Annotated in this window: 54 protein-coding genes and 1 pseudogene (2 of these 55 only partly in view); 38 read left to right on the top strand and 17 right to left on the bottom strand. The window is 73.4% G+C overall.

The window, feature by feature from the left end:
• The 3 genes from ACZ5FU_RS19270 to ACZ5FU_RS19260 all read left to right on the top strand — a co-directional run.
• Positions 1-193 carry the 3' end of a FecCD family ABC transporter permease gene (locus tag ACZ5FU_RS19270; RefSeq protein WP_469045590.1) on the top strand. Its footprint begins 851 nt before the window's first position, so 193 of the gene's 1,044 nt are visible here — the last part of the coding sequence; its start codon lies off the left edge, out of view; the stop codon is at positions 191-193.
• A 137-nt stretch (positions 194-330) separates the two neighbouring features.
• Entirely contained in the window at positions 331-1,359 is a 1,029-nt protein-coding gene (locus ACZ5FU_RS19265; protein WP_469045600.1) for a FecCD family ABC transporter permease, read from the top strand.
• Complete coding sequence (locus ACZ5FU_RS19260) at positions 1,356-2,225, top strand: ABC transporter ATP-binding protein (protein WP_451529088.1); 870 nt, start codon at positions 1,356-1,358, stop codon at positions 2,223-2,225. The genes ACZ5FU_RS19265 and ACZ5FU_RS19260 overlap by 4 nt, the downstream gene beginning before the upstream one ends.
• A 127-nt stretch (positions 2,226-2,352) precedes the next feature.
• Here ACZ5FU_RS19260 and ACZ5FU_RS19255 read toward each other — a convergent pair whose 3' ends face one another.
• Positions 2,353-2,700, bottom strand: coding sequence for a sterol-binding protein (locus ACZ5FU_RS19255; RefSeq protein ID WP_469045588.1), 348 nt, complete (start codon positions 2,698-2,700; stop codon positions 2,353-2,355).
• 42 nt (positions 2,701-2,742) lie between these two features.
• Between ACZ5FU_RS19255 and ACZ5FU_RS19250 the strand changes: the two genes are divergently transcribed.
• From ACZ5FU_RS19250 to ACZ5FU_RS19230, 5 genes are all read left to right on the top strand, one after another.
• Positions 2,743-3,027 carry a hypothetical protein gene (locus ACZ5FU_RS19250; RefSeq protein WP_469045586.1) on the top strand — a complete coding sequence of 95 codons (285 nt, stop codon included), beginning with the start codon at positions 2,743-2,745 and terminating at the stop codon, positions 3,025-3,027.
• A gap of 7 nt (positions 3,028-3,034) precedes the next feature.
• A complete protein-coding gene (locus ACZ5FU_RS19245) occupies positions 3,035-3,850 on the top strand; it encodes a TlyA family RNA methyltransferase (protein WP_469045584.1) in 816 nt (271 codons plus the stop codon).
• On the top strand, positions 3,847-4,752 hold the full coding sequence (locus tag ACZ5FU_RS19240) for an NAD kinase (RefSeq protein WP_366059249.1): 906 nt from the start codon (positions 3,847-3,849) through the stop codon (positions 4,750-4,752). Before ACZ5FU_RS19245 ends, ACZ5FU_RS19240 begins: the two co-directional genes overlap by 4 nt.
• 347 nt (positions 4,753-5,099) lie before the next feature.
• A complete protein-coding gene (gene recN / locus ACZ5FU_RS19235; protein ID WP_468839502.1) occupies positions 5,100-6,842 on the top strand; it encodes a DNA repair protein RecN in 1,743 nt (580 codons plus the stop codon).
• 300 nt (positions 6,843-7,142) lie between these two features.
• Complete coding sequence (locus ACZ5FU_RS19230) at positions 7,143-8,264, top strand: glycosyltransferase family 4 protein (RefSeq protein ID WP_469045582.1); 1,122 nt, start codon at positions 7,143-7,145, stop codon at positions 8,262-8,264.
• 66 nt (positions 8,265-8,330) lie between these two features.
• On the opposite strand, the gene ACZ5FU_RS19225 is transcribed toward ACZ5FU_RS19230, so the two are convergent.
• Positions 8,331-9,968: a PucR family transcriptional regulator gene (locus tag ACZ5FU_RS19225; protein ID WP_451529094.1), complete on the bottom strand. Its 1,638-nt coding sequence runs from the start codon at positions 9,966-9,968 to the stop codon at positions 8,331-8,333.
• An 86-nt stretch (positions 9,969-10,054) separates the two neighbouring features.
• Complete coding sequence (locus ACZ5FU_RS19220) at positions 10,055-11,857, bottom strand: glycoside hydrolase family 15 protein (RefSeq protein WP_451529169.1); 1,803 nt, start codon at positions 11,855-11,857, stop codon at positions 10,055-10,057.
• 531 nt (positions 11,858-12,388) lie between these two features.
• Between ACZ5FU_RS19220 and ACZ5FU_RS19215 the strand changes: the two genes are divergently transcribed.
• The 11 genes from ACZ5FU_RS19215 (at position 12,389) to ACZ5FU_RS19165 (ending at position 25,123) form a co-directional block, all read left to right on the top strand.
• Positions 12,389-14,056, top strand: a complete 1,668-nt coding sequence (locus ACZ5FU_RS19215; protein WP_451529095.1) for a CTP synthase — start codon at positions 12,389-12,391, stop codon at positions 14,054-14,056.
• Between the two features lie 134 nt (positions 14,057-14,190).
• Positions 14,191-14,817, top strand: a complete 627-nt coding sequence (locus ACZ5FU_RS19210; RefSeq protein ID WP_451529096.1) for an NUDIX domain-containing protein — start codon at positions 14,191-14,193, stop codon at positions 14,815-14,817.
• A gap of 173 nt (positions 14,818-14,990) precedes the next feature.
• Positions 14,991-17,048, top strand: coding sequence for a tetratricopeptide repeat protein (locus ACZ5FU_RS19205; RefSeq protein WP_451529097.1), 2,058 nt, complete (start codon positions 14,991-14,993; stop codon positions 17,046-17,048).
• Positions 17,049-17,192: 144 nt separating this feature from the next.
• Positions 17,193-18,308, top strand: a complete 1,116-nt coding sequence (gene ald, locus ACZ5FU_RS19200; RefSeq protein WP_469045599.1) for an alanine dehydrogenase — start codon at positions 17,193-17,195, stop codon at positions 18,306-18,308.
• A 401-nt stretch (positions 18,309-18,709) separates the two neighbouring features.
• A complete protein-coding gene (locus tag ACZ5FU_RS19195; protein WP_451529098.1) occupies positions 18,710-19,846 on the top strand; it encodes a ParA family protein in 1,137 nt (378 codons plus the stop codon).
• Positions 19,831-20,391, top strand: a complete 561-nt coding sequence (locus ACZ5FU_RS19190; protein ID WP_451529099.1) for a hypothetical protein — start codon at positions 19,831-19,833, stop codon at positions 20,389-20,391. Before ACZ5FU_RS19195 ends, ACZ5FU_RS19190 begins: the two co-directional genes overlap by 16 nt.
• Before the next feature lie 18 nt (positions 20,392-20,409).
• Entirely contained in the window at positions 20,410-21,492 is a 1,083-nt protein-coding gene (locus ACZ5FU_RS19185) for a segregation and condensation protein A (RefSeq protein WP_469045580.1), read from the top strand.
• Positions 21,489-22,163, top strand: a complete 675-nt coding sequence (scpB, locus tag ACZ5FU_RS19180) for an SMC-Scp complex subunit ScpB (protein ID WP_469045579.1) — start codon at positions 21,489-21,491, stop codon at positions 22,161-22,163. The genes ACZ5FU_RS19185 and scpB overlap by 4 nt, the downstream gene beginning before the upstream one ends.
• Positions 22,163-23,272 (top strand): pseudouridine synthase, encoded by a 1,110-nt coding sequence (locus tag ACZ5FU_RS19175; protein ID WP_451779584.1) that lies wholly within the window; start codon positions 22,163-22,165, stop codon positions 23,270-23,272. Before scpB ends, ACZ5FU_RS19175 begins: the two co-directional genes overlap by 1 nt.
• A 109-nt stretch (positions 23,273-23,381) precedes the next feature.
• Positions 23,382-24,104 carry an NUDIX hydrolase gene (locus tag ACZ5FU_RS19170; RefSeq protein ID WP_451529103.1) on the top strand — a complete coding sequence of 241 codons (723 nt, stop codon included), beginning with the start codon at positions 23,382-23,384 and terminating at the stop codon, positions 24,102-24,104.
• On the top strand, positions 24,101-25,123 hold the full coding sequence (locus ACZ5FU_RS19165; protein ID WP_451529104.1) for an ADP-ribosylglycohydrolase family protein: 1,023 nt from the start codon (positions 24,101-24,103) through the stop codon (positions 25,121-25,123). The genes ACZ5FU_RS19170 and ACZ5FU_RS19165 overlap by 4 nt, the downstream gene beginning before the upstream one ends.
• A gap of 39 nt (positions 25,124-25,162) precedes the next feature.
• Here the strand turns inward: ACZ5FU_RS19165 and ACZ5FU_RS19160 are convergent, their stop codons facing one another.
• On the bottom strand, positions 25,163-25,576 hold the full coding sequence (locus ACZ5FU_RS19160; RefSeq protein WP_451529105.1) for a Rieske (2Fe-2S) protein: 414 nt from the start codon (positions 25,574-25,576) through the stop codon (positions 25,163-25,165).
• Between the two features lie 200 nt (positions 25,577-25,776).
• Here ACZ5FU_RS19160 and aroH point away from each other — a divergent pair, with 200 nt between their 5' ends.
• The 5 genes from aroH to der all read left to right on the top strand — a co-directional run bounded on the left by aroH (position 25,777) and on the right by der (position 30,355).
• Entirely contained in the window at positions 25,777-26,139 is a 363-nt protein-coding gene (aroH, locus tag ACZ5FU_RS19155) for a chorismate mutase (RefSeq protein ID WP_469045576.1), read from the top strand.
• Complete coding sequence (locus tag ACZ5FU_RS19150) at positions 26,136-27,221, top strand: prephenate dehydrogenase (RefSeq protein ID WP_469045575.1); 1,086 nt, start codon at positions 26,136-26,138, stop codon at positions 27,219-27,221. The genes aroH and ACZ5FU_RS19150 overlap by 4 nt, the downstream gene beginning before the upstream one ends.
• 170 nt (positions 27,222-27,391) lie before the next feature.
• Positions 27,392-28,078, top strand: a complete 687-nt coding sequence (gene cmk, locus ACZ5FU_RS19145; protein ID WP_451529108.1) for a (d)CMP kinase — start codon at positions 27,392-27,394, stop codon at positions 28,076-28,078.
• Positions 28,075-28,752, top strand: a complete 678-nt coding sequence (locus tag ACZ5FU_RS19140) for a lysophospholipid acyltransferase family protein (RefSeq protein WP_451779591.1) — start codon at positions 28,075-28,077, stop codon at positions 28,750-28,752. The genes cmk and ACZ5FU_RS19140 overlap by 4 nt, the downstream gene beginning before the upstream one ends.
• Positions 28,753-28,876: 124 nt before the next feature.
• On the top strand, positions 28,877-30,355 hold the full coding sequence (gene der, locus ACZ5FU_RS19135) for a ribosome biogenesis GTPase Der (RefSeq protein WP_451529110.1): 1,479 nt from the start codon (positions 28,877-28,879) through the stop codon (positions 30,353-30,355).
• A gap of 78 nt (positions 30,356-30,433) precedes the next feature.
• Here the strand turns inward: der and ACZ5FU_RS19130 are convergent, their stop codons facing one another.
• Positions 30,434-30,901, bottom strand: coding sequence for a hypothetical protein (locus tag ACZ5FU_RS19130; RefSeq protein WP_468645807.1), 468 nt, complete (start codon positions 30,899-30,901; stop codon positions 30,434-30,436).
• 121 nt (positions 30,902-31,022) lie between these two features.
• Positions 31,023-31,805 (bottom strand): hypothetical protein, encoded by a 783-nt coding sequence (locus ACZ5FU_RS19125; protein WP_451529112.1) that lies wholly within the window; start codon positions 31,803-31,805, stop codon positions 31,023-31,025.
• Positions 31,806-32,321: 516 nt separating this feature from the next.
• Between ACZ5FU_RS19125 and ACZ5FU_RS19120 the strand changes: the two genes are divergently transcribed.
• On the top strand, positions 32,322-33,044 hold the full coding sequence (locus ACZ5FU_RS19120; protein WP_451529113.1) for a LysM peptidoglycan-binding domain-containing protein: 723 nt from the start codon (positions 32,322-32,324) through the stop codon (positions 33,042-33,044).
• A gap of 72 nt (positions 33,045-33,116) precedes the next feature.
• On the opposite strand, the gene ctaD is transcribed toward ACZ5FU_RS19120, so the two are convergent.
• On the bottom strand, positions 33,117-34,796 hold the full coding sequence (gene ctaD / locus ACZ5FU_RS19115; RefSeq protein ID WP_469045573.1) for an aa3-type cytochrome oxidase subunit I: 1,680 nt from the start codon (positions 34,794-34,796) through the stop codon (positions 33,117-33,119).
• A gap of 422 nt (positions 34,797-35,218) precedes the next feature.
• Between ctaD and ACZ5FU_RS19110 the strand changes: the two genes are divergently transcribed.
• The gene (locus ACZ5FU_RS19110) at positions 35,219-35,434 is read left to right on the top strand and encodes an I78 family peptidase inhibitor (protein WP_451529115.1); all 216 of its coding nucleotides are present in this window, start codon (positions 35,219-35,221) and stop codon (positions 35,432-35,434) included.
• A 97-nt stretch (positions 35,435-35,531) separates the two neighbouring features.
• Here the strand turns inward: ACZ5FU_RS19110 and ACZ5FU_RS19105 are convergent, their stop codons facing one another.
• A complete protein-coding gene (locus ACZ5FU_RS19105) occupies positions 35,532-36,563 on the bottom strand; it encodes a phosphatase PAP2 family protein (RefSeq protein ID WP_451779594.1) in 1,032 nt (343 codons plus the stop codon).
• A gap of 238 nt (positions 36,564-36,801) precedes the next feature.
• Complete coding sequence (locus ACZ5FU_RS19100) at positions 36,802-37,968, bottom strand: glycosyltransferase family 39 protein (protein ID WP_469045570.1); 1,167 nt, start codon at positions 37,966-37,968, stop codon at positions 36,802-36,804.
• Positions 37,969-38,225: 257 nt separating this feature from the next.
• Between ACZ5FU_RS19100 and ACZ5FU_RS19095 the strand changes: the two genes are divergently transcribed.
• Together ACZ5FU_RS19095 and ACZ5FU_RS19090 are read left to right on the top strand one after the other, a co-directional pair.
• Positions 38,226-39,821: an MFS transporter gene (locus ACZ5FU_RS19095; protein ID WP_469045568.1), complete on the top strand. Its 1,596-nt coding sequence runs from the start codon at positions 38,226-38,228 to the stop codon at positions 39,819-39,821.
• Between the two features lie 182 nt (positions 39,822-40,003).
• Positions 40,004-41,197, top strand: a complete 1,194-nt coding sequence (locus tag ACZ5FU_RS19090; protein WP_469045597.1) for an acyl-CoA dehydrogenase family protein — start codon at positions 40,004-40,006, stop codon at positions 41,195-41,197.
• A gap of 38 nt (positions 41,198-41,235) precedes the next feature.
• Here the strand turns inward: ACZ5FU_RS19090 and ACZ5FU_RS19085 are convergent, their stop codons facing one another.
• On the bottom strand, positions 41,236-41,673 hold the full coding sequence (locus tag ACZ5FU_RS19085; RefSeq protein WP_451529119.1) for a cell division protein SepF: 438 nt from the start codon (positions 41,671-41,673) through the stop codon (positions 41,236-41,238).
• 337 nt (positions 41,674-42,010) lie between these two features.
• Between ACZ5FU_RS19085 and ACZ5FU_RS19080 the strand changes: the two genes are divergently transcribed.
• Complete coding sequence (locus tag ACZ5FU_RS19080; RefSeq protein ID WP_451529120.1) at positions 42,011-43,192, top strand: DUF5685 family protein; 1,182 nt, start codon at positions 42,011-42,013, stop codon at positions 43,190-43,192.
• A gap of 359 nt (positions 43,193-43,551) precedes the next feature.
• Here the strand turns inward: ACZ5FU_RS19080 and ACZ5FU_RS19075 are convergent, their stop codons facing one another.
• Positions 43,552-43,737 carry a hypothetical protein gene (locus ACZ5FU_RS19075; RefSeq protein ID WP_451529121.1) on the bottom strand — a complete coding sequence of 62 codons (186 nt, stop codon included), beginning with the start codon at positions 43,735-43,737 and terminating at the stop codon, positions 43,552-43,554.
• A gap of 436 nt (positions 43,738-44,173) precedes the next feature.
• Here ACZ5FU_RS19075 and ACZ5FU_RS19070 point away from each other — a divergent pair, with 436 nt between their 5' ends.
• From ACZ5FU_RS19070 to ACZ5FU_RS19045, 6 genes and pseudogenes are all read left to right on the top strand, one after another.
• Positions 44,174-44,341, top strand: coding sequence for a hypothetical protein (locus tag ACZ5FU_RS19070; protein WP_451529122.1), 168 nt, complete (start codon positions 44,174-44,176; stop codon positions 44,339-44,341).
• Complete coding sequence (locus ACZ5FU_RS19065) at positions 44,338-46,095, top strand: FAD/NAD(P)-binding protein (RefSeq protein ID WP_451529123.1); 1,758 nt, start codon at positions 44,338-44,340, stop codon at positions 46,093-46,095. Before ACZ5FU_RS19070 ends, ACZ5FU_RS19065 begins: the two co-directional genes overlap by 4 nt.
• Positions 46,096-46,139: 44 nt before the next feature.
• Complete coding sequence (locus ACZ5FU_RS19060) at positions 46,140-46,346, top strand: hypothetical protein (protein ID WP_469045566.1); 207 nt, start codon at positions 46,140-46,142, stop codon at positions 46,344-46,346.
• A gap of 148 nt (positions 46,347-46,494) precedes the next feature.
• Complete coding sequence (locus ACZ5FU_RS19055; protein WP_468645825.1) at positions 46,495-47,505, top strand: LLM class flavin-dependent oxidoreductase; 1,011 nt, start codon at positions 46,495-46,497, stop codon at positions 47,503-47,505.
• A gap of 371 nt (positions 47,506-47,876) precedes the next feature.
• Positions 47,877-48,782, top strand: a complete 906-nt coding sequence (locus ACZ5FU_RS19050; protein WP_451529125.1) for a S1 family peptidase — start codon at positions 47,877-47,879, stop codon at positions 48,780-48,782.
• A gap of 377 nt (positions 48,783-49,159) precedes the next feature.
• Positions 49,160-49,285, top strand: a pseudogene (locus ACZ5FU_RS19045) (S1 family peptidase); the annotation flags it as partial.
• Positions 49,286-49,394: 109 nt separating this feature from the next.
• Here ACZ5FU_RS19045 and ACZ5FU_RS19040 read toward each other — a convergent pair.
• Both ACZ5FU_RS19040 and ACZ5FU_RS19035 read right to left on the bottom strand, forming a co-directional pair.
• Positions 49,395-50,432 carry a DUF3533 domain-containing protein gene (locus ACZ5FU_RS19040; RefSeq protein ID WP_451779605.1) on the bottom strand — a complete coding sequence of 346 codons (1,038 nt, stop codon included), beginning with the start codon at positions 50,430-50,432 and terminating at the stop codon, positions 49,395-49,397.
• Positions 50,433-50,693: 261 nt separating this feature from the next.
• Positions 50,694-51,068, bottom strand: coding sequence for a cupin domain-containing protein (locus tag ACZ5FU_RS19035; protein WP_451529127.1), 375 nt, complete (start codon positions 51,066-51,068; stop codon positions 50,694-50,696).
• Positions 51,069-51,165: 97 nt separating this feature from the next.
• On the opposite strand from ACZ5FU_RS19035, the gene ACZ5FU_RS19030 reads away from it, so the two are divergent.
• Together ACZ5FU_RS19030 and ACZ5FU_RS19025 are read left to right on the top strand one after the other, a co-directional pair.
• Complete coding sequence (locus ACZ5FU_RS19030; RefSeq protein ID WP_469045565.1) at positions 51,166-51,609, top strand: MarR family winged helix-turn-helix transcriptional regulator; 444 nt, start codon at positions 51,166-51,168, stop codon at positions 51,607-51,609.
• Between the two features lie 171 nt (positions 51,610-51,780).
• A complete protein-coding gene (locus tag ACZ5FU_RS19025) occupies positions 51,781-52,656 on the top strand; it encodes an esterase/lipase family protein (RefSeq protein WP_451779611.1) in 876 nt (291 codons plus the stop codon).
• Positions 52,657-52,721: 65 nt separating this feature from the next.
• On the opposite strand, the gene ACZ5FU_RS19020 is transcribed toward ACZ5FU_RS19025, so the two are convergent.
• Positions 52,722-53,813: a lytic polysaccharide monooxygenase gene (locus ACZ5FU_RS19020; RefSeq protein ID WP_451529130.1), complete on the bottom strand. Its 1,092-nt coding sequence runs from the start codon at positions 53,811-53,813 to the stop codon at positions 52,722-52,724.
• Positions 53,814-54,035: 222 nt separating this feature from the next.
• Positions 54,036-54,170: a hypothetical protein gene (locus ACZ5FU_RS19015; RefSeq protein ID WP_469045564.1), complete on the bottom strand. Its 135-nt coding sequence runs from the start codon at positions 54,168-54,170 to the stop codon at positions 54,036-54,038.
• 140 nt (positions 54,171-54,310) lie between these two features.
• Here ACZ5FU_RS19015 and ACZ5FU_RS19010 point away from each other — a divergent pair, with 140 nt between their 5' ends.
• Positions 54,311-54,931, top strand: a complete 621-nt coding sequence (locus tag ACZ5FU_RS19010) for a class I SAM-dependent methyltransferase (protein WP_451529132.1) — start codon at positions 54,311-54,313, stop codon at positions 54,929-54,931.
• A gap of 59 nt (positions 54,932-54,990) precedes the next feature.
• On the opposite strand, the gene ACZ5FU_RS19005 is transcribed toward ACZ5FU_RS19010, so the two are convergent.
• Complete coding sequence (locus ACZ5FU_RS19005; protein WP_451529133.1) at positions 54,991-55,491, bottom strand: ribonuclease FAU-1 family protein; 501 nt, start codon at positions 55,489-55,491, stop codon at positions 54,991-54,993.
• Positions 55,472-56,100, bottom strand: the 3' portion of a protein-coding gene (locus ACZ5FU_RS19000) for a GNAT family N-acetyltransferase (protein ID WP_469045563.1). It continues 301 nt past the right edge of the window; 629 of the gene's 930 nt are visible here — the last part of the coding sequence; its start codon lies off the right edge, out of view — the gene reads right to left on this strand; its stop codon occupies positions 55,472-55,474. Before ACZ5FU_RS19000 ends, ACZ5FU_RS19005 begins: the two co-directional genes overlap by 20 nt.

The raw sequence follows: 56,100 nt of genomic DNA, 5'->3' as shown, positions 1-56,100 counted from the left end.
CTTCACCGGGCCCGACCTGCGCTGGATCATGCCGTACGCGGCGGTCCTGTCACCCGTGCTGCTGCTCGGCTCCGACGTGATCGGCCGGGTCGTCGCCCGCCCCTCGGAGGTCCAGGTGGGCATCGTCACCGCGCTCATCGGCGGCCCGGTCTTCATCCATCTCGTACGACGGCGGAGGACGGCCCAGCTGTGAAGACCGCACCCCAGTCCGGACCCCCGTCCGAACCCCGGTCCGACTCCCAGTCCGGACCCCGGTCCGATCCGCGGCGGACCACGCGGGCCGGGCGAACCGCGAAGGCCGCGGAGGCCGGAGGCCGGGACGCCGGCGCGATCCGGGCCCTGCGCACCCCCGGCGGGCTGTCCCTCCGGGTGCACCCGCGCACCGTGATCGTCGTGCTCGCGCTGGCGCTGGCCGCCTTCGCCGCGAGCGTGGTGCTCATCGGCACCGGTGACTTCCCCATCTCCACCGGCGACGTGCTGAGGACCCTCGCCGGCAACGGCACCGAGGGCCAGGAGTTCATCGTCAACGAACTGCGGCTGCCGCGGGTCGTCGTGGGGCTGCTGGTGGGTGCCGCGCTGGGGCTGGGCGGCGCCGTCTTCCAGGCCGTCTCCCGCAACCCGCTGGGCAGTCCGGACGTCCTCGGGCTCGGACAGGGGGCGACGGCCGGCGCGCTCGTGGTGATCGTGCTGATGTCCGGCTCCGCCAACCAGGTCGCCGTCGGTGCCCTCGTCGGCGGGCTGGTCACCGGTGCCGCCATCTACCTGCTCGCCTGGAAGCGGGGGGTGCACGGCTACCGGCTGGTCCTCGTCGGCATCGGTGTGTCGGCGATCGCGGCCGCGGTCAACGGCTACCTGATCACCAAGGCCGACCTCGTCGACGCGGCCCGCGCGATCGTGTGGATGACCGGATCGCTCGACGGCCGGGACTGGAAGCAGGTCTGGCCGCTGCTCACGCTGTGCTGCGTGCTCGTCCCGCTCGTCCTCGCCAACGCGCGCGGGCTGCGGATGATGGAGATGGGCGACGACGTCTCCCACGCCCTCGGGGTGCGCGTGGAGCGGGTACGGCTGGTGCTCATGGTGTGCGCCGTCCTGCTCACCGCCTCCGCCACCGCCGCCGCGGGACCCGTGGCCTTCGTGGCGCTCACCGCGCCCCAGCTGGCCCGGCGCCTGACCCGCGCGCCCGGACCGAACCTCGTGCCCGCCCTGTTCATGGGCGCCGCCCTCCTGGTCACCGCCGACTGGGCCGCGCAGCGGCTGTTCGGGGACGGACAGCTGCCCGTGGGGGTGGTCACCGGCGTGCTCGGCGGCGTCTACCTGCTGTGGCTGCTGGTCACCGAGCGCCGGGCGGGCCGGATATGAGCAGCGCCACCACCCGTGCCGGCCGCGGGCCGAACGACCGAAGGAGCACCGTGAACCGCCTGTCCGCCGAGAACGTCACCCTCGCCTACGACCAGCGGGTCATCGCCGAGCAGCTGTCGGTGGAGATCCCCGACAACTCGTTCACCGTGATCGTCGGCCCCAACGCCTGCGGCAAGTCGACGCTCCTGCGCGCGCTGTCGCGAATGCTCAAGCCGAGCCAGGGCCGGGTGCTCCTCGACGGGCAGGTCATCCAGTCGATGCCCGCGAAGAAGGTCGCCAGGACCCTCGGGCTGCTGCCGCAGTCCTCGATCGCGCCCGACGGCATCACGGTCGCCGACCTGGTGGGCCGCGGCCGTTATCCGCACCAGGGCATCCTGCGCCAGTGGTCGGCCGAGGACGAGCGGGTCGTCCGGGAGTCCATGGCCCGGACCGGGGTCGGCGAGCTCGCCGAGCGGTACGTCGACGAGCTGTCCGGCGGTCAGCGCCAGCGGGTGTGGATCGCGATGGCCCTCGCCCAGCAGACCCCGCTGCTGCTCCTCGACGAGCCGACCACCTACCTGGACATCCAGCACCAGATCGACGTCCTCGACCTGTGCGCCGAGCTCCACGAGGAGCAGGGCCGCACCCTGGTCGCCGTCCTGCACGACCTCAACCACGCCGCCCGGTACGCCACCCACCTCGTCGCGCTGAAGGGCGGCACGGTCGTCGCGCAGGGCGCGCCCGGCGACGTCGTCACGGCGCCCCTGGTGGAGGAGGTCTTCGGGCTGCGCTGCCAGGTCATCGACGACCCGGAGACGGGGACGCCGCTGGTGGTGCCGGCCGCGCGCAAGGCACGCGCGCGCGTGCCGGTGACGGAAGCCTCCTGACGGTCACGGGGAGCGGCGGGGACGGCCACGGAAAGGCGTGCGGGCGGTCACGGGGAGCAGCGGGGGCGGTCACGGGGAGCCGTGCGGGCCGAAGGGCCACCGCCCGGGGCCACGGGAGTCTCCGGGATCACAGGAGCTTCCTGAGCCGGAGCAGGTCCCTCAGGCTCGCCTCCAGCCGCACCCGGCCCGCACCCCACGCCCTCGCGAAGTCCAGTTCCCCGTCGACCAGCGCGACCAGGTCGTCGCCGGTCATCCGCAGCCTGATCCCGGCCTTCTCCGGAGGCGGACCCTGAACGGTCTCCCGCACGACGATCAGGCCGTCCGCCATCCGGCCGAGGAACGTGACGTCCAGGTCGGTGATCCAGCAGCTCACCGAGCGGTCGAGGGCGGCGGCCGCGCGGGCGTCCCCCTCGGCGCGGCCCAGGCTCCGCGAGAACTTCTCGAGTGCGACGCGGCACTCCTCGATCGTGGCCATCGCGCTCGACGGTACCCCAGCGGTTCGCGGTAGCGTCGGGGCATGAGCGACACAGTTCCGGAGACGGCGGCCACGCCCCGGGAACCGGAGCCGGAGCCGGAGTACGACCCCGCCGCCCCGGCCCCGCTCCAGGTGCCCCGGGCCCCCACCGGCGACCCCGGGGTGGACGCCCACCTGGACCGGCTGGCCGACGCCGACCACCTCGCCACGGACGGACACCTCCCGGTGTACGAGGATGTACACCGGGGGCTGCGCGACGCGCTCACCGCGCTCGACGCCCGCCCGGGACCTCCGGTGCCCCCGCCGACACACGGCAGTAGGAGCTGAACCGAACGTGGCAGGAGTCGCACGTCGTCGTCTGGACGCGGAGCTGGTGCGCCGCAAGCTCGCACGCTCGCGCGAGCACGCCGGTCAGCTGATCGCCGCGGGGCGGGTCTCGGTCGGGAAGACCGTCGCCACCAAACCCGCCACACAGGTGGAGACGGCGGCCGCGATCGTCGTCTCCGTCGACGACAGCGACCCCGACTACGTGTCGCGGGGCGGGCACAAACTCGCCGGTGCCCTGGAGGTGTTCGTGCCGCAGGGCCTCCTCGTCGGGGGACGGCGGGCGCTGGACGCCGGCGCGTCCACCGGCGGCTTCACCGATGTGCTGCTGCGGGCGGGGGCCGCGCACGTCGTCGCGGTCGACGTCGGCTACGGCCAACTCGCCTGGTCTCTTCAGAGCGATGAACGCGTCACCGTCAAGGACCGTACGAACGTACGCGAGTTGACGCTCGAAGCGATCGATGGGGAGCCAGTGGATCTTGTCGTGGGGGACTTGTCCTTCATCCCGCTGGGGCTGGTGCTGCCGGCCCTGGCGCGGTGTGCCGCGCCGGACGCGGACCTGGTGATGATGGTCAAGCCACAGTTCGAGGTGGGCAAGGAACGGCTGGGCAGCGGGGGCGTCGTACGCAGCCCGCAGCTGCGGGCCGAGGCGGTGCGGGGCGTGGCCCGCAAGGCGTGGGAGCTGGGACTCGGTGTGAACGGCGTCACCGCCAGCCCGCTGCCCGGGCCCTCCGGCAACGTCGAGTACTTTCTGTGGCTCCGGGCCGGGGCGCCCGCCCTGGACCCGGCCGATGTCGACCGTGCAGTTGCGGAGGGGCCGCGTTGACCCAGAACCGAGCTCGTACTGTTTTCCTGCTGGCCCACACCGGGCGGCCCGCCGCGATCCGCAGCGCGGAACTGGTGGTGAAGGGGCTGCTGCGCGAGGGCATCGGGGTGCGCGTCCTGGAGTACGAGGCCGCCGACCTGCCCCTGCCGGACGAGGTGGAGCTGGTCTGCGAGGCCACCCCGCAGTGCCTGGAGGGCTGCGAGCTGCTCATCGTCCTCGGCGGGGACGGGACGCTGCTGCGCGGCGCCGAGTTCGCGCGGGCGTCCGGGGTGCCGATGCTCGGCGTCAACCTCGGCAGTGTCGGCTTCCTGGCGGAGGCCGAGCGGGACGACCTCGACAAGGTCGTCGACCGGGTGGTCACGAAGTCGTACGAGGTCGAGGAGCGGATGACCGTCGACGTCGTCGTGCACCGCAACGGGGACATCGTGCACACCGACTGGGCGCTGAACGAGGCGGCCGTGCAGAAGGCCGGCGCGGAGAAGCTGCTCGAGGTGGTGCTGGAGATCGACGGGCGGCCGGTCACCGGGTTCGGCTGCGACGGGATCGTGCTGTCGACGCCGACCGGTTCCACCGCCTACGCCTTCTCGGCCGGCGGGCCCGTGGTGTGGCCCGAGGTCGAGGCGTTGCTGATGGTGCCGATCAGCGCCCACGCCCTGTTCGCCAAGCCGCTGGTGACCTCGCCGAACTCGGTGCTCGCGGTGGAGCTGCTGCCCCACATTCCGCCGGGCGTCCTGTGGTGCGACGGGCGGCGGACCTTCGAGCTGCCGCCGGGGGCCCGGGTCGAGGTGCGGCGCGGAGCCGTGCCGGTGCGCCTGGCCCGCCTGCACCACGCGTCCTTCACGGACCGGCTGGTGGCCAAGTTCGCGCTGCCCGTCTCCGGGTGGCGCGGGGCACGGCACTAGGGTCTGTCCGCGCGGTCCCGTCGTCCGCCCGCAGGGCGGTCCGGCGGGCCGGGCGTCGCGGGGCCGGGGGCACCTCCTCGGGGGGAGAGGCTTCGCGGACCCGGCCCGGGAAACGCCCGGCACCCCGGTACGGCCGGGCGCCGGGCGGTCCCCGCGCCGGCGGGGAGCGCCGCTTCCGCGACTCGTCCGGGACGGACACGACCGGATGGCCCCCGCCCGGTACGGCCGGGCACCGGACCGTCCCCGCGCCGACGTGGACCTGTCAGGTCAACGACGATCGGCTGACAAAAACAACGCCCGACCGTCGTTGCGGGGGGCGGCGTCGCACGACGCCGGCAAAACCTCGTATGGTCGGGGACGTGTTGGAGGAGATGCGGATACGGTCGCTCGGAGTCATCGACGACGCGGTCGTGGAGCTGTCGCCAGGCTTCACCGCGGTCACGGGTGAGACGGGCGCGGGCAAGACCATGGTGGTCACCAGCCTCGGGCTGCTGCTGGGCGGGCGCGCCGACGCCGCGCTCGTGCGGCTCGGTGCCGACAGAGCGGTCGTGGAGGGGCGGATCACCGTGCCCGCGGACGCTCCGGTGGCCGTACGGGCCGAGGAGGCCGGGGCCGAGCTCGACGACGGGGCGTTGCTGATCAGCCGCAGTGTGTCCGCGGAGGGGCGGTCGCGGGCGCACGTCGGCGGCCGGAGCGTGCCCCTCGGGGTGCTCTCCGAACTCGCGGACGAGCTGGTGGCCGTGCACGGACAGACCGATCAGCAGGGACTGCTGAAGCTGTCCCGGCAGCGGCAGGCGCTCGACCGGTACGCCGGTGACGCCGTCGCCGTGCCGCTCGTCAAGTACACGGAGGCCTACCGCCGGCTGCGGGCCGTCTCCGGCGAGCTCGACGAGATCACCACCCGCGCGCGTGAACGGGCCCAGGAGGCCGACATGCTGCGCTACGGCCTCGACGAGATCGCCGGCGTCGAGCCGCGCGCGGGTGAGGACGCGGAACTGGCGGAGGAGGCGGAGCGGCTCGGCCACGCGGAGGCGCTGTCCGCGGCGGCCACGTCCGCCCACGGCGCCCTCGCGGGCGATCCCGAGGACCCCGAGGGCATCGACGCGACCACGCTCGTCGCGGGCGCCCAGCGGGCCCTGGAGGCCGTACGGTCGCACGATCCGGCGCTGGCCGCGCTCGCCGACCGCATCGGGGAGATCGGGATCCTGCTGGGCGACGTGGCGGGGGAGCTGGCCGGGTACGCGGACGACCTCGACGCCGATCCGCTGCGGCTGGCGGCCGTCGAGGAGCGGCGGGCCGCGCTGACCGCGCTGACCCGGAAGTACGGCGAGGACGTCGACGCGGTCCTCGACTGGGCCGAGCGCGGTGCCGCCCGGCTCGGCGAACTCGACGGCGACGACGAGCGGATCGACGAGCTGACGGCCGAACGCGACGCGCTGCGGGTCGAGCTGGGCGGGCTGGCCCAGGCCCTGACCGACGCGCGGACGGAGGCCGCCGAGCGGTTCGCCGCCGCCGTCACCGCCGAGCTGGCCTCGCTGGCGATGCCGCACGCGCGCGTGTCGTTCGACATCCGGCAGACCGAGGACCCCGAGGGCGTGGAGGTCGACGGCCGCCCCGTCGCCTGCGGGCCGTCCGGCGCCGACGAGGTGGAGCTGCTGCTCGCCCCGCATCCGGGGGCGCCGCCGCGTCCCATCGCCAAGGGCGCGTCCGGCGGTGAGCTGTCCCGCGTGATGCTGGCCGTCGAGGTCGTGTTCGCGGGGACGGACCCCGTGCCGACGTACCTCTTCGACGAGGTCGACGCGGGCGTGGGCGGCAAGGCGGCCGTGGAGATCGGGCGGCGCCTGGCGCGGCTCGCGAAGACCGCGCAGGTCGTCGTCGTCACCCACCTGCCGCAGGTGGCGGCCTTCGCCGACCGGCAGTTGCTGGTCGAGAAGACCCACGACGGGTCCGTGACCCGGTCCGGTGTGAAGGTGCTGGAGGGCGAGGAGCGGATCCGGGAGCTGTCCCGGATGCTCGCGGGCCAGGAGGACTCGGAGACGGCACGCGCGCACGCGGAGGAACTGCTGGAGACGGCACGCGCGGACGCGTAGCCGCTCGGGCGGAGGGCGGGACGGCGCACCACGGGCCGGTCCCGCCCTCCGGCTTCTCCAGGACCGGCTTCTCCAGGACCGGCTCACCCGGCGAACGGGACTTCGCCCTCATTCACTCGTGCGGGTGACATGTGGAGGCGTGTTGCCGGGGCTGCGGGTGCTCGACGGCACGGAACACCCGTACGCCCTGGCATCCTTGGGCGCAGGACGTGGGGGAGCACGAGCGGTCCACCCCGCGCCCGAGTGCCTTCTGTACGTTCCTTCGTGACCGACCGATGCCGAACCAGGAGCCCCGGCCACGTGAGCAGCCACTCACCGCACGGCCAGTCGCCGCTGCGCACCGTGCAGGTGCTGGGCGGGGGCAACGCCGGCAGCAGCGCCCATGTGCGCTCCCTGGCCGCGGGGCTCGTCGCGCGGGGCGTGCGGGTGACGGTGTGCGCCCCCGCCGACTCCGATCACCTGCACGACTTCACCGGCGCCGGAGCCGACCACGTGCCCGTGCCCCGCAGCAGCGATCCCGCGTCCGTGGCGGCGCTGCGGGCGGCCTGCGCGGACGCCGACCTCGTCCACGCGCACGGCCTGCACGCCTCCTTCCGGGCCGTGCTCGCGCTCAGCGGGCGGAGCACCCCGCTCGTGGTCACCTGGCACGGCAGGGCCCACGCCGAGGGAGCCCGCGCCCATCTGCTGCGCCTGCTGGAGCGGCGGGTCGCCAGGACGGCCGCCGTGGTGCTCGGCACCACCTCCGACCTCGTGGACCGGGCGCGCCGCACCGGCGCCCGGGACGCCCGGCTCGCCGCGGTGGGAATCTCCGGGCCCCGCCGCACCGAGGAGGACCCGGAACGGCCGCGGGCCAAGGTGCGGGCCGAACTCGGTGCGATCGGACGCCCGTTGCTGATGGCCGCCGGCTCCCTGGACCGGCCCCGCGGCTACGGCGTCCTGCTCGACGCCGCGCGCGCGTGGGGCCGGCTGGACCCCGTGCCGCTGGTCGTGGTCGCGGGGGAGGGGCCGCTGCGGGCGGAACTCCAGCACCGCATCGAGGACGAGGGACTGCCCGTCCGGCTCCTCGGGCGCCGGGACGACGTGGGCGAGCTGCTGGCCGCCGCCGACCTCGCCCTGCTGCCCGGCGCCGGGGAGTCGCGTTCGGTCCTGGCACAGCAGGCCCTCCACGCGCGCGTGCCGCTCGTCGCGGCGCTGACCGGCGGTGTGCGCGAACTCGTCGGCGACGCCGCCGAACTCGTCCCGCCCGGCGACGCGGAGGCCTTCGCCGACGCCGTCGTACGCCTGCTCGCCGCGCCCGAACGCCGCGAGCGGCTCCGGGAGTCGGGCACCCGACAGGCGGCCACCTGGCCGAGCGAGGACGACACCGTCGCCCAGATCCTCAGCGTCTACGACGAGTTGACGCAACCGCTGCCGATGATCTGACGCGCACCCCGGCGCCCCACGCCCCCCGCCCGCGCCCCTCGGTCCGGGGCCCCGCCCGGCGCCGGATCAGGGCACCAGCCGCCGGGCCCGCAGCGCCAGGCTCAACGCCAGCACCGTCTGCGGGTCGTCGAGGTCGGTGCCCAGCAACTCGCCGATGCGCGCGAGCCGGTTGTACAGCGTCTGCCGGTTGAGGTGCAGCTCGCGGGCGGTCTCCGCCTTGCGGCCCGCGTGCGCCAGATAGGTCTCCAGGGTGGGCAGCAGGGGCGGCCTGGAACGGTGGTCGTGGTCGCGGACCGGACCGATCGCGCGGTCCACGAAGGCCGCCAGGCCGGGATGGTCGCGCAACCGCCACAGCAACAGGTCGATGTCGAGGCGGCGGGCGTCGTACCAGGGCCGGTCCGGCAGGCCCTGCGCCGCCGTCGCCGTCTCCGCCGCGTGCCCGAGACCCGCCGAGGCCGCCGCCCAGCCCCCCGCGGCGCCGACGACCACGACCGGCGGCCGGGCGCCCGGCCGCTGGATCCCTGCCCGTTCCACCCCGGCGCGCAGCGCCGTCGCGACCCGGTCCGCCACCGTCGACCGCTCCGGCTCGGAGCGCAGGCCCAGCAGCAGCGGCACGCGGCCCTCCACCGGCCGCACGCCCAGCAGGACCGGCACCCCCACCGACGCCAGCTCCTCCGCCACCGCCCGCGCCAGCACCGCCCAGCCGCCGCCCGGGGACAGCGTGTCGCCCAGGCGCATCACGACCGGCAGCAGCGGACCGTCGCCGGGCTTGAAGCCGAGGACACGCGCCTGGGCCGGGGCGTCCTCCGCCGCGATGCGCCCCTCGGCGAGATCGGTCAGGAAGTCGCCCCGGCCGCGGGCGGCCAGCTCCTCCTCCTGCCGCGCCTGCATCAGCACCACGGCCAGGATGCCGGCGGCCCGCTCGGCGGCGATCCGGTGCACCGGAGCGAGCGGGGCGCGCACCGGCAGCAGCGCCAGCCGGGCCCGCACCGCGCCCGTCCCCGGCCCGCCGCCGGGGACGTCCACCAGCACCGAACCGGCCGGCGCGTCCTTGTGCGGGCCGCGCAGTCCCTCCCACACCTGGAGCGGATCCGCCCCCTCCGGCCCGGCCCCGGCGGCGTACAGCAGCTGTCCGTCGGTGGTCTCCAGGAAGACCGGGTTGCCGCTGAAGTCGGCGAGGATGCCGAGCACCTGGGGGATCCCCCCGCCGTCCAGCAACGCCCTGGTGCAGCGGCGGTGCACCTCCTCGGCCCGCTGGAGCAGGGCGTAGTGGCCGTTGACGATCTCGGTGTGGATCTCCTCGGTGACCGTGACGAACGGCACCTCGCGGTGCAGCTGCACCAGCGGCAGACCGGTCGTGCGGGCCGTCTCCACCAGCGCCGGGGGCAGCCGGGCGAAGCGCGGGCCCAGCTCGATCACCAGGGCCGCGATGCCCCGTTCGGCCAGGGTGCGCACGAACGCCCGCTGCTCAGCCGGACGGGTGCCGAGGCCGTAACCGGTGGTGAGCAGCAGCTCGCCGCCCTTGAGCAGGGAGGCGATGTTCGGGACCTCCCCGGCGTGCACCCAGCGCACCGTGCGGCCCAGCCGCTCCGCGCCCGCCAGGATCTCGGGCAGCCCGCTGCGCAGTCCGGGCAGCTCCAGCGCCCGCTGTACGGTGACGCCGGCGCCCCGGCCGTCGAATCGGTGGTCCGCGTGGCTGTCCATGCAGCGGACGCTACCCGCGGACCCCGCCCGGTCACATCTCCCGCCCGGCCGCGAGAACGCCCCGCGGCCGGGGAGGACCCGCCGGATCAGCCGCCGTACGCCCCCGAGGCGGTCAGGCGCAGGGCCGTGTCGATCAGGGGGACGTGGCTGAAGGCCTGGGGGAAGTTGCCCACCTGGCGCTGCAGGCGCGGGTCCCACTCCTCGGCGAGCAGTCCCAGGTCGTTGCGCAGCGACAGGAGCTTCTCGAACAGCTTGCGGGCCTCGTCCACGCGGCCGATCATCGCCAGGTCGTCCGCCATCCAGAACGAGCACGCCAGGAAGGCGCCCTCGTCGCCGGGCAGGCCGTCGACGCCCTCGCTCTCGCCCTCGGTCGGGTAGCGCAGGATGAAGCCGTCCTCCGTGGACAGCTCGCGCTGGATCGCCTCGATGGTGCCGATCACGCGCTTGTCGTCCGGGGGCAGGAAGCCCATCTGCGGGATCAGCAGCAGCGACGCGTCCAGCTCCTTCGAGCCGTAGGACTGCGTGAAGGTGTTGCGCTCCTTGTCGTAGCCCTTCTCGCACACGTCCCGGTGGATCTCGTCGCGCAGCTCGCGCCAGCGCTCCAGCGGGCCGTCCGCGTCACCGGACTCGATCAGCTTGATCGTGCGGTCCACGGCCACCCAGGCCATCACCTTGGAGTGCACGAAGTGGCGGCGCGGGCCGCGCACCTCCCAGATGCCCTCGTCCGGCTCCTGCCAGTGCTTCTCCAGGTAGCGGATCAGCTTCAGCTGGAGCAGCGAGGCGTAGTCGTTGCGGGCCAGCCCGGTCATGTGGCCCAGGTGCAGCGCCTCGGTGACCTCGCCGTACACGTCCAGCTGGAGCTGGTGCGCCGCGCCGTTGCCGACCCGGACCGGGGCGGAGCCCTCGTAGCCGGGCAGCCAGTCCAGCTCCGCCTCGCCCAGCTCGCGCTCGCCGGCGATGCCGTACATGATCTGCAGGTTCTCCGGGTCGCCCGCGACCGCGCGCAGCAGCCATTCGCGCCAGGCCCGGGCCTCCTCGCGGTAGCCGGTGCGCAGCAGCGAGGACAGGGTGATGGCCGCGTCGCGCAGCCAGGTGTAGCGGTAGTCCCAGTTGCGGACCCCGCCGATGTCCTCGGGCAGGGAGGTGGTGGGGGCCGCCACGATGCCGCCGGTGGGGGCGTACGTCAGCGCCTTCAGCGTGATCAGCGAACGGATCACCGCCTCGCGGTAGGGCCCGTGGTACGTACAGTGCTCGACCCACTCGCGCCAGAAGTCCTCCGTGGCCCGGAGCGACTGCTCCGGCTCCGGCAGCGCCGGCGGCTCCTTGTGCGAGGGCTCCCACGAGATGGTGAACGCGATCCGGTCACCGGGGGCGACCGTGAAGTCGGAGTACGTCGTCAGCGACTTGCCGTAGGTCTCGGCCTCCGTGTCGAACCACACCGAGTCGGGGCCGGCGACGGCGACCGTGCGGCCCTCGTGCTTGTGCACCCACGGCACGACGCGGCCGTAGGAGAAGCGCATGCGCAGGGTCGAGCGCATGGGGACGCGGCCCGAGACGCCCTCGACGATCCGGATGAGCTGCGGGGCGCCGTCGCGCGGGGGCATGAAGTCGATCACCCGGACCGTGCCGCGCGGGGTGTCCCACTCGGACTCCAGGATCAGCGAGTCACCGCGGTAGCCGCGCCGGGCCGCCCGCGGCGGTTCGGCGTCGGGGGCGTGCGCCGGGCCGAGCCGCCAGAAGCCGTGCTCCTCGGTGCCCAGCAGCCCGGCGAAGATCGCGTGGGAGTCGAAGCGGGGCAGGCAGAGCCAGTCCACCGTCCCGTCGCGGCAGACCAGCGCGGCGGTCTGCATGTCTCCGATGAGTGCGTAGTCTTCGATGCGCCCGGCCACGTGCAACTCCAGTCGAACGGCCACGTAGCCCCCATCAGACGGGGGCAGTCGCTTGGTGCGGTCAAGGGGAAAATTGTCCTGCGTCGTTGAGCGGTGAAGCAAAGCAGTCGCTCAGTCGTCTTGGCAAAGGCCAATCCTTGCTCAACGAACTGACGAGCTCTCATTGTTCCGGTGAGTACGGGCTGGGGTGTGCCGTCTTGCCGGCCGGGCTCGGCAGCGAGTGTCCGAGCAGGATACGACGCACGTAGATGATCTGTGTGCCGCTCCGGACAACGTGAGTGGGCCGAACGGGTGAGCAGTGGGTGAGGCCCCGGTGCGCCGGTGCCCCGGGGTGCCGGACCGTGCGCGGAGCGTGGCCGGAAGCCGTCCCCCCGAGGCGCTGATACCCTGGTAGCCCGTGGACCGGTGGGCACGAAACCCCCGAACCGCAGCGACGGCACCCCCGGAGATCTCCGGCACGAACCGCCGGCGAAAGCCTCCGGGAGCCGCACCGCACCCCCAGATCGCGACCACGGGAGCCCCCTCTTGGCCATGCCGCCCGCTGCTTTCCGAAACAGCTCCGCCACGACGACCAAGCACATCTTCGTCACCGGGGGTGTCGCCTCCTCCCTCGGCAAGGGGCTGACCGCCTCCAGCCTCGGCATGCTGCTCAAGGCGCGGGGCCTGCGCGTCGTGATGCAGAAGCTCGACCCCTATCTCAACGTCGACCCCGGCACGATGAACCCCTTCCAGCACGGTGAGGTGTTCGTCACCAACGACGGCGCCGAGACCGACCTGGACATCGGCCACTACGAGCGCTTCCTCGACCGCGACCTCGACGGCTCCGCCAACGTCACCACCGGTCAGGTCTACAACACGGTGATCGCCAAGGAGCGCCGCGGCGAGTACCTGGGCGACACCGTGCAGGTCATCCCGCACATCACCAACGAGATCAAGCACCGTATCCGCCGGATGGCGACGGACGAGGTGGACGTGGTGATCACGGAGGTCGGCGGCACGGTCGGCGACATCGAGTCGCTGCCGTTCCTGGAGACCGTCCGCCAGGTCCGCCACGAGGTCGGCCGGGACAACGTCTTCGTCGTCCACATCTCGCTCCTGCCCTACATCGGTCCCTCGGGCGAGCTGAAGACCAAGCCCACCCAGCACTCCGTGGCCGCCCTGCGCAACATCGGCATCCAGCCGGACGCGATCGTGCTGCGCTGCGACCGCGAGGTCCCCACCGCGATCAAGCGGAAGATCTCGCTGATGTGCGACGTCGACGAGGCCGCCGTGGTCGCCTGTCCCGACGCCAAGTCGATCTACGACATCCCCAAGACCGTGCACGGCGAGGGCCTGGACGCCTACGTCGTCCGCAAGCTGGACCTGCCGTTCCGGGACGTGGACTGGACGACCTGGGACGACCTGCTCGACCGCGTCCACCACCCCGACCACGAGATCACCCTCGCCCTGGTCGGCAAGTACATCGACCTGCCCGACGCCTACCTCTCGGTCACCGAGGCGCTGCGCGCCGGCGGCTTCGCCAACAAGGCCCGCGTCAAGATCAAGTGGGTCACCTCGGACGACTGCAAGACCCCGGCGGGCGCCCAGGCGCAGCTCGCCGACGTCGACGGCGTCTGCATCCCCGGCGGCTTCGGCGACCGCGGCGTGCTCGGCAAGGTCGGCGCGATCCGCTACGCCCGCGAGAACAGGATCCCGCTGCTCGGCCTGTGCCTGGGCCTGCAGTGCATCGTGATCGAGGCGGCCCGCAACCTCGCCGACATCGGCGACGCCAACTCCACCGAGTTCGACCCGGCCACGGGCCACCCGGTCATCTCCACGATGGCCGAGCAGCTCGACATCGTCGCCGGCGAGGGCGACATGGGCGGCACCATGCGACTGGGCATGTACCCGGCGAAGCTGGCCGAGGGCTCGATCGTGCGCGAGGTCTACGACGGCAAGGAGTACGTCGAGGAGCGGCACCGTCACCGCTACGAGGTCAACAACGCCTACCGCGCGGAGCTGGAGAAGAAGGCGGGCATCCTGTTCTCCGGCACCTCGCCGGACGGCAAGCTCGTCGAGTACGTGGAGTACCCGCGCGACGTCCACCCCTACCTGGTCGCCACGCAGGCCCACCCGGAGCTGCGCTCGCGGCCGACGCGTCCGCACCCGCTGTTCGCCGGGCTGGTGAAGGCCGCGGTCGAGCGGAAGACCTCGAAGTAACACACCAGTTGTACGGTGGCCGGGGTGCGTCCCTTCACAGGTGAGCACCCCGGCCGCTTTCTTCTGGTTTCCCGGTTCGGCACGGCCGGCTCTCCCGCGGCCGTATTCCTTTTGTACGTGTGGAAGGACAGGGCATGACGATCAAGGACACCGCGCAGGCGTGGGAGGTCCGCGCGACGGAGACCCCCTTCGTGGGAAAGAAGACCTCCGTCCGCACCGACGAGGTGGTCATGCCGGACGGCTCCGCCGTCCACCGTGACTACCAGGTCCACCCCGGCTCCGTGGCCGTCCTGGCCCTCGACGACGAGGACCGCGTCCTGCTGATCAAGCAGTACCGCCACCCCGTGCGGCAGAAGCTGTGGGAGATCCCGGCCGGCCTGCTCGACGTGCCCGGCGAGAACCCGCTGCGCGCCGCCCAGCGGGAGTTGTACGAGGAGGCCCACGTCAAGGCCGAGGACTGGCGGGTGCTGACCGACGTCTACACCACCCCCGGCGGCTGCGACGAGGCGGTGCGCGTCTTCCTGGCCCGCGGCCTGTCCGAGGCCGAGGGGGAGCGCTTCGCGGTCGAGGACGAGGAGGCCGACATGGAGCACGCGCGGGTGCCGGTCGACGAACTCGTGCGGGGAGTGCTCGCCGGCGAGCTGCACAACAACTGCCTCGTCGTGGGCGTCCTGTCGCTGGTCGCCGCGCGCGGCGGCGACGGGCTCGACGCGCTGCGCCCGGCGCAGGCCCCGTGGCCGGCCCGCCCCTTCGAGGCGTGATCCCGTCCCGGGTCCTCCGGTCGGCCCCTGCGGTGTGACGATCTGCTGATCCGATCGGGGGACGTCGCCGCCGCGCTCCTCACGGAACGTCGCAGAGCGTGAACTAGGCTCGGGAACCGCCCGGTCCGGAGTTCCGGCGGGCTCGCACGTGCGGTGGGACGGGAGTGTGGCCCGTGACGGATCAGGCAGTGGACACAGACGGCGCGCAGCTGTCCGGACACGCTGCGACGGAGGGCCATTTCCTGGGGCGCACCCGGGAGTTGAAGGAACTGCGCGCCGACATCGAACGCGCGGGGCTGGACACCCTCTCCGGGAAGAAGGCCCCTCGCGCGCGCGTGCTCCTCATCGCCGGACGGCCCGGCTCCGGCCGTACCGCGCTGGCCGAGGAGTTCGTCCGGCAGGTCGCGGGGCGCTACCGGGACGGTGTGCTGCGCGTCCGGCTCGGCGAACCCGACGGCACGCCCGTGCCCGTCGAACGGGCCGCCCGCGACCTGCTCACCGCGCTCGGCCGGCCGGTCCCGCCGGGCGCCGGCGAGGACGACCTCTCGGCCGTCCTGCGCGAGGCCCTCACCGGACGGCGCGCGCTGCTCCTGCTCGACGACGCGGCCGGCGCCGACCAGGTCGACGCGCTCCTTCCGGACACCCCCGAATGCCTGGTCGTGGCCGTCTCGGCGGGGCCGCTCACCGGGATCTCCGACGTACGGCCCTGCACCCTGGGCGGCCTCGACACCAAGTCCGCCCTCGAACTGCTCACCCGGCACACCGGCTCGGTCCGCGTCACCGTCGACCCGCGTGCCGCCGAGGGACTCGTCGAGGCCTGCCAGGGGCATCCCGCCGCGCTGATCCTGGCGGGCGGCTGGCTCGCCGCGCGGCCCAAGTCGGCGATCGCCGACCTCGCCAAGCAGCTGCACGCCGAGGGTGACGACGGGACCCCCCTGAGCCGGATCTTCCGGCTCGTGCACGCCACCCTGCCCCCGGTCGCCGCCCGGACGCTGCGGCTGCTCTGCCTCGCCCCGGCCGGTCTGGCCGATCCGCACACCGCCTCCGCGCTCGCCGGCTGCTCGGTCGACGCCGCCCGCGCCACCCTGGACGACTTCGTCGCCCTGGGCCTGCTGCGGGCCCTGCCGTCGCCGGTTTCCGTGTACGAGGTCCCCGGCTGCCTCCAGCCGCTGCTGCGGGAGGCGGCCGAGACCCACGAGCGTCCGGCCGAGCTCCAGCTGGCCCGCGCCCGCATGCTGGAGCGCACGGTACGGCTGCTCCAGTCCTGCCGGGCGATCACCGAGACGGACAACCCGCAGGCCCGGGAGAAGCTCCAGGGGACGCCCCGCGCCCTGCGGTTCGCCACCCCGCGCGCGGCCGCCGACTGGCTGCGCGCCCGCCGGCCCGCGCTGCTGGCCTGCGCCCGGCTCGCGGTCGCCGACGGCGAGCTGGACACCCTGGCCAGGCGCCTGATGTCCCAGCTGGTCAGGGCGATGGTCGCGCACTTCGGCACCCAGGGGGCCGCGCCCGACCTGTACGGCGTCCACCAGCTCGTCCTGGACGTGGCCGAGCGCCGCGGCCTGCCCCGGGAGAAGGCCGCCGCCCTGCTGAACCTGGCCGACGTGGACGCCCGCACCGGGCGCACGGCACAGGCCCTGGTGCGCTACCGGGCCGCGCTGGACGCCGGACGGGAGGCGAACGACCCGTACGCGACCGGCCGCGCGATGGAATCCGTGGGCGGCGCGCACCTGGAACTGGGGGACTACGACCGGGCCGCCGACTGGTTCGGCCGGGCCCTCGCCCAGCGGCTGGCCCGCGACGAGCGCGCGGACGCCGCCCGGCTGTACGGCCGCATCGCCACCGCCCACACCTATGCCGGACGGTACGGCGAGGCGCAGCGGGGCTGGCGGGCCGCGGCCGCCGGGCACCGCAAGGCCGGCGATGTGGCCGCGTCCGCACGGGCGTTGAGCGAGCTGGCCCGGGTCCAGGAGTACGCGGGCCGGCCGGAGGAATCGCTGCGCACCTGCCAGGAGGCGGCGGAGTGGGCCCGGCGGGCCGACGACGCCCGTCTGCAGGCCGCCCTCCAGCTCAGGCTGGCCGACACCCTGGAGCACCTCGGCGACCCCGAGGCCGCCCGCCTGCACCGCGGCGCGGCCGAGCGCATCCTGGGAGAGGAGCCCGGAGACGGTGATCCGGAGCCGGAACACGGCGATAACGCCTGCGAAATCCGCAGTACACCCGCTGAAGATTGATGCAATGGAAGGCTAGACAGCGGGAACACCTTCATTAAACTGGCTCTGCCGCACGTTCTCCTGCGGTGCATCCCGGTGCGTCCGCTACCTCCGGGTATGTGTTGCTGTTTCCCCACACCCTCTGAGCCAAGGACCGTGATCGACGTGAAGGTCGGCATCCCCCGCGAGGTCAAGAACAACGAGTTCCGGGTGGCCATCACCCCCGCCGGCGTGCACGAGCTGGTGCGCAACGGCCACCAGGTCGTCATCGAGCGCAACGCCGGTGTCGGATCCTCGATCACGGACGACGAGTACGTCGCCGCCGGCGCGCGGATCCTGGAGACCGCCGACGAGGTGTGGGCCGCGGCCGACCTGCTGCTCAAGGTCAAGGAGCCCGTCGCCGAGGAGTACCACCGCCTCCGCAAGGACCAGACCCTCTTCACCTACCTGCACCTGGCCGCCTCCAGGGAGTGCACCGACGCCCTCGTCGCGTCCGGCACCACCGCGATCGCCTACGAGACCGTCGAGCTGCCGAACCGCGCGCTGCCGCTGCTCGCCCCGATGTCCGAGGTCGCGGGCCGGCTGGCCCCGCAGGTCGGCGCCTACCACCTGATGCGGGCCAACGGCGGCCGCGGCGTCCTGCCCGGCGGCGTCCCCGGCGTCACCCCGGCCAAGGCCGTCGTCATCGGCGGCGGGGTCTCGGGCTGGAACGCCACCCAGATCGCCGTCGGCATGGGCTTCGACGTGACCCTGCTGGACCGCGACATCAACAAGCTGCGTGAGGCCGACAAGATCTTCGGCACCAGGGTCAAGGCCGTCATGTCCAACTCCTTCGAGCTGGAGAAGGCCGTCCTCGACGCCGACCTCGTCATCGGAGCCGTGCTCATCCCGGGCGCCAAGGCCCCGAAGCTGGTCACCAACGAGATGGTGTCCCGGATGAAGCCCGGCAGTGTCCTTGTCGACATCGCGATCGACCAGGGCGGCTGCTTCGAGGACTCCCGTCCCACCACCCACGCCGAGCCGACCTTCCCGGTGCACGGCTCGGTCTTCTACTGCGTGGCGAACATGCCGGGCGCGGTGCCCAACACCTCCACCAACGCCCTCACCAACGCCACGCTGCCGTACATCGTCTCGCTCGCCAACAACGGCTGGGCCGAGGCGCTGCGCCGCGACGCCGCGCTGGCCAAGGGTCTCAACACCCATGACGGCCAGGTCGTTTACCGCGAGGTCGCCGAGGCGCACGGCCTGGCGCACGTGGAGCTCGACACGCTCCTGGGCTGACACGCCCGGGCAAGTCGCCTTTCCGTGAAGGCGATACGTCAACAGGGCGCGTCAATCACGCATCAGCGGCCGGACCTTGCCCGACAAGGTCCGGCCGGATGTGTGTATGGTCACTTTGCGGCTCTCGGTCAACTCGCCTCGAACGTGACCCTTCGACCGATTCGCACACCGGTGAAACCTGCGGTGCGACGGCCGTACGCCCTTGACAGCGGGATGTTTCATTGTCGACACATCGAGTCGGGTCCGGCGGATTGTGTTGCTGCGAACACCCGACACGCCATAGAGTCGCCAACCGTCGGCATGGTGCCACGCTGACCTTGTCTAGAAGTTTCCTGGTCACCAAGGAGGTAAGACGACTTGTGAATGAGTCGACATTTTCTCCCGGAGGTGGGCAACCAGGAATGCCTACGCGGAGCCAGGGCTCCACGGGGCGCGAGGCTGTCGGCTCCGTCGCTGTCCGAACCTTCGCAGCCCATCAGAGCCCGTCGAGTCCCCGCACGGCTCTGTCAGCACCCCAGAGCATGGATGGCCATCACGTGAACGCCATGTCCGGCGACGGAAGTGGCGCGCCCCGCAACCACTTCGCCGATTACGACGAACTGCCCGAAGGGCACTTCTACGACCCCGACGCCGAGTACGAGCCCGACCCCGAGTACGCGGCCACCCTCGCGCCCGACGCCGCCCGCCAGCGTCGCGAGCGCATCGGCCCGACCGGTCGCCCGCTGCCGTACTTCCCGATCCCGGGACCGCTGACCCACCACGGTCCCGCGACGATCATCGCGATGTGCAACCAGAAGGGCGGCGTCGGCAAGACCACGTCGACCATCAACCTGGGTGCCGCGCTCGCGGAGTACGGCCGCCGGGTGCTGCTCGTGGACTTCGACCCGCAGGGCGCGCTGTCGGTCGGTCTGGGCGTCAACCCCATGGAGCTCGACCTCACGGTCTACAACCTGCTCATGGAGCGGGGCATGTCGGCCGACGAGGTGCTCCTGAAGACGGCGGTCCCCAACATGGACCTGCTGCCCAGCAACATCGACCTGTCCGCCGCCGAGGTCCAACTGGTCTCCGAGGTCGCGCGCGAGTCGACGCTGCAGCGGGCGCTGAAGCCGCTGATGGACGACTACGACTACATCGTGATCGACTGCCAGCCCTCGCTCGGCCTGCTCACCGTCAACGCGCTCACCGCCGCCCACAAGGTGATCGTGCCGCTGGAGTGCGAGTTCTTCGCGCTGCGCGGTGTCGCCCTGCTGACGGAGACCATCGAGAAGGTCCAGGAACGGCTCAACCCGGAGCTGGAGCTCGACGGGATCCTGGCGACCATGTACGACTCGCGCACGGTGCACAGCCGTGAGGTGCTGGCGCGGGTGGTCGAGGCCTTCGACGACCACGTCTACCACACGGTCATCGGGCGCACGGTCCGCTTCCCGGAGACCACGGTCGCCGGTGAGCCGATCACCACCTACGCCTCCAACTCCGTCGGCGCCGCCGCCTACCGCCAGCTCGCCAGGGAGGTGCTCGCCCGGTGTCACGCCGAGTGAGTCTGCCGGGGGCCGACGAACTCTTCCGCACGACAGGGGGAACGGCGCTCCAGCCGTCCGCACCCCGGCGCCCCGCGGGCGGCGAGGCCCGGGTGCCCGCTCCGGCGGGGGAGGGCGGCGGGGCGGCCGGTTCCGCCGAGGACGCGCCGAACGCCGTACCCGCACAGGGCGGGGACGGCGAGGGAACCGAACACGCGGCGGCCGGCGCCGAGCAGGGCGGCACCCGCGGCACCGGGGAGCGCTCCGGTCCGCGGCAGGGCGCGCAGGAAGGTTCTGCCGGCCAGGACGACGCCCCGTCGCGCAAGCGCGGACGGGCCTCCGCCCGCCGGCCCAGCGGCCGTGAACGGCACGACGAGAAGATCACCGTGTACGTGTCCGCCGAGGAACTGATGGACCTCGAGCACGCCCGTCTGGTGCTCCGCGGCGAACACGGGCTCGCGGTCGACCGCGGCCGCATCGTCCGCGAGGCGGTCGCCGTGGTCCTCGCCGACCTGGAGAGCCGCGGGGACGCCAGCATCCTCGTACGGCGGCTCCGCGGACGGTAGCGGTAGCCTGCGGAGGCCATGACCTCGAACGATCCCGCCTCCGGCCCCGGCGCACCCGCCGGCCGTCGCCGTGCGCTGGGGCGGGGGCCGGGAGCGGCGCCCGCGGTACCGGTGCGCGAGCCGGCGCCGGCACCCCTCGCGCCCCCGGCGCACGAACGCGAACCGGCCCCGGTACGGGAGCCGACCCCGGAGCCGGTACGGGAGCGGACGTCGGCGCAGGAGCCCGCACCGGCCGCCGAGCCCGTCGGCGGCCCCGGGAGGGACGCTCAGGGCGACGCGGGGGATTCCCCCGACGGCGTCTTCAAGGTCCGGCTCGCCAACTTCGAGGGCCCCTTCGACCTGCTGCTCCAGCTGATCTCCCGGCACAAGCTGGACGTCACCGAGATCGCGCTGTCGAAGGTGACCGACGAGTTCATGGCGTACATCCGGGCGATGGGCCCGGGCGGGGACCTGGACCGGACGACCGAGTTCCTCGTCGTCGCCGCGACACTGCTCGATCTGAAGGCGGCCCGCCTGCTGCCCGCCGCCGAGGTCGAGGACGAGGCGGACCTGGCCCTCTTCGAGGCCCGTGACCTGCTGTTCGCCCGGCTGCTGCAGTACCGCGCGTACAAACGGATCGCCGACATCTTCCGGGACCGGCTGGACGAGGAGGCCCGCCGCCGTCCGCGGACCGTCGGTCTCGAACCGCACCACGCCGAGCTGCTGCCCGAGGTCGTCATCGGCATCGGCGCGGAGGGCTTCGCGAAACTCGCCGTCAAGGCGATGCAGCCCCGGCCCGAGCCGCAGGTGTACGTCGACCACATCCACGCCCCGCTGGTCAGCGTGCAGGAGCAGGCCGGGATCGTGGTCGCACGGCTGCGGCTGCTCGGCGAGGCCGACTTCCGCACGCTCGTCGAGGACACCGACGACACCCTCACCGTCGTGGCGAGGTTCCTGGCCCTGCTGGAGCTGTACCGGGAGAAGGCCGTCGCCCTCGACCAGGAGGCCGCGCTCGGGGCGCTGCTGGTGCGCTGGACCGGCGGGGACGGCGACGACCGGCCCAGGGTGACCGACGAGTTCGACCGGCCGCCGCAGAAGACCGAGGAGGAGCGCAGACCGTGAGCGAGGAGACCGGGCAGACCCCGCAGGACCGGGCCGGACCGCGCACCGTCGCCGACCTCGACCTCAAGCCCGCCCTGGAGGCCGTGCTGATGGTCGTGGACGAGCCCGCCACCGAGGAGCACCTGGCGAGGATCGTGGAGCGTCCGCGCCACCGGGTCGCGGACGCGCTGCGGGAGCTGGCCGACGAGTACACCGCACAGGGGCGCGGCTTCGAGCTGCGGTTCGTCGCGGGCGGCTGGCGGTTCTCCACCCGGGCCGACCACGCCGCGGCCGTCGAACGGTACGTCCTGGACGGTCAGCAGGCCCGGCTGACCCAGGCGGCGCTGGAGACGCTCGCCGTGGTCGCGTACCGCCAGCCGGTCAGCCGCAGCCGGGTCTCCGCGGTGCGCGGAGTGAACTGCGACGGCGTGATGCGCACGCTCCTGCAGCGCGGTCTGGTCGAGGAGGCGGGCGCGGAACCCGAAACAGGTGCGATCCTGTACAGGACGACGAACTACTTCCTGGAGCGGATGGGCCTGCGCGGTCTGGACGAGCTCCCGGAGCTCGCGCCCTTCCTCCCGGAGGCGGAGGCGATCGAGGCCGAGACCCAGGAAGCCGTACCGTCGTTCGATCCGGACGCCCCGGACGCGGACGACGGTCCCACGACGGACACGACGACGACGGAAATCTGATGCGAAGCAGTGGCAGCGGTAGCGGCAGGAGCGGCGGGCGCGGTAACCCCCGCGGCGCCGGCGACAACAGGGGCCAGAAGCAGGGCCAGGGCCGGGGGCAGGCCCAGGGCCGGGGCCAGGGGCAGGCCCAGGGCCGTCCCAGCAAGCCCCGCCCCGAGGAGCGCCGCTACGACGTGGGCCCCGGCGCCTCCCACGAGGGCCCGAAGGCGGGACGCGGGGGCGCGGCCCGCGGCGGCGCCAAGGGCGGTCCGAAGAAGCCCCAGCAGCGCGGGCCGTCGGCCCCGGCCACCTCGCGCGAGTACGAGACGCGGGCCGAGGAGCGCAACCGCGAGCGGTACGCGAACAAGAAGGACGTCAAGCTGCCCAAGACCTTCCCGGGCGCCGAGCAGGAGGGCGAGCGGCTCCAGAAGATCCTCGCGCGCGCGGGCTACGGCTCCCGGCGGGCCTGCGAGGAGCTGATCGAGCAGGCGCGGGTCGAGGTCAACGGCGAGATCGTCCTGGAGCAGGGCAAGCGGGTCGACCCGGAGAAGGACGAGGTCAAGGTCGACGGACTGACCGTGGCCACGCAGTCCTACCAGTTCTTCTCGCTGAACAAGCCCGCCGGCGTGGTCTCGACGATGGAGGACAACGAGGGCCGGCAGTGCCTCGGCGACTACGTCACCAACCGTGAGACCCGCCTCTTCCACGTCGGGCGGCTCGACACCGAGACCGAGGGCGTCATCCTGCTCACCAACCACGGTGAGCTGGCGCACCGCCTGACGCACCCGAAGTACGGCGTGAAGAAGGTCTACCTCGCGCACATCGTGGGCCCGATCCCGCGCGACCTGGGCAAGCGGCTCAAGGACGGCATCCAGCTGGAGGACGGGTACGCGAAGGCGGACCACTTCCGGGTCGTCGAGCAGACCGGCAAGAACTACCTCGTCGAGGTCACCCTCCACGAGGGCCGCAAGCACATCGTGCGCCGGATGCTCGCGGAGGCCGGGTTCCCGGTCGACAAGCTGGTCCGCGTCGCCTTCGGCCCGATCACCCTGGGTGACCAGAAGTCGGGCTGGCTGCGCCGGCTGTCCAACACCGAGGTCGGCATGCTGATGAAGGAAGTCGACCTGTAGAGCGGTCCCCCCGAGCGGCCGGCCCCGGACCCCGGGGACCGGCCGCTTCCTTGTGCCCGGACACCGGACGGGTTTATGGTCGGTACGACCATAAAGAGGGGGTGGGTGGATGCGGGGCTACGACAGGCACGCCTTCGAACCCTTCGCCGTCACCGTGGACCTCGCCGTCCTCACCCTGCGCGCGGGCGCCCTGCACGTGCTGCTCGTCGAGCGCGGGCAGGAGCCGTACCTCGGCCGCTGGGCGCTGCCCGGCGGGTTCGTGCTGCCGGACGAGTCCGCCGAGACCGCCGCCCGGCGCGAACTCGCCGAGGAGACCGGCCTCGCCGACGTCTCCGGCCTCCACCTGGAACAGCTGCGCACCTACAGCGAACCCGGCCGCGACCCCCGGATGCGGGTCGTCTCCGTCGCCTTCGCCGCCCTGCTGCCCGACGCCCCCGAGCCGCGCGGCGGCGGCGACGCGGCCCAGGCCCGCTGGCGGCCGTACGACGACGTCGCACCGCTCGCCTTCGACCACGACCGGATCCTGGCCGACGCCCACGACCGGGTCGGCGCCAAGCTCGAGTACACCTGCCTGGCGACCGCCTTCTGCCCGCCCGAGTTCACCCTCGGCGAGCTCCAGCAGGTCTACGAGAGCGTCTGGGGCACCGGCCTGGACCGCCCCAACTTCCGCCGCAAGGTCCTCGCCACCCCCGGCTTCGTCGAACCCGTCCCCGGCGGTCCCGCACGGCTGACCGGCGGCCGCGGCAAACCGGCCGCCCTCTACCGCGCGGGCACCGCCACCGCCCTCCACCCGCCCCTGCTGCGACCGCCCCGGGAAGGACGTCCCGCATGACCACCACCACCGTCAGGAAGCGCGCCGCGACGGGGGCCCTGCTGGGCCTCGCGCTGGGGGACGCGCTCGGGTTCCCGACCGAGTTCGACGACGTCCCCTCGATCCTCGCCACGTGCGGGCCGTGGCGGGAGATGGAGTTGCCGGGGCGGGCGTTCGTCTCCGACGACACGCAGATGACGCTGGCCGTCGGCCGGGCCCTGCGCACCGCCGCGGACCACGGGCCGCTCACGCCGGACCGGCTGGAGCGGCCGCTGCGCGAGGAGTTCGTGCGCTGGTACCGCTCGCCCGAGAACAACCGCGCCCCCGGCCGGACCTGCCTGACCGCCTGCGGCCTGCTGGAGGACGACGCGCGCCCGTGGCAGGACGCCGCCCGGATCGGCTCCAAGGGCTGCGGCGCCAACATGCGCGTCGCACCCCTGGGCCTCGTCCCCGGCCTCAGCGCCGAACAGCGCGCCGGCGCCGCCCAGCTCCAGTCCGGCCTCACCCACGGCCACCCCACCGCGCTCGCCGCCTCCGACCTCACCGCCCACGCCGTACGGCTGCTCGCGGACGGCGCCGAACCGACGGGCCTCGTCGGACTGCTGCGGTCCTACGCCCTCGACAACCGCACCCGCTACCACCACCGCTGGCTCGGCGACCTGTGGACCCGCTCCCAGGACCCGACCCCGGAGCACTTCATCGCGCGCGGCTGGGACGACTGCCTGGGCGTCCTGGAGCGGCTGCGGGAGGCCCTGCGCAGCCCCTCGCCGGAGACCGACCCGTGCCTGGCCACCGGGGAGGGCTGGATCGCCGAGGAGGCGCTGGCGACCGGCCTGCTGTGCTTCCTGCTCTTCCCCGACGCGCCGGTCACCGCGCTGCGCCGGGCCGCCTGCTCCGCCGGCGACTCCGACTCCGTCGCCTGCCTGGCCGGCGCCTTCGCGGGCGCCCACGCCGGGGCCGACGCCTGGCCGGCCCCGTGGGCGGACCGCGTCGAGCACCGGAGCGAGCTGGTCGCCCTCGGGGCCCTGTGGGACCACTGACCGCCGGCCGGCGGGCGACGACCGCCGGTCCCGCCCGCCTCACGCCAGCGTGATGGACCCGCCCTTCACCGCGATCTTCGCCGCGGGCAGCGGCTCGGTCGCCGGGCCGCCCGTCACCGCGCCGTCGTCGATGGCGAAACTGCTCTTGTGGCAGGCGCAGTTGATGGTGCCGTCGGCGACGGTCGCCACGATGCAGCCCTGATGGGTGCAGACCGCGGAGAACGCCTTGAAGTCGCCCTGCGCCGGCTGCGTGACCACGACCTTCGCGTCCTTGAAGATCCTGCCGCCGCCGACCGGGATGTCGGCCGTCCCGGCCAGCTCCTGACCGGCGGTGGGGGACGTGCGGGGCTCGCTGCCGGTGTTCCCGCCGTCGTTCCGGTCACCACAGCCGACGGCGAGCGCCGCCGTGCCCGTCGCGAGGAGAACCGACCGGCGGGAGGCGGGGAGGGTCATGTGGTGACTCCGGAGGTGCGGGAGGTGCGGGGGACGGTGGATCCGGGGGACAGCGTGGCACAGAAGGCGCGGCCGGGCCGCGAGGGCCGGGCGCGCGCCCGGGACGCGTCTCAGCGGGCGGGCGCCGTCCCCGGGGCCGGCCCGCGCTGACTACGCTGGGCGGCGAAGAGCCGTGACCTACGTGAGCGAGGAGCAGCGCCGTGGCGGTACGAGCGGTCCGGGGGGCCGTCCAGCTGGACAGGGACGAGGCCGGACACATGGACGAGAGGGTCGGGGCCCTGCTCACCGCCGTCGTGGAGCGGAACTCCCTCGCCGCCGACGACCTGATCAGCATCCGGTTCACGGCCACCCCCGACCTGCACAGCGACTTCCCGGCCGCCGCCGCGCGCAAGCCGGGCATCGCCGACGTACCGCTGATCCGCGCCCAGGAGCTCGACGTCCGAGGCGCCATGCCCAGGGCCGTCCGCGTCCTCGCGCACATCGAGTCGGACCGGCCCCGCTCCGGCATCGACCACGTCCACCTCGGCGCCGCGGCCGCCCTGCGCAAGGACATCGCCCGGTGAGGACCGCGCTCGTCATCGGAACCGGCCTCATCGGCACCTCCGCGGCCCTCGCCCTCGCCCGGCGCGGCGTCGTCGTCCACCTGGAGGACCACGACCCCGAGCAGGCCCGTACGGCGGCGGCGCTCGGCGCCGGCACCGACGACCCGCCCCGGGGCCCGGTCGACGTCGCCGTCGTCGCCGCCCCGCCCGCCCACGTGGCCGCCGTGCTCGCCGACGCCATGCGCCGGGGCGTGGCCCGCGGCTACCTCGACGTGGCCAGCGTCAAGGGCGGGCCGCGCCGGGAACTGGAGGCGCTCGGCCTCGACCTGTCGTCCTACCTCGGCACCCACCCCATGTCCGGCCGCGAGAAGTCCGGCCCGCTGGCCGCGACCGCCGACCTCTTCGAGGGCCGCCCCTGGGTGCTGACGCCGACCCGCGACACCGACACCGAGGTGCTCAACCTCGCCCTGGAGCTGGTCTCGCACTGCCGGGCCGTCCCCGTGGTGATGGACGCCGACGCCCACGACCGGGCCGTGGCGCTCGTCTCCCACATGCCCCACCTGGTCTCCAGCATGGTCGCCGCCCGCCTGCAGAACGCCGAGGAGGCCGCCGTACGGCTGTGCGGGCAGGGCATCCGCGACGTGACCCGGATCGCCGCCTCCGACCCCCGGATGTGGATCGACATCCTCTCCGCGAACCCCGGGCCGGTCGCCGACCTGCTCGGCGACGTCGCCGCCGACCTCGACGAGACGGTCCGGGCGCTGCGCGCCCTGCAGTCCTCCGACGACGACAAGCGGCGCACCGGCGCCGACGGCATCGAGGACGTCCTGCGGCGGGGCAACGCCGGCCAGGTCCGGGTCCCCGGCAAACACGGGTCCGCCCCGCGGGCGTACGAGGTCGTCGCGGTGCTCATCGACGACCAGCCGGGACAGCTGGCCCGCATCTTCGCCGACGCCGGCCGGGCCGGGGTCAACGTCGAGGACGTGCGCATCGAGCACGCGACGGGACAGCAGGCCGGCCTGGTGCAGCTGATGGTGGAGCCGAAGGCGGCGGCCGTGCTGAGCGCCGCGCTGCGGGAGCGGGGATGGGCGCTGCGGCAGTAGGCGCCCGGGCGTCCGGGACCCGGCCCCGGCCGGAGAACCACGCCGGGCGACCCCGCCGGACGGGCTCCCGCGCGGCCGTCGGCCGGACGAGTGACCCGCAGCCAGTAACCTTGTGCGGGGCACATCGTCGTCCCGCAGCCCACCGCCTCGCACCAGGAAGGTGTCCTCCCGTGGAAAACGGCGCCGCCCAGCCCGTGATTGTCGCCATCGACGGCCCCTCCGGCACGGGCAAGTCGAGCACGTCCAAGGCCGTGGCCGCCCAGCTCGGGCTGAGCTACCTGGACACCGGTGCCCAGTACCGGGCGATCACGTGGTGGATGGTCAGCAACGGGATCGATATCGAGGACCCCACGGCGATCGCCGCCGTCGCCGGCAAGCCCGAGATCGTCTCCGGCACCGACCCGGCCGACCCGACGATCACGGTCGACGGCGTCGACGTGGCCGGCCCGATCCGCACCCAGGAGGTCACCTCCAAGGTCAGCGCGGTGAGCGCCGTGCCCGAGGTGCGGTCGAGGATCACCGAGCTGCAGCGGTCGCTGGCGGCCTCCGCCGAACGGGGCATCGTCGTCGAGGGACGGGACATCGGGACGACCGTGCTGCCCGACGCCGACCTGAAGATCTTCCTCACCGCCTCGCCGGAGGCCCGCGCCGCCCGCCGCAGCGGCGAGCTGAAGGGCGCGGACGTGCACAGCACCCGCGAGGCGCTGATCAAGCGGGACGCGGCCGACTCCTCCCGCAAGACCTCCCCGCTCGCCAAGGCGGACGACGCCGTCGAGGTGGACACCACCGAGCTGACGCTGGCCCAGGTCATCGAGTGCGTGGTCACCCTCGTCGGGGAGAAGCGGGCGGAGAGGTGAGCGAGCTGCCCTCGGAGAGAGGGGCGGAGGTCGGGCGGCGCATCGGCGTCGGCCTGATGTTCGGGCTGTGGAAGCCGCGCGTGCTGGGCGCCTGGAAGGTTCCGGCGACCGGCCCCGTGATCTTCGCCGTCAACCACTCCCACAACATCGACGGGCCGATGGTCATGGGCGTGGCCCCCCGGCCGACGCACTTCCTGATCAAGAAGGAAGCGTTCATCGGCCCCCTCGACCCGTTCCTGACCGGCATCGGTCAGCTCAAGGTCGACCGGGACACCACCGACCGCAAGGCCATCACCCGCGCGCTGGGCGTGCTGGAGGCCGGCGGCGTCCTCGGGATCTTCCCGGAGGGCACGCGGGGCGAGGGCGACTTCGCCTCCCTGCGCGCGGGGCTCGCCTACTTCGCGGTGCGCAGCGGGGCGGCGATCGTCCCCGTGGCCGTCCTGGGAAGCACCGAGCGGCGCGGACGGTTGTTCAGGGCGCTGCCCCCGCTGCGGTCCCGCGTCGACGTCGTCTTCGGCGACCCGTTCGAGGCGGGCGACGGCAGCGGGCGGCGCACCCGCAAGGCGCTGGACGAGGCCACCGAACGCATCCAGAAGCAACTGGCCGCCCACCTGGAACACGCCAGACGGCTCACCGGCCGCGCGGCGGACGACGGGCGGCCGCGCGACGCGTAGCGGCGCGAGGGTAGGAAAACGCCGGGCGTCCGGGCGGGCGCTGGGCGACACTGAGTAGTGGATCAAACCGCCGAAAACGGGTGCTCCACCGATCACCACGAATGAACGCAGAGGTACGGACTTCATGAACGACCACATCCAGCCCGACGGCTCGGACTCCTTCGAGCACGACCACGGGGCGCTCGGCGACGCCGAGTACGCGGAGTTCATGGAGCTCGCCGCGGTCGAGGGCTTCGACGTCGAGGACGTCGAGGGGGCGATCGAGGCCGCCGGGCACGGGCCGCTGCCCGTCCTCGCGGTCGTCGGCCGCCCGAACGTCGGCAAGTCGACCCTCGTCAACCGGATCATCGGGCGGCGCGAGGCGGTCGTCGAGGACAAGCCGGGCGTCACCCGCGACCGGGTCACCTACGAGGCCGAGTGGGCGGGCCGCCGCTTCAAGGTCGTCGACACCGGCGGCTGGGAGCAGGACGTCCTCGGCATCGACGCCTCCGTGGCCGCGCAGGCCGAGTACGCGATCGAGGCGGCCGACGCCGTCGTGTTCGTCGTCGACGCCAAGGTCGGCGCCACCGACACCGACGAGGCGGTCGTACGGCTGCTGCGCAAGGCGGGCAAGCCCGTCGTGCTCGCCGCCAACAAGGTGGACGGCCAGAGCGGTGAGGCGGACGCCGCCTACCTGTGGTCCCTGGGCCTCGGCGAACCGCACCCCGTCTCCGCGCTGCACGGCCGCGGCACCGGCGACATGCTGGACGCGGTCCTGGAGGCACTGCCGGAGGCGCCCGCGCAGACCTTCGGCACGGCGGTCGGCGGCCCGCGCCGCATCGCCCTCATCGGCCGCCCGAACGTCGGCAAGTCCTCGCTGCTGAACAAGGTGGCCGGCGAGGAGCGCGTCGTCGTCAACGAGCTGGCCGGCACCACCCGCGACCCGGTCGACGAGCTGATCGAACTGGGCGGCGTCACCTGGAAGTTCGTCGACACGGCCGGTATCCGCAAGCGGGTCCACCTCCAGCAGGGCGCCGACTACTACGCCTCGCTGCGCACGGCGGCCGCGGTGGAGAAGGCCGAGGTGGCGGTCATCCTGATCGACGCCTCCGAGTCGATCTCCGTGCAGGACCAGCGGATCGTCACCATGGCGGTGGAGGCGGGCCGCGCCGTCGTCCTCGCCTACAACAAGTGGGACACCCTCGAGGAGGAGCGCCGCTACTACCTGGAGCGGGAGATCGAGACCGAGCTGGCCCAGGTGGCGTGGGCGCCGCGGGTGAACGTCTCGGCGCGCACCGGACGGCACATGGAGAAGCTGGTCCCGGCGATCGAGACCGCCCTCGCGGGCTGGGAGACGCGCGTCCCGACCGGCCGGCTGAACGCCTTCCTCGGTGAGCTGGTCGCCGCTCACCCGCACCCGATCCGGGGCGGCAAGCAGCCGCGCATCCTCTTCGGCACCCAGGCGGGCACCAAGCCGCCGCGGTTCGTGCTGTTCGCCTCCGGTTTCATCGAGGCGGGCTACCGGCGCTTCGTCGAGCGCCGGCTGCGCGAGGAGTTCGGCTTCGAGGGCACGCCGATCCACATCTCGGTGCGGGTGCGCGAGAAGCGCGGCAAGAAGAAGTGACCTGATCCGACGGCACGGCCGGAGGGCGGCACCCGAGGTGGGTGCCGCCCTCCGGCCGTACCGCGCCCGTCGCGTGCCTCAGGCGCCCCGCCGGGGTGCCGGGGGCAGGGCCGCCGGGACGTGGTGCGTCGCGCCGTGCGGACGGCCGGTCTGCCCGAGCGGGCCGACCCGCTGCCACTGCGGCGGCCGCGACGGCTCCTGCTCCCGCTCCTGTTCCTGCGCCGGGTACGGGGCCCGTGACGGCTGCCCGAGCCGTGCGCTCTGCGCGCCCGCGCTGTAGGAGCTGTAGGAACTGCTGAACGACCCCGGCCGCGGTACCGCGTACGTCCCCGTGCCGTGCGGCATGTTCCCGAAGGCCGTGAACCCCAGGTCCTCCTCACCGCTGCGGTCACCCGGCAGCGAGCGGAACGACTTGACGTACTCGGCGTAGAGCGCGTCGTAGATCGGCGTGGCCGAGGGGCCGCCCTGGGGATCCCGGGAGTCCTGGGCCGTTCGCGCGGACGGGATCGGGTAGGGCTGGCGGCGGGGAACGTCGTAGGTGTGCACGTATGTCCAAACGACGTGTGAGGTCGGGGGATGCGGCCGGTGACCGGCCTTCGGGAGCGCGGGGTGCGGCCCGCGTTCCCGCCCTGCGGGCGCGGGCCCCGGGGACCCGCGCCCGCAGGGCTCAGGTTCCGGCGAGGGGGAGTGCCGCCCCGACCAGCTGGCCGTTGGCCGCGGCCTTGTCCAGCGCGTCCCGCAGCAGGTCCTCCCGGGGCTGGCGGCCGATCGATCCCACCGGTGCCGCGAACATCAGCACCTGCTGGTGCTTGTTGGCGGCGGTCCGCCAGCCTTCCGTCACCTGCAGCGGCTGGTGGGCCTGCCACCAGGCCACCGGCTGCCCGCCGTTGACCGAGGGCTGGAGCACCGCGTGCAGCTGCCCCATCGCGAGCAGCACGGACCAGCCGTGCCGCACGGGCGGCGCCTCGGACAGCTCGGACAGCGGCATGAAGCCCTGCTCGATGAGGAGCGGCAGGAAGTCGTCGCCGATGTCGGTGGCCCCGGGCCGCACGATGGGCGCGGTCGGCTCGACGACCAGGGCCGGGTGCAGCTCCCCGGCGATCAGGACGAGTCCGCTGGTCACGCCGAGCACGGCCTGCTCGGGCACGACCTTGCCGGGGGCCGGGGCGACGGGGTCGCCGCCGATGGAGCGGACGGCGCCCCGGAGCTGCTCCTCGGTGACCTGGATGATCTGCGACGGCAGGCAGGTGGCGTGGGCGAAGGCGAGGACGGCGGTCTCCTCCCCGATGAACAGGACGGTGCTGGTGCGCTCGTACTCGGAGTCGCCCGGGGTGCGGCAGGACGTGCAGTCGTAACTGCCCGGGGCGTTCTCTCCGGCGATCAGTCGGTCGGCTTCTTCGGCGCCGATCTCGGCACGTACCTCGTCGCTGACGTCGAGCATGCGCGGCACGGGTGACTCCCTCGGATGCGGTGCGTGGGCGGGCCGGGTGCTCCCCGGCTCATGCAGAGACAACGGGCGAGTTGTGGCGGGGGTCACGCTGCGGGGCGAAGGGAATCGAACCGGCCCGCGCGCACGGTCACGATTCGTGCGAAATCGGCCACTCACCGTCAAGTAACGAGAGTGTCACGGAAGTTGAGTGCGTGAGGTGGAACACAGACGGGGTGTGGCACCGGTCGACAAATCAGGAAATCAGGTAATGAAGTGGGTGTCCTGATTTCGCTGATACCAGCGGTAACAGTCAACTGGCCTGCGATGACGGCGGGTTGATTGATGACAGGCCGTCGGAGTCCCTAGATTCCTCGGCCGTGTGCAGCGAGCACCGCCCGGGTACGTCCGCCGGCCGCGCAGAACCAGACGGCGCGCAGCACCACCGCCGACGGACGGGGCGGAGCACGACGACCGCGTTCCCGCGCGGACGGCGCGCTCCGCCCGGGGGAAGGCCCGGGTTCGTGGAAAGGGATCCTCATGTCCGAATGTGCCGATGACACCCGCGTCGACGCCCGTGCCGCCAAGGCGCGTACGGCGGCGGTCCTCGCCGGGGCCGCGCTCCTCGCGCCCCTGGGACTGCTGGCCGCCGGCGGCGACGCCGCCGCGGCGGACGCCGGAGTGTGGGACCGCATCGCCCGGTGCGAGAGCGGCGGCGACTGGCACATCGACACCGGCAACGGCTACTACGGCGGGCTCCAGTTCTCCGCCTCCACCTGGCGCGCCTACGGCGGCACGGCCTACGCGCCGACCGCGGACCGGGCCACCAGGGAGCAGCAGATCGACATCGCCGCCAGGGTCCAGCGCTCCCAGGGCTGGGGTGCGTGGCCGACCTGCTCCACGCGCGCCGGGGCCTTCGGCGGCGCGCCCACGGCCGCGGGCGGCCGGGACGGGAGCGGTTCGGCCGGCAGCGGTGCCGCACGGGGCGGCTCGTCCGCCGGCGGGCCGGCGAAGAACGGTCCGGCGAAGAACGGTCCGGCCGCGGCCGGCTCCTCGAGGACGGCCGCCGAGCGTACTCCCGGCCACGGCTCCCGCGACACGTCCTCCCGCGGCGACGGCGACTACACCGTCCGCGCGGGCGACACGCTCAGCACGATCGCCGCGCGCCACGGCAGCACCTGGCAGCGGCTCTACGCCGCGAACAAGGCGGCCGTCGGCGGGAATCCCGACCTGATCGTGCCCGGTCTGCGGCTGAACTTCTGACGGCGTCCGGCCCCGTGGTGCCGGCGTGCACACCGGCCGGCACCACGGGGCCACGTCCACGAGCCCGTGCGCTCACGAGCGCGCCTGGTGCTTCTCCGGCTCCGGTTGCGGGATCTCCGCCGCGTGCTCGGGGTGGCGCAGGTCGAACGCCGGGGACTCCGAGCGGATCCGGGGCAGCGCGGTGAAGTTGTGCCGGGGCGGCGGGCAGGAGGTCGCCCACTCCAGGGAACGGCCGAAGCCCCAGGGGTCGTCGACCTCGACCCTGCGGCCGTACCTGGTGGTCCTCCAGACGTTGAGGAGGAACGGCAGGGTCGACAGGCCGAGGAGGAACGCGCCGATCGTGGAGAGCGTGTTGAGAGCGGTGAAGCCGTCCGCGGCCAGGTAGTCCGGGTAGCGGCGCGGCATGCCCTCGGCGCCCAGCCAGTGCTGGACCAGGAACGTGGTGTGGAAGCCGACGAACAGCGTCCAGAACTGGATCTTGCCGAGCCGTTCGTCGAGCAGCTTGCCGGTGAACTTCGGCCACCAGAAGAAGAACCCGGCGAAGACCGCGAAGACCACCGTGCCGAAGACGACGTAGTGGAAGTGCGCCACCACGAAGTAGGAGTCGGTGACGTGGAAGTCCAGTGGCGGCGAGGCCAGGATCACCCCGGTCAGACCGCCGAACAGGAACGTCACCAGGAAGCCGGTCGCCCACAGCATCGGCGTCTCGAACGAGATCGAGCCCTTCAGCATGGTCCCGGTCCAGTTGAAGAACTTCACGCCCGTCGGCACCGCGATCAGGAACGACAGCAACGAGAAGAACGGCAGCAGCACCGCGCCGGTGGCGAACATGTGGTGGGCCCAGACGACCACCGACAGCCCGGTGATCGCCATCGTCGCGCCGACCAGGGTCAGGTAGCCGAAGATCGGCTTGCGGCTGAAGACCGGGATGATCTCGGTGATGATCCCGAAGAACGGCAGCGCGATGATGTACACCTCGGGATGTCCGAAGAACCAGAAGAGGTGCTGCCACAGCAGCGCCCCGCCGTTGGCCGCGTCGAAGACCTGCGAGCCGAACCGCCGGTCCGCCTCCAGCACCAGCAGGGCCGCCGCCAGCACCGGGAACGCCAGCAGGACCAGGATCGACGTGAAGAGGGTGTTCCAGGTGAAGATCGGCATCCGGAACATGGTCATGCCGGGCGCGCGCATCCCGATGATGGTGGTGATGAAGTTGACCGCGCCGAGGATCGTGCCGAAGCCGGCCAGCGCCAGCCCCATGATCCACAGGTCGGGGCCGAGGCCGGGGGAGTGCGTGGCGTCGTTGAGCGGCGCGTAGGCGAACCAGCCGAAGGCGGCCGGCCCCTCCGGCACCAGCAGCGAGCCGAGCACGATCAGCCCGCCGAACAGGAACAGCCAGTACGACAGCATGTTCAGCCGGGGGAAGGCGACGTCCGGGGCGCCGATCTGGAGCGGCATCAGCTCGTTGGCGAAGCCCGCGAAGGACGGGGTCGCGAACAGCAGCAGCATGATCGTGCCGTGCAGGGTGAACAACTGATTGAACTGCTGGTTGTTCACGATCTGCAGACCCGGGCGGGCCAGTTCGGCCCGCATGATCAGCGCCATGGCGCCGCCGATCAGGAAGAACGCGAACGCCGTGATCAGGTAGAGGTGCCCGATCTTCTTGTGGTCGGTGGTGGTCAGCCAGTCGACGACCACCCGGCCCCGCCTCCCGCCCGTGGTGCGCGCCGTCCCCGGTACGGTCTCCGTCCCCATCGCTCGCTCGCCCCTTCGCTCGTCGCGTCCCCGGTCCCGCCCCGCCCGCGCCGCACGGGTGCCCGCGAGCCGTCGTCATGGCGCTCGCGGCGCCGCGCGCCCGGCAGAGGGCATAGGGGGGACGTGTGGGGGAGCCGTGTATTTCCTATGGGGATCCGGCCCCGCGCGGGCCCGCGGAATCGAAAGAGGACGGGGGACGGGGAACGGTTCTCCGGGAACTTTCCGTCGGCTGGGAGAAGGAGTCGGCGCGACACGCGGAAAAGCCGATCGAATAGGCGCGGAAGGCTTACGGAATCGCCCGTTCGGGTGATTCGGTCGCTCGGAAACCCATGTCGTGATCCTGTGACAGAAGTGTGACCGTAGTGATCCACATCTCCTGTTCGGGGTTCCCGGAACGGCTGTCCCGGCCTAGCGTGACGGGTATGGCACCGATTCCCACTCCGCCAGCGGAGCCCCAGGACAGTCCGGACGGGTACCTCGGCCTCGAGAGCGGCCGGGCCGAGCGGCTCGCCCGCGAGCGAGGGTGGTCGACGGTGCGCTCGCTGGCGCCCGGAACGATCATCACCATGGAGTACCGCGTGGGCCGGATGAATTTCGAGGTGCGCGAAGGGCGCGTGACGCGCGCCTGGAAGGGCTGAGGCGCGCCGGGGACCGGTGCGTACGGAGGACCCGGGGTGCGGGGAGGGCCGGGACGCGCGGGGCCCGGTGTGTGCGCACCGATGGGCCCCGCGTGCCTCAGCCGCCGCTCACGGGGCGGGGGGCCGGGTTGGCCGAACCGTGCGGAAGCCGGTCCGCGTGCGGCGGGCGGCGACTGCCGGCCGGGGTGACCGGGGCGCGCTCCGCGCGGGCCACGTGCGGGCCGGGGGCGAGGTAGACCGGCGTCCTGGGCGGACGGGCGGCCGCCTCGCGGGCCGCGGTGGTCTCGTCCGTCCGGCCGGCCGGGGCGCGCTGCGTGAGCGGCACGGGCACCGGCACCGGCACCGGCGCAGGGACGGGCGCCGTCCTCGCGCGGCGGTCGCGCAGGCGGTCACGCAGGGTGAAGATCCAGGTCTCGGTGCGGGCGATCAGCGGCTCGAACGCGGGCAGCGCCAGCAGGATCAGCAGGCCGGCGGCCCAGCCGAGGACCACGTCGCTCAACCAGTGCGTACCGAGGTAGACCGTGGCCAGGCCGACGCCGAGCGAGGTCACCGCGGAGAGCGCGGACAGCCAGCGGCGGGCTCGTGGGGTGGAGGCCAGATAGGCCAGGATTCCCCAGGTCACGACCGCGTTGGCGGTGTGACCGCTGGGAAATATGTCGCCGCCCAGACCCATCTCGTTCGAGCCGATGGCGGTGGCGTAGTGCGGGCCGAGGCGGCCCATGCCGATCTTGGCGGCACCGACGGTGAGGTTCAGCAGCAGCAGCGACGTGCCGAGCGTGAGCAGGGGCCGCAGGGTGTGCTGGCGCCAGGATCTCCAGCCGAGCCAGGCGCAGACCATGACGGCGGTGGGGCCGCGCTGGCCGAGGACCACGTAGTAGTCCACGAACCAGTGGATCTCCGACCACTGCTGGTACGGCCGGAAGAACATGACCTGCCAGTCGAGGCGGACCAGCCACGAGGTGATCACCACGAGCCACACGATGGCCAGGTAGAAGGCCAGGGTCGCCGAGAACAGCGCGACCCGGTGCCTGCTCATCTGCGGCACGTCGAGGTGGGCCGGTCGTTCCGGCTCACGGTCGAGCCTTGCGAACACCCGGTCCAGACGGGTGAGGTTTCGTTCGGTACGCACCCAATCGACGTTACAGCGGGTGAGTGCAGTTCCCCGCCGAATCCACGGCTTTGTGATGACGATGTGATGTGGGATTGCTCTCAGGGGGGCGGATATTCGACGGGAATCCGCAATCTCCGAAGTGTGTTCCCCGCAATTCTTTTGATCATTTCGAGGGGTGGTTTTGGATTACTTATGAATGCGTTCACCGAATGCACGGCCGCCATTCCCCGTCCGCTCATCCGCCCGCCGGGGCGGCTCAGGGCGGACCGGAGCCGTTCAGCCACCACGCGCCGTACACGGCCGAGGCCGCCGCGGCGCTGCCGACGACCAGGGCCGATCGCCAGGGCCGCAGCCGCGCGAGGGCCGTGGCGAGGGGGAACAGCAGGGGGAAGGCGGGCAGCAGCAGGCGCGGTTTCGAGCCGAAGTAGCTGGAGGCGCACAGGGCGAGCGCCAGCACGGTCCCCGTGTGGACCAGCAGGGGGAGGGGCTGGCGGCCGCGCACGCCGGCGACGTGGAGCAGGATCAGCAGGACGACGCCGACGACCAGGGCGAGACCGGCGAAGGCCGAGGGGGGCGACGTGAACTTGTCCATGACGAACCCGGCGAAGGCGCGGCCGCCGTCGAACCCGTTGCGCCAGCCCGCCTGGACGTCGAGATAGCCGAGCGGCCCCTTCCCGGTGCGGTGGCCGACCCAGAGGACGTAGCCGGCGGCGCCCAGGGGAGCGAGGAGAAGACCCAGGGCGCGCGGGGCGACGCGCGCGCCCGGCGCGTCCGCCGCACTCCGCTCTCGCACGAACGAGACCACGCCCGCCGTCCACACCGCCGCCACCACGGCGATCCCCACCGGACGGGTCAGCCCGGCGAGCGACGCCAGCAGACCCGCGGTCACCCAGCGGCCGGTGAGCACCGCGTACAGCGACCAGGCGGCCAGCGCGGTGAACAGGGACTCGCTGTACGCCATCGACTGCACGATCCCGACCGGCAGCACCGCCCACAGCAGCACCGCGCACACCCCGGCCCGGCGCCCGTACAGACGGTCGGCGATCGCGAAGATCCCCCAGGCCGCGGCGAGCGAGGCGCTCAGGGAGACGGCGAAACCGGCGTCGGCGTACGACAGCGGCGTCAGCTCCCGGAGCAGGCGCTCCAGCCACGGCAGCAGCGGGAAGAAGGCGAGGTTGGAGTGGACGTCGCCGTTCGGCAGCCGCACCTCGTAGCCGTATCCCAGCTCGGCGACCCGGGTGTACCACAAGGAGTCCCAGCGGGCCGTCAGCAGGGTGTAGGCGCTCTTGTCCCGCGCCGCGCTCCACACGGCCAGGGCGAGCAGCCCCAGCGCGCGCACGGCCGCGTACCCCAGGAGAGCGGGGGCCGCCCGGCGCAGCGTCGGGGAGCCGGGCGGGGCCACCCGGGTGTCGAGATCGGTCACCGGGCGATTATCGGCGGCACCCGGGAACGGAGGGTGCGCCGGGGTGCGACGGGCGGTGAGGGGAGTGGCGTACGCCACATGTTCGGCGGGGAGCTGTGAGAGGTCCGCCACGTGACCGGCGCGCGAACTCGCGTACGCTGCGTGTCACTCGTCGTTCGTCGCGCGGGCCGGGGACCACCGCTTCCTCTCCGGCCGAGCCCCGGGGAGTCCCCACCCCGCGAGCCCGCCGAACCGGGGAAACTCTGGGAGGTACGTTCATGTCCGGGACGACCACGGCCGCCGTTCGGTGGCGCCGTCGGGCGGCCGGGGCCGGTGCCAACCGCTGGGTCGTCCTGGTGGTGCTGTGCGTCAGTCTGCTCCTGGTCGCCGTGGACGCGACCGTGCTGCACGTGGCGGTGCCCGCCGTCACCGAGGACCTGCGGCCCGGCGCGATGGAACTGCTCTGGATCGTCGACACCTACCCCCTGGTCTGCGCCTCGCTGCTGATCCTGTTCGGCACGCTCGGCGACAGGGTCGGCCGCAGGAAGGTGCTGCTGCTCGGTTACACGCTGTTCGGCGTGGCCTCCGCGCTCGCGGCGTTCGCCGGGAGCGGCGAGGTGCTCGTCCTCGCGCGGGCGCTGCTCGGCGTCGGCGGCGCGATGATCATGCCCGCGACGCTGTCCATCCTGCGCCAGGTCTTCCCCGACCGGCGCGAGCGGGCGCTCGCCATCGGCATCTGGAGCGCCGTGGCCGCGGTCGGCGCGGCGGTCGGGCCACTGCTCGGCGGCTTCCTGCTGGAGCACTTCTGGTGGGGTTCGGTCTTCCTCGTCAACATCCCCCTGATGCTGGTCGGCCTGCCGGTGGGCCGGCTGCTGCTGCCCGAGTCCAAGGGCACCGGGGAGGGGCCGTGGGACGTCGTGGGCGCGCTGACGGCCGCCGCCGGACTGTTCGGCGCCGTCCTGGGCGTGAAGCGGCTGGGCAGCGGTGAACTGGGTCCGCTCACCCTGGTGCCGCTGGCCGCGGGCGCGCTGCTGATCGTGCTGTTCGTACGGCGTCAGCGGCGGCGCGCGCACCCGCTGGTGGACCTGCGGATGTTCGCGCGGCCCGCGTTCGGTACGGCGGTGGGGTGCATCGTGCTGGCGATGCTGGCGCTGGTGGGCCTGGAACTGATCGCGGCGCAGTACCTCCAGCTGGTGCTGGACCTCTCCCCCCTGGAGACGGGGCTGCGACTGCTGCCGCTGACCTTCGCGGCGATGGCCGCGGGGCTCGCCGGGGCGCGGCTGCTGCGGCGGTTCGGGCCGCGGCGGACGGTGTGCGCCGGCTTCTGCCTCACCGCCGCCGCGGTCGTCGCCCTGACCCCGATGGGCGGGGCGGACAACCCCGCGCTGCTGCTGGCCGGCTTCCTGCTGCTCGGGTTCGGGCTGGAGACGACGCTCTTCGGGGCGTACGAGTCGATGCTGAGCGAGGCGCCGCCGGAGCAGGCGGGCGGGGCGGCGGCGATCGGCGAGACGTCGTACCAGCTGGGGGCCGGGATCGGGATCGCGCTGCTGGGCAGCGTGATGAACGCGGCCTACGCGCCGGGGCTGTCGTCGGTGCCGGGGGTGCCGGCCGAGGCGTCGGCCGCGGCCGGCAACTCGCTGGGCGAGGCGTACGAGGTCGCCGGGCGGCTCGGCGGGCCCGCCGGGGAGGTCCTGCGGCAGACGGCACGGGACTGTTTCGTGCACGGCCTGCACGTGACGCTGCTGGTGAGCGCGGGACTGCTGCTGCTGGGCGCGGTGATGGCGCTGCGGCTGCCGCGGGTGATGCAGTGCGAGGCCCCCGCGGTGCGGGTGCCCTCGCCCCGGGAGGCCGGGCAGCCGCGGGTCTCGGCCTGACGGCCGGCCTCCCCGCCGCGCGCCGCCCGCGGCGATCACCGGCGGGGCGCGCGGGGCGGGGGCTGGACGGGGTCCGCGGGGCGTCGTAACGTCGGGGGAGTCGCGTGACTAGCGGTGCTAGTTTTCAGGTTTCGGAGGGAATCATGTCGGCGTCCTCGGCGTCCTCGGCGTCCTCGGAGTACGTGTCGTCCTCGGCGCCCGTGCCGCCTCCTTTCGACCCGTCCGACCCCCTCGGGATCGACGACCTCCTGGACGACGAGGACCTCGCCGTACGGGACACCGTGCGCTCCTGGGCCGGCGACCGGGTCCTGCCGTACGTCGCCGAGTGGTACGAGAAGGGCGAGCTGCCCGGGATCAGGGAACTGGCGAGGGAGCTGGGCGGGATCGGGGCCCTCGGCATGTCCCTCACGGGCTACGGGTGCGCCGGTGCCACCCATGTGCAGTACGGGCTGGCCTGCCTGGAGCTGGAGGCCGCCGACTCCGGGATCCGCTCGCTCGTCTCCGTCCAGGGCTCCCTCGCCATGTACGCCGTCCACCGGTTCGGCAGCGAGGAGCAGAAGCGGGCCTGGCTGCCGCGCATGGCCGCCGGCGAGGTCATCGGCTGCTTCGGGCTGACCGAGCCCGACCACGGCTCGGACCCCGCCGGCATGCGGACGCACGCCGAGCGGGACGGCTCCGACTGGGTCCTGAACGGGCGCAAGATGTGGATCACCAACGGGTCGGTCGCGGGCGTCGCCGTGGTGTGGGCGCAGACCGAGGAGGGCATCCGCGGCTTCGTCGTGCCCACCGACACCCCCGGGTTCTCCGCGCCCGAGATCACCCGCAAGTGGTCCCTGCGGGCCAGCGTCACCAGCGAACTCGTGCTGGACGACGTACGGCTGCCCGCCGACGCCGTCCTGCCGGAGGTCGTCGGGCTCAAGGGGCCGCTGAGCTGTCTGTCCCACGCCCGGTACGGGATCGTCTGGGGTGCCATGGGGGCGGCACGGGCCTGCTTCGAGACCGCCGTCGACTACGCGAAGTCGCGGGAGCAGTTCGGGCGGCCGATCGGCGGGTTCCAGCTCACCCAGGCCAAACTCGCCGACATGGCGGTCGAACTGCACAAGGGGATCCTGCTCGCCCACCACCTGGGGCGGCGGATGGACGCCGGCCGCCTGCGTCCCGAGCAGGTCAGCTTCGGCAAGCTCAACAACGTGCGGGAGGCGATCGAGATCTGCCGTACGGCGCGGACGATCCTCGGGGCCAACGGGATCTCCCTCGAGTACCCCGTCATGCGGCACGCGACCAACCTCGAGTCGGTGCTGACCTACGAGGGCACCGTCGAGATGCACCAGCTCGTGCTGGGCAAGGCGCTCACCGGACTCGACGCCTTCCGCTGACCCCGGGAGGGGGAGCGGGGCCGGCGAGCGGCCCCGCCTCAGCTCTGGTTGAAGAAGCCGTCCGCGCGGCGCGCGGCCGGGTCGCCGCTCACGATCTCGGTGTTGGAGGGGCTCAGCAGGAACACCCGGGTCGACACCCGCTCGATCGAACCGCGCAGGCCGAAGATCAGCCCGGCCGCGAAGTCGACCACGCGCTTGGCGTCGGCGGCCTCCATGGCCGTGAGGTTCATGATGACCGGGACACCCTCGCGGAACAGCTCGCCGATCGCCCGCGCGTCCCGGAAGCTGTCCGGGGTCACGGTGCCGATCCGGCGGCCCTTCTCCTGGGCCGTGTCGGTGGCGACCTTCACCCGCGGGTCGGTGACCCAGGCGTCTCCGGGGTCGGTCCCCTCGGAGTAGTCGTCGTCGTAGTAACGCTCGTCATCGTTGTCGTCGACGAGGCCAAGCCAGGCACTCGCCTTGCGTACCGATCCCATGGACGCCTCCTCTCATGCAGCGGTCGTTCTTGCTATCCGCATTCCCCATGGTCGTCCATGATGCGGATGTCGCGCCAAGTGGATAGACGCCGCGCGGGGGGTTTGTGACGCTACTGGTGCACAGCCGATCCGTCGAGAGTCCAAGTGCCCCAAGGGTCGCGACCCACACGGCTGCTGACTGTGAGTGAAATATGATTCTTCGCGGCGGACGGGTGACCGGTCGGGCGGACGGGTGAACCGGGCGCGCCGTTCCCGCGTGAGCGGCGGTCGATACGATGCGGCGGTCCCCACGACCGCTCGACGTCGCGGGGACCGACACACATCACGGGGGATCGACATGTTCGGGATCGTCAGGCCGTGCCGGCACCGGCTCGGTGAGGGGCTCAAGACCCAGTGGATGGCGCACCTGTGCGGGCTCTGCCTCGCCCTGCGGCGCGATCACGGACAGTTCGCGCGGATCGTCACCAACTACGACGGCCTGCTCGTCTCCGTCCTGACGGAGGCTCAGGCCGAACGGCCCGAGGGCGCGCGGCGCACGGCCGGACCCTGTCCGCTGCGCGGCATGCGCTCCGCCTCCGTCGCCCAGGGTGAGGGGGCCCGGCTCGCGGCGGCGGTCTCGCTGGTGCTGGCCGCCGCCAAGGTGCGCGACCACGTCGCCGACGGGGACGGGCTGCTGGCGCGCCGCCCGGTCGCCCTGGCCGCGCGCCGGGTGGCCACGAGCTGGGGGCGGGCCGGTGCGCGCGGCGGCTCCGCCGTCGGCTTCGACACGGCCGTCCTGGTGGACGCCGTGGACCGGCAGGTCGGCATCGAGGCGCTCGCCGGGCCCGGAACACCGTTGCTGACCGTCACCGAGCCGACCGAGACGGCCACCGCCGCGGCCTTCGCCCACACCGCGGTCCTGGCGGGCCGGCCCGGCAACGCCGTGCCGCTCGCCGAGGCCGGCCGCCTCTTCGGCCGGCTCGCGCACCTGCTGGACGCCGTGGAGGACCGGGAGGCCGACGCCGCGTCCGGCGCCTGGAACCCGCTCACGGCCACCGGAACCTCCCTCGCGGAGGCCCGCCGGCTCGCGGACGACGCCGTGCACGGGATCCGGCTGGCGCTGCGCGACGCCGAGTTCACGGACGCCCGCCTCGCCCACGTGCTGCTCGTGCACGAGCTGCGCACCTCCGTGGACCGGGCCTTCGGCACCGCCTCGTGCGGACACGCGCCCGCGCCGGAGCAGTACGGGCCGCCGCCGGGCAACCCCTACGCCCCCTCCGGTCCCGGCGGCCCGCCGCCCCCGCGGCCGCCGCACCGCGACCGGCGCGGCCTGCTCGCCGGGTGCCTGGTGTGGGCGGGCCTCGCCTGCACCTGCCAGATGTGCTGCGGCGAGTACGAGGACCCGTGGACCCGGGAGCCGAAGGAGGGGCTGTGCCACCGCTGCGACTGCGACAACTGCTCGGACTGCTGCGACTGCTGTGACTGCTGCGGGAAGTGCGGTGACGGCTGCTGCTGCGACGGCTGCGGCTGCGACTGCTGAACCGCGGTCGCCCGCGGGCGCGCCCCGCAGCCCTTCGGTCCTTCGGTCCCTCAGCCCTCCGGTCCCTCAGGCCCTCGGTCCGGGCGGGGAGATCCGCGACTTCCCGATCGCCGAGCCCGTCGTGCCCCACTTGTCGAGGACCCCGGCGCAGGGGCCGTCGGCGATGAGCCGGTCGACGGCCGCCCGGAAGGCGGGGCCGGCTTCGTGCCCTTCTCGAAGGCGACGCCGACGTCGGGGCGCTGGAACTCGTCGAGGAACTTCACGCCGTCCTGGTGGGCGACGGCGTGACGCAGGCCGTTGACGGTGGACGTCACGACATCGGCGCGGCCCTGCCGGACCGACGACCGGATCGCGCCCTGTCAGCCGCATGTCCGCACCTGGTACGGCTTCTTCCCGACGTCGGCGCAGACGTGCGCGCCGTCCCCCGGCGTGGCCGCGAAGACGGTGCCCGCTCCGGAGCCGCAGGCGGTGAGCCGCAGGGACGCCGAGGTGATCAGGAGGAACGGGGTGAAGACGTTCCGGTGGGAGCGCGTGGACGTACGCATCGTGCGCGGTCTCCAGAGCAACGGAAAGGAACAGCGGAAAGGGACGACGGGAAGGAAGGGAGAAGAGCGCGGGCCGAGGGGAGGGGCGCGGGTGAAGGCACAGCAGGGGGAGGAAGAACGCGAAAGGGGCGCCCGGGAACCGGGGCGCGCAGGGGGTCAGCTCAACAGGAGGAGGACCACACTCGACCGAAGTCGATGTGGGAGCGCGTGACCAGCCACTGCTGCGGATGCATGGGCCAAGTGGAACAGGCATCCGCAGGCGCGTCAACCGACCTGAGACGTACGGCTCACAGTGTGGACACCCTTGACAGCGAGGGGAAACGCCGCCGTACTCTCGGTGGACGGCTCTGCTGAGGGGCTCGGCCGTACGGCGCCGCGCGGCGCACCGGTGTGAAGGCACCCACCCGTGTTCGACACGACGTCACGGAGCCTTCGCATGTCTTCCGTCACCCTCGCCACCACCTCCGCCGTCCCGGACCCGCCGGAGCACGCGGACGTCCCGCAGGTTCTTCCGCACCGCCGGACCGGCCGGTGGGCGGCCGCCGTCGCCGCCCAGCACCACGTGGAGAATCACCACGCGCGCGGTGCGGAGCGCACCCGATGAGACACTCCCTGGTCATCGTCGGGGCCGGACCGCGGGGGACCGGCCTCATCGAGCGGATCGCCGCCAACGCCCCCGAGCTGTACGACGGTCCGGGCCTCGACATCCATCTCGTCGACCCGCATCCACCGGGCGCCGGCCGCATCTGGCGGACCGCGCAGTCACCGCTGCTGTGGATGAACTCGCACGCCGAGGACGTCACCGTGTTCACCGACGACACGGTGCGGATGGCCGGACCCGTCCGCGAGGGGCCCACCCTGCACGAGTGGGCGGGCATCGACGGCCGTACCTTCGCCGACCGGCAGCTCCAGGGCGGCTACCTGCGCTGGGCGCACGAGCGGGCGGTGGCCGCACTGCCCCCGTCCGTCGCCGTCCACCACCACCCGCGCCGTGCCCTGCGCGTCGACGGGCCGCGCACGGGCCGCCAGCAGGTGTGGCTGCAGGACCGCCCCCGGCCGCTCCTCGCCGACCTCGTCGTCCTCGCCCTCGGTCATCTGGACGCCGAACCCGACGACGAGCAGCGGGCCCTGACGGCGTACGCGGACGAACACGGGCTGGTCCACCTCCCGCCGGACTTCACCGCCGACAGCGACCTGTCCGCGCTGCGGCCCGGCGAACCGGTCCTCGTCCGCGGCTTCGGCCTCGCCTTCGTCGACCTGATGGTGCTGCTCACCGAGGGACGCGGCGGCCGGTACGAGGGCGACGCCTACGTCCCCTCGGGGCGGGAGCCGGTGCTGTACGTCGGCTCGCGAAGCGGAGTGCCGTACCAGCCGAAGATCGGGTACGACTGGAGCGGGGAGCGGCCGCCGCTGCCGCGGTTCTTCGGGCCCGCCGAGACGGAGGAACTGCTCGCCCGGCCGCAGGGGTTCGACTTCCGGCGGGACGTGTGGCCGCTGGTGGAGAAGGAGCTGGGGTTCGCCCACTACCACCGGCTCTTCACGGCCCACCCCGAGCGCACGGCGGTCGCCTGGACCGACTTCGAGGAGAAGTACGCCGCCGCCGGGGACGCCGCCGAGCGGGAGACCCTCGTGGCGTCCGCCGTGCCCGACCCGCGCGACCGGCTCGACCTGGCCGCGCTCGACCGGCCCCTGGACGGGGTGCGGTACGCCTCCTCCGAGGAGTTCCAGGAGGCGCTGCGGGAGCACGTCGAGGCCGGCCTGGAGCGTCGGCACGACCCCTCGTACAGCCCCGACCTCGCCGTCTTCTTCGGACTGCTCTCCGTGTACGGGCAGTTGCTCGGGCTCGGGAACATCGGACCCTGGTGGCACGGTTTCTTCAGCCGGCTGGCCTCCGGGCCGCCCGGACCCCGGCTGCGGCAACTGCTCGCGCTGTCCCGGGCGGGAGTGCTGCGCTTCGTCGGCGCCGGCATGTCCGTGGCCGCCGAGGACGGGGTGTTCCGGGCGTCCAGTCCGACCGTGCCGGGGTTCTCCGTCGAGGCGCGGGCCCTGGTCGAGGCCCGGCTGCCCGAACCGACGGTCCGGCGCGCCCGCGACCCGCTGCTGCGCGGACTGCACCGGGAGGGCGCCGCCGAGACCCCCGACGGGCTGCTGCGGGTGGACCGCCTCGACGGACGGATCCTGGACCGCGACGGCGAGCCGCACCCCCGGCGCTTCGCGCTCGGGCCGCACACCGACAGCCGGACACCGGGCGCGTTCACCCGGCCGCGCACCGGCGGGCCCGCCTTCCGGCAGAACGACGCCACGGCGCGGGCCGTCCTGGTCTTCCTGCGCGACCTGGGCCTCCCCGCCGTCGGCTGACCCGCACCCGCCCACCCCGCATTCCCACACGAAGGAACCCCCACATGAGCGTCATGGTCGACATCAGGTCGGTCCACAGGGGCTTCGGCCCGCTGGAGGTCCTCAAGGACGTCGCCCTGTCGGTGCGCACCGACGAGGTCACCGTCGTGTTCATGGACGACGGCCGGATCGTCGAGCAGGGGCCGCCGGCGGAGGTGCCGGGACGGCCCGAGCAGGAGCGGACTCGGCTGTTCCTCTCCGAGGTCCTGTGAGTCGGGGTGCTGTGAACCGGGTTGCTGTGAGTCGGGGTGTTGTGAACCGGATTTCTGGGGGTCGAGGTTCTGTGCGGTGCGGTGCGGTGGGGCGGGGTTCCGTGATCAGGGGTTCTCGGGTGAAGGCCCTTCGCGGGGGAGTGCGCCGATGACGCCGCGCTCCGGGCGGGGGCTGCCGCATCTGGCCGCCGCCGTCGACCAGCCGGGGGTGCACGACACCGGCGCCTGCGTCGAGCTGGTCCGGCTCGCCGAGCGCGGCGGGCTCGACTTCGTCACCCTGGGCGACACCTTCGCCGGGTCCCGGACCGGGTCCGGGCCCGGCGCGGCACCCGGACCCGCGCCGGACGCGGCGGCCGTGCTGTCGCGGGCGGCGCCCGCCACGCACCGCGTCGGCCTGGTGCCCGCGGTCACCGTCGCGCGCACCGGGTCCCCCCGCGTCGCGTCCCCGGGGATCGAGCCCGCGCACGGCGCGCTTCCGCACGGCGAGTTCCTCGACGGCGAGCCCTCGCACGGCGATCTCCTGCGCGGCGATCTCCTGCGCGGCGAGGCCGCCCTCGCCGCGCTGGACCGGGCCGGTCGGGGCCGGACCGGCCGGTGGCTCGACCTGTCCGCCGACGAGGAGCCGGGGCACGCCGGCCCCTTCCCGCCGGGAGGCCCGGTGCGCGTGGCCGACGCCGGCGACGGTCCCGCCCGCCGCACCGTCGCCCGGCACGCCGATGTCGTCCTGGCGCGGGTGACGAGCCGGGCGCAGGCCCGGTCGGTACGCGAGCGACTGCGTTCGGAGGCGGCGGAGTCCGGCCGGGAGCCGGATTCCCTGCGGGTCCTGGCGGCGCTGCTGATCGACCTCGGCGACGGCGAGCACGCCGCGGAGCCCGGCCACGGCGGGGGCGGTCCCCGGCAGAGCGCGCGGGGTCCGCTCTACCGGGGCGGCCCCGTGGGCCTCGCCGACCTGATCGCCTCCTGGCACCGCGACGGTGCCGTCGACGGCTTCCACCTCACCCCCGTCGAACCGCGCCGCGACCTGGAACGGCTGGTCAACGGCACGGTGGCGCTGCTCCAGCACCGGGGCCTGTTCCGCACCTTCTACCCGGGGAGCACCCTGCGGGAGCACCTGGGTCTGGCCCGACCGGTCGGCCAGTACGCGGCAGAACGCGCGTGACGCTCCGGAGGGGCTGCTTCCGGACATCTTGTGGTGCGGGTGGCCGAAGACGCCGGAGCGGTGCCCACGGCGTCGGTACCGGCGCGCCGACACCCGTGCGGACGAACCGAGTTGCTCCTCACCGGGGTGCTCCGTCCCGTACGGCGGGAGGCGTCCCGGGCGGTCCGCCGGGGCCCGGCATGCCCGGGTGATGCACAGAGCGGCGGCCGAAAGGCGCCCTTGCGCCGACCGTCCGTTCGGCCGAATACTCCCCCACAGCGCTTGTCAGGAGCATGGTCGGTTCGGAATCCGGACACCCTGCGGTCCCTGACTGCGCCTCACGGGCCCCGACCCCACGCGGGCCCCCGATTTCCCCTAGGAGGGAACGAAACGTGAGGATCAAGCGCACCACCCCCACCAACGGCATCACGAGACGGACCCGGCTGATCGCCGTCACCACCGGTCTCGTGGCCGCCGCCGCGGTCGCCATCCCCCACGCGAGCGCCGCGGACAGCACCCCCTTCAGCGCCGCCGAGCTCAAGAGCGCCGGCAGCGCGGTGCTCAAGGCCGACGTCCCGGGCACCGCCTGGGCGGTCGACAGCAAGACCAACCGGCTCGTGGTCACCGTCGACAGCACGGTCTCCCAGGCCGAGATCGCGAAGATCAAGCAGCAGGCGGGCGGCAACGCCGACGCCCTGACGATCAAGCGGACCGATGGCAAGTTCCAGAAGTACATCCAGGGCGGCGACGCCATCTATGCGAGTAGCTGGCGCTGCTCCCTCGGCTTCAACGTCCGTGACAGCGCGGGCAACTACTACTTCCTGACCGCCGGTCACTGCACCGACGGCGCCGGTACGTGGTGGTCCAACTCGGGGCACACCACGACGCTCGGCACCACGTCGGGCTCGAGCTTCCCGACGAACGACTACGGCATCGTCCGGTACACCAACACCTCCGTCGCCAAGGCGGGCACGGCCGGCGGCGTGGACATCACCCGCGCGGCCAACCCGACCGTGGGCACCACCGTCTACCGCGACGGCTCGACCACCGGCACCCACAGCGGACGGGTCACCGCGCTCAACGCGACCGTCAACTACGGCAGCGGCGACGTCGTCTACGGCATGATCCAGACCAACGTCTGCGCCGAGGGCGGCGACTCCGGCGGCTCGCTCTACGGCAGCAACGGCGTGGCCTACGGCCTGACCTCCGGCGGCAGCGGCAACTGCACCTCCGGCGGCACGACGTTCTTCCAGCCCGTGGTGGAGGCGCTGAACGCGTACGGCGTCAGCGTCTTCTGATCCGGACGCACGGCCTTCGGCCGGCAGCAGGGGAGCCCCCGCACGCGATGGGCGTGCGGGGGCTCCCGCACGCCCATCGCGTGTCCGCGGGGCCGGTGACATCCGCCATCCGAACCGCCCTTTCCGAAGCCCGAGCCGGCCGCCGGATCGGCCTGCGGGGTGGTGAAGGCGCGAGGGGCGCGCGGTGCCACCCCGTGCGCGTCCTCGGTTCGACCTTGTGTGCTCCCTGTGCGGTTCGGAAGAGTGGGCGCCCGCCGCCCCGGCCTTCCGGGCCGGACGGCCCCACCGCCGTCCGGTCCTTTCCCCCTGCGGAAGGACCTGAGTCGAAGCACCGACGCGTACCCGGACGACGGGTCGTCGTGACCGGAGCGGCCGTCGTCTTCGCGGGCACCAGCGCGATCGGCCTCACCTCCGGCGGCAGCGGCGACCGCACCTCGGGCGGGGAGACGTTCTTCCAGCCGGTCACGGAGGCGCTGTCGGCCACGGGCACCCGGATCGGCTGACGCCTTCGGACCCCGGGCCTTCGTCCGGACCCCTGGCCCGGGTCCCGGCGAGCGCGCGTCCCGCCCCGTGCGGACGGCAGGGGCGGGACGTCCGCGTCGTAGCGACGCCTCAGGGGCCGGCCCGCCGGGTGCGCAGGGCCGTCGCCAGCAGGGTGATCGCGGTTCCGGCGACCGCCCATGCCGACAGGACCAGCAGCGCGGACGTGACGGCGTTGCCCTCGAAGTACGCGATCGAGCGTGCGGCCCAGGTGCCCGCGCCCGGCGGCAGGGCCGGGCCGATCGCCTTCCAGAAGGGCGGCAGCAGCGGGGGCGGGAGGGCGCCGCCCGCGCTCGGGTTGCCCAGGATCACCACGATCAGGATGGCCAGACCGATGCCGGCGAGCCCGAAGAGGGCCTGACAGGCGAGGGTGGCCGCGCCGACCGCGAAGACGACCAGGGTGCCGAGCCCCCACAGGGCCGGGAAGCCGCCGGGCAGCGCGCCCAGGACCGGCCCGGCGATCAGGGCGCCGCCGAGTCCGCCGAGGAGCGCGACGACGGCCATGGCGGCGAGCCGGATCGCCGCCCGTCGTGGCGTGGAACGGGCGGCGCCCGCGCTGATCGTCATGATCGACGCACAGAGGTAGCCGCCCACGCACCAGCCCACGGTCACGTAGAACGACGAGAGCCCATTGGCGTCGCCGGTGTCGGCCGGGGCCACGTCGACGGTCCGTACCGTGCGGCCCTCGGACTTCTCCGCGCGGGCGGTGAGCGTCTCCAGGGTGGTGGCCAGCACCCGGCCGCCTCCGGTGGCGACCAGGAGGGTGTCGGTGGTGCGGGCCGGGTCGACGATCAGCGCGCCGTCGATCCTCCGGTCCAGGATCTGCTGCCGGGCCGTCGTCCGGTCGGCCACCGCTCGCGGGTCCAGCGGCCCGCCCGGCAGCCCCGCCAGCCGGGCCACCGTCCGCTCGGCCACGGCCCGGGGCGCGACGACCCCGAGGGGCACGTCCCTGGGGCGCGGGTCGTGCAGGGCGCCCACGTAGGAGGCGATGAAGAGCAGGTGCAGGGCGAGCACGCCGACGACCAGCAGGGTGGCGCGCGGGGTGACCGCGTCCTTCACCTCGGCGAGGAAGGAGTGGTCGGGAGGGGGTGGGCCGGCGGCCTGTGACATGTCCCCACCGTCCGGCTTCGAGGGCGGGCGCGCAGGCGATGGGGAGCCGAACGGATGCCGTGCGCGTGTTCGAGACGCGGCGGATGCGAGGAGCCCCGTACCGGGGGACCGCACGCGGCGGACGCGAAGAACTCCCGTACCGGGGGATCGCACGCGGCGGGCGCGAAGGACTCCCGTACCGGGGGACCGGCGTGACGCGCGGGCCGCGGCCGGGTGGGGCGTCCGCCGGAGCCGGTCCGCTCCGAGGCGTCCTTCGCCGGGTCAGTTCGCCCACGGGGGAGTGAGCAGGGTTCCGTCGGCCAGTTCCGCCGTCAGGCCGACGGAGGTGGTGACCCAGGTGAGCGCGGTGTGATCCGTGGGGTTCTCCACGCTCAGGGTCGCGCCGGCGTTGACGATCACGGTGTCGCCCGCGCCGACCCGTTCGGTGCGGCCGTCGAGCGTGAGGGACAGCTCGCCGACGAGGACGTGCAGGATCTCCTCCCGGCCGACGGTGTGCGCGGGGGCCTTCGTCCCCGGCGGGATCTCGCCCCGCCAGGCGGCCAGCTCCTTGCTGCCGGTGCCGGGACGCGCGTACGAGACGAAGCGGGCGCCGTGGATCTCGTGCGTCACGGCGTCGGAGGAGCGGACGAACGGCATGGGTGCCTCCCGGCAAATGGTCAAGTTGCTTGACTGAATGGGCCGACCTCATGGTCAAGCAAATTGACCATCGGGTCAAGGGTGTTTGAATGCGGGCGTGCAGAACTCCGAAGCCCTCGCCCTGACCGCCGCCCTGCTCGCCGCGGCCGGCGATCTCACGCACCGCATCAACGACGGCGTGGAGGCGCGCGGCTTCGAGGTGCGGCCCGCCCACGGCTTCGCCTTCGCACGGCTCGCGCCGGACGGGGCGACCGTCACCGAACTGGCCGCACACCTCGGGGTGACCAAGCAGGCCGCCAGTCAGCTCGTCGACGAACTGGTCCGCAAGGGGTACGTCGAGCGGCGGCCGCACCCCGCGGACGCGCGGGCCCGGCTGGTCGTCCTCACCGAACGCGGCTGGGACTGCACCCGCGCCGCGGAGGAGGCCGCCGCCGACGCCGTACGGGCCTGGGCCGAGGTCATCGGGGAGGGTGAAGTGCGCGTGTTGCGCGACCGTCTGGCGCGCATCGCCCCCTACGGTCCCCTCAGGCCCACCTGGTGACCTCGCGTCAGGCGCCCCCACCGTCGTCGACCGGCGCCGGAAGTTTTGCCGACGCGCAACTTCACACTTCACTTACTCGCCCGTAACTTGACGGGTGAACAGCATCCTCGTGATCCGGATCACCAGGCGTAAGGCCGCCGAACCTCCCTTGAGCCGCAAGGAGATCACGCGATGCTGCCCTGGAAACGCCTGCTCGGACCGCTCACCGCCCTGCTGCTGGCGACCGCGGCCACCGCGGTCCCCGCCGCGACCACCGCCCACGCCGCCCCCGCCGCCGCCTCCTCGCACCGGGGAGGCTGGAACGACTACGACTGCGAGCCCTCCGCCGCCCACCCCCGCCCCGTCGTCCTCGTCCACGGCACCTTCGGCAACTCCGTCGACAACTGGCTCGGCCTCGCGCCGTACCTCGAGCACCGCGGGTACTGCGTCTTCTCCCTCGACTACGGCCGGTTGCCCGGCGTCCCCCTCCTCCACGGCCTCGGCCCCATCGACAGGTCGGCGGAACAACTGGCCGCCCACGTCGACGGGGTGCTCGCCGCGACCGGCGCCGCCGAGGCCGACCTCGTCGGCCACTCGCAGGGCGGCATGATGCCCCGCTACTACCTCAAGTTCCTCGGTGGAGCCGCCGAGGTGAACGCCCTCGTCGGCATCGCCCCCAACAGCCACGGCACGACCCTGAGCGGGCTGACCCACCTGCTGCCCTTCTTCCCCGGCGCCGAGGACCTCCTCACCACCGCCACCCCGGCCCTCGCCCAGCAGATCGCCGGCTCCGACTTCCTGAGGAGACTCAACGAGGGCGGCGACACCGTCCCCGGTGTCCGCTACACCGTCATCGCGACCCGGTACGACCAGGTGGTGACCCCGTACCGGACGCAGTTCCTGAGCGGGCCGAACGTCAGGAACGTCCTCGTCCAGGATCTCTGCCCGCTCGACCTGTCCGAGCACGCGCTGCTCGGACTGACCGACCGGATCGCCTTCCACGAGGTGGCCAACGCGCTCGACCCGGCCCACGCCACCCCCACCACCTGCGCGTCCGCCCTCGGCTGACGGAGGTGGTCCCACCGGGGCCTGTCCGGCCTGAGCCGCCGGTCAGGCCCCGGAGTTCCCACAGGTCAGCGGCCGCCCCGGCCGCCGCCCACCGCACGCCGCCGCACCGACGCGAACAGCACGCCCGCCCCCAGTGCCAGGACGGCCGCCCCGCCGACCGCGAGGTACGGCGTGCTGCCGTCGCCGCCGGTCTCGGCGAGACCGCCGCCGGTCCCGGCCGCCCTCGGTTCGTTCGCCCCGGGGGCGGAGGTCACGGGGGTCGGGTCCGTCGTGGTGGCGGGGTCGTCGTCACCGTGACCGCCGTGCTCGACCGTCGACCTGCCGGCCCCCTCCTCGATCTGCTCCTCGGACGGCGCGGACGCGACCGGCACCGGGGTGGAGTCATCGGCCGACCCGTCGGCCGGACCGCCGGCGGACCCGGCCGGGGGAGCGGCGGCGGACCCGTCCCCCGGACCGTTCTCCGTGCCACCACCCGCGCCACCCTCCGAGCCGTTCCCGGAGCCGCTCCGCGACCCGCCGAAGGTGACGTCCGAACAGGAGTAGAACGCCTCCGGGCTGTCCGAGCGCTGCCACACCGCGTACAGCACGTGCCGTCCCGACCGCTCGGGCAGGGTGCCGGAGAACGTGGCGAAACCGTCTGCGGCGACCGGGTCGACGGCCGTCGCCACCGGATGCTCCAGGTCCAGGTCGGACCAGGCCAGCGGCTGCTCCGGGTCGTAACCCGGCTCGGTGACGTACACCGTGAAGGTGCCCTTGTGCGGGGCGGTCACCCGGTACCTGAAGGTGGCGGACCCGCCGCGCACGCTCGTCGCCGGCCAGTCCGCGCGGGCCAGGTCCAGGCCCTTGAACTCGGCGTTGTCCGCGCTGCACAGCTTGCCGTCCGGGATCAGCTCCCGGTGCCGGCCGGCGGCGTCGCCGATGCGGATGCCGTTCCAGTCGTACAGCGCCTGCGTCCCGCCCGCCGCGACCGCCGCCCTGCAGGCGTCCGACCGCGGACTCTCGGGACCCTCCGCGTAACACTGCGCGACGCGGCTGACCGGGTCGCCCATCGAGCCGTGCGCGGCCGCGGGACTCGCGACCAGCACGGACAGCGCGGTCAGGGCCGGCGTGGTCAGGCCCAGGGCGGTGACGGCGGCGGCCTTGCGGCGTGCGGGCATGGGAGATCTCCTCGGAACCGGTGCTGATGTGTACCGGAACCAAGAAACCCCGGAATCGCCCGGCGGGGACCTCCGCCGACGATCTTTAGGGTTCCCTTAAGGACCTGCTGAGGCGGGGATCAGGCAGAGGGCGCGCACGGCCGCGGCCGACGGCCGGACCCGGCCCGCGGCACAGGCCGACGCGCCGGTCCTCACGGCCGTGACCGGGGCCGCGGGCGGGCCTCACCCGTCCGGCCACCAGGTGCGCGCGATGTCCTTGCGCACCTCGGGACGTCCCGCGGGACGCTCCTCGGTCTCCTCACGGACCCTGCGGGACTCCGTCTTCTTCAGGGGCTTCTGCACGGTCGTACGGCGCATGGCTGCCTCCTTCAGGGGCCACCGGGTTCCGCGCCCTCACGGAGGCGGACCCGTCCCGGGAGAGTTCCTCATCGCCGCCCGTTCTGTCAGTGGCGGCCGTCACGATTCGCATGTCAGTGGTGGCTGCCACTCTTGGGCCCATGGCAAACCAGAGTGACGGGACGACTTCGGCACGTGTCGACTGGGACGCGCAGGCCGCCGCCTTCGACGAGGAACCGGACCACGGGCTGCGCGACCCCGCGGTGCGCGCCGCGTGGGCGGGCCGGCTGGACGGCTGGCTCCCGGACCGACCCGGCGATCTCCTCGACCTCGGCTGCGGCACCGGCAGCCTGTCGCTCCTGGCCGCCGAGCGCGGACACCGCGTCACCGGCGTCGACCTCTCCCCGGCCATGATCGACCGGGCCCGCGCCAAACTCGCCGGGCGTGACGCCGTGTTCCTGATCGGTGACGCGGCGGCGCCCCCGGTCGGGGAGGAGCGCTTCGACACCGTCCTCGTACGGCATGTGCTGTGGACCCTGCCCGACCCCGGCCGTGCCCTGCGGCACTGGTGCGGCCTGCTGCGCCCCGCGGGCCGGCTCGTGCTGGTCGAAGGCGTGTGGGGCACCGTCGCCCCCGTCGGCATACCGGCGGACCGGCTCACCGCCCTGCTGGCCCCGCTCACCGGCCCCGCGCGCGTGGAGCGGCTCTCGGACGACCCGCGGCTGTGGGGGAGGGCGGTGGAGGACGAGCGGTACGCGGTGGTGGCGACCACGCCGTTCTGACCGCGCCGTTCCGACGGGAGGGGGCCTTCCCGACGGGGCCGTTCCGGCCGTCGCCCGCCCTAACCGGTCAGCTCCCCGAAGCGGTCCCCGCGGGCCAGTGCCTCCAGTTCGTCGAGCGCCCGCACCGCGGCGGCCGCCGCCCGCGGGTCCCGTCCGGCCAGCCCGCTCTCCGCGAACTCGTCCTCGTCCAGCCGTCGTACGTCAGCGCCGTCGGCGGAACGCCACAGGTCCAGGTCGAGGTCCTCCACGACCAGTTCGGTGCCGGTGAGGGCCGCAGGGCGGGTGACGTCGCAGTACCAGCCCTTCAGCGCGCCGGACGCGCCGCGGACCTCCTTCACGGAGTACCAGCGGTCCCGCCAGTAGTGCTCGGTGAAGACGTCACCCGGTTCGAACCGCACGAAGCCGAAGTCCCGTACGCCCTCACCCGCCCAGGGGGCCCGGACGGTGATCCTGGTGCCGTCGTCGGAGAGCAGCTCGGCGGGGTAACGGATCTTCGTCCGGCCCCCCTTGACCAGGACGACGTCCACGAGCCGGGCGGGATCAGCCGAGTTCACGGACATGGCGCACCTCCGTCGCGCAGATCTCGTAGCCGAACCACTTGTTGACGGCGAGCATCGGGCCGTTGCCGGTGTCGTTGCCGGTGAACGCCTCCCGGTGTCCCGCGGCGCGGGCACGGTGCAGGGAGGTGTTCTTGACGAGCCTGGCCAGGCCCCGGCCGCGGTGGGCGCGAGCCGTGCCGGTCATGCCCGTGGCGTAGCGGGTCGCGCCGTCCGTGCGGGCCGCGGTGAACGCGACGGGACGGCTCCCGACGACGGCGACCGTGGTCAGGTCGAGGTCGAGCAGCGGATGCCGCCAGGTCTCCTCCAGCCAGGCCGCGTAGTCGGTGAGCTCGGCGTCGACGTCGCCCGGTTCGTCCGCGGTCGCCTCGGCGTCCAGCTCGAACAGCGGGCGGGGGTCGTCCGCGAAGTCGGCGGCGGTGCGCAGCGCGACACCGGCCGGAGGGTCCTGGAGCGGGGGCAGCGCGCCGTTCGCCAGGTCCAGACGGAGGAAGTGCGCGGAGCGGCTCGCCCGGTAGCCGCGCCGCTCGGCGAAGCCGCGGTCGTCCGGCTCGTCCAGGACCCAGGCGAACACCCGCGCCGCCCCGTGCGCCGCCAGGTGCTCCTCGCCCG

It is taken from the genome of Streptomyces sp. NPDC031554, from assembly GCF_055580685.1.
Note: the sequence above shows the minus strand (reverse complement) of the source record. Positions and strands in the feature narration are given on the sequence as shown.

Coding starts and splice junctions, on each gene's coding strand:
- ACZ5FU_RS19120 (WP_451529113.1), top strand. CDS start 32,322: ATGTCCGAATGTGCCGATGACACCCGCGTCGACGCCCGTGCCGCCAAG.
- ACZ5FU_RS19255 (WP_469045588.1), bottom strand. CDS start 2,700: ATGGCCACGATCGAGGAGTGCCGCGTCGCACTCGAGAAGTTCTCGCGG.
- ACZ5FU_RS19085 (WP_451529119.1), bottom strand. CDS start 41,673: ATGGGATCGGTACGCAAGGCGAGTGCCTGGCTTGGCCTCGTCGACGAC.
- ACZ5FU_RS19035 (WP_451529127.1), bottom strand. CDS start 51,068: ATGCCGTTCGTCCGCTCCTCCGACGCCGTGACGCACGAGATCCACGGC.
- ACZ5FU_RS19175 (WP_451779584.1), top strand. CDS start 22,163: ATGCGAAGCAGTGGCAGCGGTAGCGGCAGGAGCGGCGGGCGCGGTAAC.
- ACZ5FU_RS19210 (WP_451529096.1), top strand. CDS start 14,191: ATGACGATCAAGGACACCGCGCAGGCGTGGGAGGTCCGCGCGACGGAG.
- ACZ5FU_RS19060 (WP_469045566.1), top strand. CDS start 46,140: ATGAGCGTCATGGTCGACATCAGGTCGGTCCACAGGGGCTTCGGCCCG.
- ACZ5FU_RS19010 (WP_451529132.1), top strand. CDS start 54,311: ATGGCAAACCAGAGTGACGGGACGACTTCGGCACGTGTCGACTGGGAC.
- ACZ5FU_RS19260 (WP_451529088.1), top strand. CDS start 1,356: ATGAGCAGCGCCACCACCCGTGCCGGCCGCGGGCCGAACGACCGAAGG.
- ACZ5FU_RS19225 (WP_451529094.1), bottom strand. CDS start 9,968: ATGGACAGCCACGCGGACCACCGATTCGACGGCCGGGGCGCCGGCGTC.
- ACZ5FU_RS19025 (WP_451779611.1), top strand. CDS start 51,781: ATGCTGCCCTGGAAACGCCTGCTCGGACCGCTCACCGCCCTGCTGCTG.
- ACZ5FU_RS19005 (WP_451529133.1), bottom strand. CDS start 55,491: ATGTCCGTGAACTCGGCTGATCCCGCCCGGCTCGTGGACGTCGTCCTG.
- ACZ5FU_RS19070 (WP_451529122.1), top strand. CDS start 44,174: ATGTCTTCCGTCACCCTCGCCACCACCTCCGCCGTCCCGGACCCGCCG.
- ACZ5FU_RS19160 (WP_451529105.1), bottom strand. CDS start 25,576: ATGACCCTCCCCGCCTCCCGCCGGTCGGTTCTCCTCGCGACGGGCACG.
- ACZ5FU_RS19215 (WP_451529095.1), top strand. CDS start 12,389: ATGCCGCCCGCTGCTTTCCGAAACAGCTCCGCCACGACGACCAAGCAC.
- ACZ5FU_RS19075 (WP_451529121.1), bottom strand. CDS start 43,737: ATGCGTACGTCCACGCGCTCCCACCGGAACGTCTTCACCCCGTTCCTC.
- ctaD (WP_469045573.1), bottom strand. CDS start 34,796: ATGGGGACGGAGACCGTACCGGGGACGGCGCGCACCACGGGCGGGAGG.
- ACZ5FU_RS19055 (WP_468645825.1), top strand. CDS start 46,495: ATGACGCCGCGCTCCGGGCGGGGGCTGCCGCATCTGGCCGCCGCCGTC.
- der (WP_451529110.1), top strand. CDS start 28,877: ATGAACGACCACATCCAGCCCGACGGCTCGGACTCCTTCGAGCACGAC.
- ACZ5FU_RS19015 (WP_469045564.1), bottom strand. CDS start 54,170: ATGCGCCGTACGACCGTGCAGAAGCCCCTGAAGAAGACGGAGTCCCGC.
- ACZ5FU_RS19020 (WP_451529130.1), bottom strand. CDS start 53,813: ATGCCCGCACGCCGCAAGGCCGCCGCCGTCACCGCCCTGGGCCTGACC.
- recN (WP_468839502.1), top strand. CDS start 5,100: ATGGTCGGGGACGTGTTGGAGGAGATGCGGATACGGTCGCTCGGAGTC.
- ACZ5FU_RS19195 (WP_451529098.1), top strand. CDS start 18,710: ATGCCTACGCGGAGCCAGGGCTCCACGGGGCGCGAGGCTGTCGGCTCC.
- ACZ5FU_RS19250 (WP_469045586.1), top strand. CDS start 2,743: ATGAGCGACACAGTTCCGGAGACGGCGGCCACGCCCCGGGAACCGGAG.
- ACZ5FU_RS19080 (WP_451529120.1), top strand. CDS start 42,011: ATGTTCGGGATCGTCAGGCCGTGCCGGCACCGGCTCGGTGAGGGGCTC.
- ACZ5FU_RS19040 (WP_451779605.1), bottom strand. CDS start 50,432: ATGTCACAGGCCGCCGGCCCACCCCCTCCCGACCACTCCTTCCTCGCC.
- ACZ5FU_RS19065 (WP_451529123.1), top strand. CDS start 44,338: ATGAGACACTCCCTGGTCATCGTCGGGGCCGGACCGCGGGGGACCGGC.
- ACZ5FU_RS19095 (WP_469045568.1), top strand. CDS start 38,226: ATGTCCGGGACGACCACGGCCGCCGTTCGGTGGCGCCGTCGGGCGGCC.
- ACZ5FU_RS19110 (WP_451529115.1), top strand. CDS start 35,219: ATGGCACCGATTCCCACTCCGCCAGCGGAGCCCCAGGACAGTCCGGAC.
- ACZ5FU_RS19165 (WP_451529104.1), top strand. CDS start 24,101: ATGACCACCACCACCGTCAGGAAGCGCGCCGCGACGGGGGCCCTGCTG.
- ACZ5FU_RS19170 (WP_451529103.1), top strand. CDS start 23,382: ATGCGGGGCTACGACAGGCACGCCTTCGAACCCTTCGCCGTCACCGTG.
- ACZ5FU_RS19185 (WP_469045580.1), top strand. CDS start 20,410: ATGACCTCGAACGATCCCGCCTCCGGCCCCGGCGCACCCGCCGGCCGT.